Here is a 57502-nt window from a genome sequence, read left to right as displayed (position 1 = left end):
CTCCAGCGCGAGCCCGGCATCCCCACGGCCGAGGAGCACGCGCTCCGCGCCGCCGTCGACGCGGTCCTGGTCGGCGCCGGCACGGTCCGCCGCACCGACCCGGCGCTCACGGTCGAGCTGGTCCCCGGCGCCCACCCGCTGCGCGTCGTCCTCGACGCGGACCTGGAACTGCCGCTCACCGCCCGCGTCTTCGGCGGCGAGGCCGCCACCACGGTCTTCACCACGAAGTCCGCCGACGCGGCGCGCGCCGACGCGGTCCAGGCCGCGGGCGTGGGACTCCGCGAGGTCTCGGCCGCCCCGACCGGCGGCGTGGACCTCCCGGCCGTCCTGGCCGAGCTGCGCCGCAACGGCGTCCAGTCCGTCCTGGTCGAGGGCGGCACCCGGCTGATCACCACGCTGCTGGAGTCCGGGCTGGCCGACCGCCTGATCGTGGCGATCTCCGCCACCACGGAGACCCCCGGCGACACCCGCCTCCCGACCGGCCTCACGCTGACCGGCCGCTCGGCCTACACCGCCGGTGACGCGCTCCTGCTCGGCTGGGACGTCGCCGTCTGACGCCCGTTCGGTGATCGAGGCGTCCCCGGAGCAGCACGGGGGACGCCTCGACCCTTCTGAAGCGCGCGCACGGCGTACCCCCGTGATGGGTGTGGATTTTTGAGCGGGCCTATCGTCGGCGGTATGGGCGATCTGGAACTGCGGCACCTCAGATATCTGATCGCGGTGGCGGAGGCCGGGAGCATCACGCGGGCGGCACAGCGGCTGCTGATCTCGCAGCCGGCGCTGTCGCGGGCGCTGCGGTCGCTGGAACGCACGGTCGGCGTGCCGCTGCTGGTGCGGGGGCCGCACTCCACCGGGCTCACCGAAACCGGGAGAGCGTTGCTCGACGACGCCTACGAGATGCTCGAACGGTCGCGGTCCGCGCTGGCCCGTGCGCGCGGCACGACGTCCGCGGTGGAGACGCTCACCGTGACCGTTCCCGCCTGCGACGTGGTGGCGGTGGCGGCGGCCAGCAGGGCTTTCGAGGCGGAGAACCCCGGCGTGCGCGTCGATCTCCGGCCGCACGACTGGACGGCGCCGGTGGACCGGCTGCGCGCGGGCGACGTGGACGTCTCGATCATGCGGGACGGCTTCGACCGCCACGACCTGGTGATCGAGGAGATCGCGCGCGAACCACGCCTGGTCATGCTGGCGGCCGCGCATCCGCTGGCGGCCGTCCCGGAGACGCTGCGCCTGTCCGACCTGCGCGACGAGGTGTTCCCGCACCTGCCGGGCATGTCGCCGGCGTACGCGGAGCACTGGACCGGCGCGGACGTCGACCGCCGGCCGAGACGGTCCGGGCCCGAGGTGCACAGCGTCACCGACCTGCTCTCCACCGTCGTGCTGGGCCGCGCGATCGCGCTGATCCACGGCTCCACGCTGCCCGCCCCGGAGCTGCCCGGTCTCCGGATCCGCGAGGTCGAGGGCCTGTCCGCGAGCCGCCTGGAGATAGCCGTTCCGGCGAGGGCCGCCGGAACGACCGCGAAGCAGTTCGTCGACCATGTGTGTCACACCTGGCCGGCGTGAGCGCCGGACGCTATGAGGCGGCCGTGGTGGCGATCACGGCCGTCATGATGAGCGCGACCTGAATGTCCTTGATGAACGCGCCCACCGCGATGCCTGCCCAGTGCGCCTCGCCCAGCTCCTTGAGCCGCTTCTTCGTCTCGCGCTGCGGCAGGTCCGGGAAGACCGGCTTCACCCAGTCCAGCGCCTCGACCAGCGTGCAGAGCGCCATGGTGCGGGCGTCCGCGTCCGCCGGGTTCTCCAGCGCCTCGCGCATCAGCCGTCGCCGCTCCACCTCGGCCGCGGGCGGCGTGCCGTCCGGCGAGGGGTAGCGGGTCACCGGGAAGATCCGCATGACCCGGTCCTCCCGGCGCTCCAGCACACCGGCTTCGACCAGGCCGTCCAGCACCGGGCCGCGCGCCCGCTTGGACAGCCGGTAGATCCAGTCCTTCGGCTTGCGCTGCTTGGTGTCGGCCGCGATCGTGACCAGCGCCGCGTCCACGGACGCCGCGCCGGTAGGCGTGGTGTCGACGACCGTGACCGTGCCGTCGCGCACCTCGATCCGCTCGGTCAGCGCCAGCTCGACCAGGTGCGCGCCGGCGATGCCGTAGTCCATCCAGGTGCTGGTCCCCTGCGGGGCGCCGTCGTCGTTGTAGGCGAGCAGAACCAGTTCCTCAGCCAGCGAGATCGTCATGGGCAGAGCGTAATATCCGCTGGTGGGGGCACACATCCGTCGCCAGCCGGATCTGCGGTGTCCACCTCGCGACGGTCCCCGTCCACCACCGGTAGGGGATCATGGACGGCATGGACGAGCGGGACGTATCAGCCGGTGACGGGCGCACGCTGCACGTGTACGACCGGGGCACCGGGTCGCGCGTGGTGCTGTGGCATCACGGCACGCCGAACATCGGGACGCCGCCACGGCCGCTCTTCGCCACGGCGGACCGGCTCGGGGTGCGGCTGATCGGATACGACCGGCCCGGGTACGGCGGCTCCAGCCCGCTGCCCGGCCGGGACATCGCGTCCGCCGCCCGGGACGCGGCCACGGTGGCGGACGCGCTCGGGATCGGCACGTTCGCGGTGCTCGGGCACTCCGGCGGCGGACCGCACGCGCTGGCCTGCGCCGCACTGCTGCCCGGAAGGGTCACGGCCGTGGCGTCGATCTCCGGGCTGGCGCCGTTCTCCGAGGAGTGGGACTGGTTCGGCGGCATGGGACCGTCCGGGGTGGCCACGCTGCGGGCAGCGCGCGCGGGTCGTACCGTGGCAGGGTCTGATGTGGACTTCACGGCTGCGGACCGGGCCGCGCTCGACGGGGAGTGGGGCTGGTTCGGCGAGGTGGTCCGGCCCGCGCTGGCAAACGGTCCGGAGCCGCAGATCGCGGACGACCGGGCCTACGTGAATCCGTGGGGGTTCGATCCCGCCACCATCACGGTGCCGGTGCTGCTGGCCCACGGCGCGGACGACCGGGTGGTGCCCGCCGCGCACGCCGGCCATGTGCATCCGGCGGCGGAACGGTGGATCACGCCGGGGGCGGGGCACATCTCGGTGCTGCCCGCGACCGCCACGCGCGTGCTGGAATGGCTGGCCGGCCTCAGTACCTGAGCCGGGCCGCGATCGGCAGGTGGTCGCTGCCGGTGCGGTCGAGCGTCCACACCCGCGTCACGGTCAGCGAGCGCGCCATGACCTGGTCGATGCGGGCCACCGGCAACCGGGCCGGCCAGGAGAACGCGAAGCCGCGGCCGGTCGTGCTCACCACGTCCTTGACCGGCTTCAGCGCCCGATCCTCCAGCGTGCTGTTCAGGTCGCCGATCAGGATCACGCGGTCGATCGGCTCCGCGGCCAGGCGTTTGCCCAGCAGGATCGCGCTCTCGTCCCGGCGCTCGCTGGCGAAGCCGCCCTGCCCGAGCCGCATCGACGGCAGGTGCGCCACGTACACCGCGATCTGGCCGATCGGGGTCTCCACCACCGCGCGCATGCCACGGTTCCAGAAAGGATCGTCCACTGTCGACGGCCGGATGCCGACCAGCTGCGACTCGATGATCGGGAACCGCGACCACAGGCCGACGGTGCCGTGCGTGGCGTGGTGCGGATAGACGTCCCGGAGCACGGCGTCGTACTCCTCGGTGACCGCGGGCAGCAACTCCTCCACGCCGATCAGATCCGCGCCCGCGTCCAGCAGCGCCCGCGCGGTCCCGGTCCGGTCCGAGTTGACGTCGCTCAGGTTGTGCTGCACCACGGTCAGGTCACGCGGCGAATCGCTGCCCGGCACCAGCTTCCCGCCGCACACGACCGCCCACGCGAGCACCGGCAGCACGGTCACCGCCGCCGCGATCCGCGACTTGGCCAGCAACGCCGCCAGCAGCAGCAACGGCACGCCCAGCCCGAACCACGGCAGGAACGCCTCGATCAGACTCCCGAGCCGCGGCCCCGCATTCGGCACCAGCCGGTGAAACCCGACCAGGAGCGCCAGCAGAACCGCCCCCACCGAGATGATCGTCGTCCGCACCCCGCGATCATGCCAGGCCCCGTGCTCCCTTCCCCACCCCCGCGTCCAACGCCACATCCCACTCCCGCTCGCCACCCCGCCGCACCGGCTGCCTCACGTTGCCGGCCCGCCGCGGCGGCCGACTCGCCCCGTTGCCCTGCCACCGCCTATGTCGACTCGCCGTCCATGTCGCTGCCCTGCCGCGCTGCCCTGCCGCCCTGCTTACCTCGCCGCGCGCCCACCTCACCTCGGCGGGCCGGCCCGCGGGCGCTCCACGCCCGAAATATCGCGATAATGCGGACCGCATCATCCCGAGCCCGCAGGGCCCATGCCCAATGGATCATTCGGTGCCCAGGCAGCTGCGGTCCGCGCCGTTCCGCCGTCGAGAGGCGGTCGGCGCGGGTCTGATCACGGCGGCGATGCTTGAGGGTCCGTACTGGCAGCGTCTCTATCGGGGCATCTACATCGAACGGTCGGCCTATCAGCCGGACAATCACCGCATGTGGTGCACTGCGGCGCAGCTTCTGCTGCCTCCAGGCGGCGCGATCGGGGGCCGGAGCGCGGCCTACCTCTGGGGCGTCGATCTTCTCGCGCGGGGAGACCCGGTCTCGATCATCGTGCCGAAGCAGCGGAAGGTACGGGAGCAGCCGATGCTCCGGGTCACGCGCGGGCTGTTGCCGCGAGGTGATGTGGAGTCGTTCGGCGGCCTGGCCGTGACCACGCCGGCGCGGACCGCCTTCGACCTGGGCCGCGGCGGTGATCGTGTGCAGGCCATGATCGCCGTGGACGCCATGCTGCACCGGCGCCTGGTGACGCGCGCCGAGTTACAGGCGACTGCCAACGCCCATCCCGGATGGCTCAATATAATGAAATTTCGGGACATCTTGCGTGATGCCGAGCCGGGTGCGGAGTCGCCGATGGAGACGCGGCTACGGCTGGTGATCGTGGACGGCGGGCTGCCGAGGCCGGTGGCACAGTTCCAGGTCAGGCCCGCGGGCGGCACGGTCGTCGGACGCGTCGATCTCGCCTACCCACACCTGCGGATCGCCATCGAGTACGAGGGTGATCACCACCGGGACCAGGCCACCTTCCGCAAGGACATCGTGCGCTTCAACCGGTTGCAGGCCGCCGGATGGACGGCCTTGCGCTTCACCGCGGACGACGTCTTCAAGCGCCCCCGCCAGATCGTCACCGACGTGCGAAAGGCCGTGGCCGAGGCGACAGCCCGGGACCACGCAGCCTGAGATCCCACAGCCCGGCGCCACGCCGTCTGAGATCCCGGCCGGGTCGCCCGCGCCGAGCCTCGCCGGTCACCGCCGGCACAAACGGCAATGACAGACCCAGAAGCAGATTTTCCCACTTCGCGGTGGTTGCGGTCCGCACGCTCCCGCGGGCACCGGTCGTCGCTGGCGCTCCTCCCTTCCGCTTCCGCGCCACACCGGCTCAGAACAAAGAACAAAGCCCGTTCTCCGCCGAGCAGGAAGGCGGGCTCACTTGTCCGGGGTGGCGTGGGTGCGGTGGAGGTAGGCGATGTCGCGGCCGAAGGACCAGATCAGCGCGGCCAGCGCGCCCGCCACCAGCACCGTGGAGATCGTGAGCGGGAGCAGGCCGGAGGCGGCGATCACCAGGACGACGCCCTGGACGGCGGCGACGGTCTTGCGGGAGTAGCGGACCGGCAGGTCGTTCTGGAGCCAGGTGAAGTGCCAGCCGAACGCGACGAAGACGTAACGGAACGCGCCGATCGCCAGGACCCACCAGCCGAGCTGCAGTGAGACGAAGACGCTCAGGACCAGGATCAGGAACGCGTCCACCTCGCCGTCGAAGCGGGCGCCGAACGGCGAGCTGGTGCCGGTACGGCGGGCCACGAACCCGTCGACGCCGTCCAGGACCAGCGCGACGGAGGCGAGCACGACCAGGACCGCGACCGGAGCGCGGTGGCTGGTCACGCCCGCGACCAGCGCGGTCACGCCGCCGACCAGCGTCGCCCGGGAGAGCGTCACCGCGTTCGCCGGGCCGAAGACGCGCAGGCCGTTGCGGTGGATCGCGTTGCTGAGCAGGGCGCAGAGCGCGAGGGCGTAGACCGTGCCGGTTATCCACCCGGCCGGGCCGATCCCGACGGCGGCGGTGAGGCCGCCGAGCACGGCGAACTGTGCCAGCAGTCCGGCCGCGGGGCCGCGATGGGAACTGACCGTGCCGGTCCAAACGCCTGCAGTCACTGGGGCTCCTCGAAACCAGAGGACCGTGGCGGGTCACCGACGGTCGCGTTCTGTCAACACGAAAACTTCCGCCAGACGGTTCATCGGATCTTCGAACCGGATCCGGGAAACATCCGTACTCCCTGGTGACGACGACGGCCGGGGATCTTGACCGGCCGGGCGGCGTGCAACAGCCCGTTACCGTCAGTGGAGGCCCGGATGAGTGTCGCCGAAGCGCCGAGGTACGCCTCGTCGTGGCTGGACCTGCGTGAGCCCGCGGATGCCGCGGCCCGCGCGACGGAGCTGGTCGATGAGCTCCCGACGGTTCCGGACCAGGTGATCCTCGACATCGGCTGCGGCACCGGCTCGATGGCCCGGTGGCTGGCGCCGCGGCTCGGCGGACGACAGCACTGGATCATGCAGGACCACGACGCGGACCTGCTGGACTTCGCGGCGGCCAGCATGATCGGCACCGGCGCGGCGATCACGGTCGAGACCCGGCAGGGCGACATCACGGCGCTGACCGCGGCGGACCTGGACGGCGTGTCGCTGGTCACCGCGTCCGCGCTGCTGGACCTGCTGGACACGGACGACGCCGGCCGCCTTGCGGAAGCGTGCGTCGAGTCCGGCACGCCCGCGCTGCTCACGCTCTCGGTCGCCGGGCGTGCGGAGCTGACCCCGGCCGAGCCGCTGGACGGGCCGCTGAACAGCGCGTTCAACGACCACCTGCGACACCACGTGGCCGGGCGCACGCTGCTCGGCGCGGACGCGGCGGACGCGGTCGCGGCGGCGTTCACGGAGCGGGGGGCCACGGTCAAGGCCGTACCCAGCCTGTGGCGCCTCGGATCGGATCATCGCGAACTGATTGCGGAATGGCTGCGCGGCTGGGTCACCGCCGCCTCCACCCGCCTCGGCCGGGACGCCGCGGTCGAGCACGAGATCGACGAATATCTCCGCCGCCGTCTCGCCCAGGCCGAGGCCGGCGAGCTGACGGTCACCGTCCACCACACCGACCTGCTCGCACGACCGGGGGATCCGCGATGATGCAGAAGATCCTGTCCTGGGTGAAGCCGATCGCGGGCGCCGCGATCCTGGCGCTGCTGTTCTGGCGCCTCGGCTCCGTCGCGTTCCTGGACAGCCTGCGCGTGCTGACCTGGCCCACACTGGCCGCGGCCGCCGGCATCGGGCTGCTGACCACCGCGTTCAGCGCCTGGCGCTGGTGCCTGACCGCGCGCGGCCTCGGCATCCGGCTCACGCTGCGTGGCGCGATCGCGGACTACTACCAGGCGCTGTTCCTCAACGCCACGCTGCCGGGCGGCCTGCTCGGCGACGTCGACCGCGCGGTCCGCAACGGCCGCGACACCGGCGACGTCGGCCGCGGCGTCCGGGCGGTCGTGCTGGAGCGGACCGCCGGGCAGCTGATGCTGTTCGCGGTCGGTGCGGTCGTGCTGGCGGCCAACCCCGGGCTGGTGCTCGCGGTCTCCGGCGTGGTCACGGTCTCGCCGGTGGTCGTGGGCGTCGGCGCTGCGGTGCTGACGGCGGCGCTGGCGTTCATCGTGTTGAAGGTGCGTCCGGCGCGCATGCGGCAGATCTGGAACACCGCGACCGCGGACGTCCGCCAGGGCCTGCTCTCCCGCCGGAACTGGCCCGGCATCCTGCTCGCGTCCGTCGTGGTGCTCGGCGGCCACATCGGCACGTTCCTGCTGGCCGCCCGCGCCGCCGGCTCGCACGCCCCCACGCTGACGCTGCTTCCGCTGCTGGTCATGGCGTTGCTGGTGATGGTGCTGCCGGTCAGCATCGGCGGGTTCGGGCCGCGCGAGGGCTTCCTCGCCTGGGCGTTCACCGCAGCCGGTTTCGGCGCGACACAGGGCCTGACCGTGGCGGTGGTCTACGGCCTGTTCGCGCTGGTCGCAAGCCTGCCCGGCGTGGTGGTCCTGGCCGTGCGCCTGGTTGCCCGCCTCCGTACCGCCACCGTCTCCGCCGCTCCGGCAGCCGCCGTCACGCCGTCCCCGGTCGTGGCCCCTGCGGTCGTGCTCGCGCCGGTGGTGCTGGCGGGCGAGTCCCGCGCCCGCAAGCAGTTGGAGCCTGCGGCCGCCTGAGAGCACAAAATTACGATGTGCCCGTCTGGGCGGTCCGTCACGCGGCGTTGCTCCCGCGGGCAACCTCGCGTCGGGCTCCGCTGGTGCTCCGCTCGTCGCGAGGAGCCGGTCCCGTCGTCCCTCACGAAAAACCGCAGGCGGTCTGTCAGGCCAGGCCTTCGAAGAGTGAGGCGCACCAGCGGGCGTAGGGCTCGGCGGTGCCCTCGCGGTGTGGATGCACGCGGTTGCCGAGAATGACCACGCCGAGGTCGCGGGCCGGCGAGAGCCACAGGCGATTACCGACAAATCCGGTATGTCCGAAGCCGGGCAGCTGTGGCGAGCCCAGACCCGGCCGTGGCGTCACCATCCAGCCCAGAGCGAAGCCCGCGCCCGGTGCCGCCACCGGCGCCGGGGACCGCAGCAACGCCTGCGCCGCGGCCGTGACCAGCGCCAACGTGCCGAACGCGCCCGCCTGCCCGGCCACGCCACCCATCGCGGCCGCATTCTCGTCGTGCACCTCTCCGACGATCATCCGCCCGCGCCACGGGCAGAACTCGGTGGCGACGGACGACAGCGGCGGCGCCCCGAACCGCAGCCCGGACCGCGTCCGCGCCAGCGACGACAACGACCGCCCGGTCAGTGACTCCACCACGCACCCGAGCAGTAGAAACCCGAGATCGCTGTAGACCTCGGCCGGCGGCCCGAGCGGCACGGACAGCGCGGCCCGCACCACCGCCTCCCGACCGGACAGCCCGGACGACCCGGACAGCCCGGACCCGGACCGCCCGGAGACGATCCGGAAGAACGGGACCGAGGCCGGCAGCCCGGCCGTGTGCGTCAGCAGTGACCGGATCGTCGCGCGGCCCACGGCGTACCCCCGTGCGGGTGGAAAGAGCTCTTCGAGCCGCGTGTCGAGGGGCAGGCCGAGCGCGCGCACCTCCGGCAGCGTGACCAGCACTTTTGTCAGGCTGGCCAGGTCCCACCAGTCGTCAGGAGCGACCGGACGGCCGGTGGACAGGTCCGCGACGCCGTGCACCACCTGCCCCAGCACCGCGTCCGCGCTGAAGATGGCCACCGCGGTCGCCGGCGCGGGCGACGACGAGACGACGGTTCGCAGAAAATGAGCATCCGACCCCACGGTGAAAGGTATAGCCGAGCCACTATTTTGGTGCGGTGACGCACCTCTGCATCGACTTCGGCACGTCCAGCACGGTTGCGGTGCTGGCCGGTCCCCAGGGCGTACGCCCCGTGCTCTTCGACGGCGCCCCGTCGCTGCCCTCCGGCGTCTGCGCGGATCCGAACGGCCGACTGCTGACCGGCGCGGACGCGGAGCACGCGGCCCAGACCTCGCCGGAACGGTACGAGCCGAACCCCAAACAGCGCATCGACGAGCAGTCCGTCCTGCTCGGCGGCGTGGAATTCGCGGTCGCGGACCTGATCGCCGCCGTGCTGCGCCGCGTGGTCGCGCAGCTGCCCGCACCGCCACAGCGCGTGACGCTGACCCATCCGGCCGCCTGGGGCTCGCAGCGTCGCGAGGTGCTGTGGGAGGCGGCCGCGCGCGCCGGCCTGGGCTCGGTACGCCTGGTCAGCGAGCCGGTCGCGGCCGCCGCCCACTTCGCCACGCACGCGAAGGCCAACGTCAGCATCCCGTCCGGCGGCAGCGTGCTGGTGTGCGACGTGGGCGCGGGCACGGTCGACGTGTCCGTGGTCCGCCGCACGCCGACCGGCTTCGAGGTGCTGGCCTCGACCGGCCTCACCGACGGCGGCGGCCTGGACCTGGACGCCGCGATCGTCGCCTACCTGGGCACGGTCTTCTCGCCGCGCAACGGCGCCGCCTGGCAGCGGCTGGTCGCGCCGGCCACACCCGCGGACCGGCAGGCCACCCGCGCGCTGTGGACCGCGGTGCGGACCGGCAAGGAGGCGCTGACCCGCGCGCCGTCCACCCACATCCACCTGCCGATCCTGCAGGCGGAGACGCCGCTGGGCCGCGAGCAGTTCGAGTCGCTGGCCCGCCCGGTCGTGGAGCGGACCACCGCGACCGCGCAGGCGGTGCTGCGGGAGGCGCGCGTGGAGCCGGCGGCGCTGAGCGGCGTGTTCCTGGTCGGCGGCGGCACCCGGGTCCCGCTGATCGCGTCGATGCTGCACCGCGTGCTGGGCGTTGTGCCGCAGCCGGCGGAGAAGCGCGAGCTGGCGGTTGCCCGGGGCGCGGTCACGGCCGAGGACGTCAGCGGCCCGGACATGGAGCTGACCGTCAAGTCCCAGAAACCCCTGGACCGCACCAAGGTGTACGCCGCGGCCGCGATCCCGGTCCGGAAACCGCCGAAGGACGTGAAGCGGAAGAAGCGGACCGGCCGCCGCCGCGTGCTGTTCGTGGCGCTGGTCCTGATCGCCTCGGCCGGGATCGCCGGGGGCGTGACCTACCTCGCCGCGGACCGGGGCGGCACCAGCACGCCGGGCGGCGCGCAGAACAGCTGGAACGGCGATTTCGTCATGCAGATCAACGCCGCGACCCAGGACCGGGCCAACGGCACGCTGCTGATCAGCGTGCGCGAGGCGGAGCTGGAGGACGGCGAGGGTGGCGCCACCATCGACGGCACCGACCCGTGGGTGACGGTCACGGTGGACGAGTCCGCCGAGGTCTACCGCGCGGACCGGTCGCCGTCCAGCGTCGAGGAGCTGCTGCGGGACCTGAACGCGCGCGATCCCGAGGCGCGTGGCCAGGCGCTGGAGCTCACGTTCAGCCCGGACAACAAGGTGACCAAGGTCGAGTGGCTCTACCCGCCGGCGGAGTGAGCGGCCGCCGCGCGCTCCAGCGTCTGGCGGAACGCGCGCGCGGCCGGTGACGCCGCGCCGGCGACCCGCTGCGCGGTGAAGATCGTCCGGCGTGGTGCGGACGGCAGCTCTGCCAGGCGGCACGAGGTGGTCCGGCCGGCCCAGACCAGGTCCGGGATGAGCGCGACCGCGTTGCCGGTCTCCACCAGCCGGATCTGTGACTGCAGGTCCGCGGTCTCGTAGCGGACGTCCGGCTCGAAGCCCGCGACCCGGCACAGCTGCATCGCGAAGTGCCGGGACGCGGTGCCGTGCGGCTCCATCACCCACGGCATCTCCCGGGCGTCCCGCAGCGAGGCGATCGTGAGCGCTTCCGGGGGCAGCGCCAGGCGGATCGCGTCCGTGGTCAGGTCGCGGCGGTCCAGGCCGGGGTGGTGCGGGGCCGCGTGCGCCGGGTACTGCTCCGCGACCACCATGTCGAAGTCGCGCGCCCAGGTCTCGCGCAGCGCCTCCTCCGGCTCGCGCTGCACCATCTCGACGCGGACGTCCGGGTGGTGGGTGGACATGCTGCGCAGCGCGGCCGGCATCAGCGCGAGCGCGGCGGACTGGAACACGGCCACCCGCACGCGGCCGCTGACCCGGGTGAGTGAGGCCTGCAGCGCGGCCTCGGCGCGCTCCAGCGAGTCCAGCACCTCGCCCGCGGACGCGACCAGCACCTCGGCCTGCGGCGTGAGCTGGAGGCGCCGGCCGGACTTGCGCAGCAGCACCATGCCGGTCTCCTTCTCCAGCTGGCTGAGCTGCTGGGAGACCGCGCTGGGCGAGAAGTTGAGCGCCTCGGCGACGGCCGCGATCGTGCCCCGGATCGCCAGCTCCCGCAGCAGCACCAGCCGCCTGATCTCCAGCACGGGTCCACTCCCTACTCATCAAAGCGGAACGATCTTTGGAAAGAACGAAAACCGTGTTCATCCCACAATCGGGGAGACGGTTAATCTCAGCTGAAGAGTATCCGTAAATAACCGTCGCTTTTCCTAACGCAAGGGTGGTCCGAAACTGGGCATCAACAAGCATGGAGGGAACCGCCCATATGAACGCCACCGATCCCGAGCTCAGCGCGGAGGCCGTCGACCTGGTCCGGCGCTGGCTGCGTGAAGCGGAGACCTACCCCGTCTCCGGCTCCGCCGCGCAGCTCGCCGGCGTGCTCCGCGACCCGAAGGGCCTCGCGTTCGCGGTCGGCTTCGTCGACGGTGTCGTGCGGCCGGAGGATCTCAAGGTCAGCGCCCGCGCGCTCAGCCGGCTCGCCCGCGACGTGCCGGACTTCCTGCCCGCGCCGCTGCGCGCGGCCGTCCGGCTGGGCGGCGCGCTGGCGCCCACCATGCCGGGCGTGGTCGTGCCGATCGCGCGCCGCGTGCTCCGCGAGATGGTCGGTCACCTGATCGTCGACGCCACCGACGCGCGCCTCGGCAAGGCGATCAACAAGATCAAGCAGCAGGGGGTACGACTCAACGTCAACCTCCTCGGCGAGGCCGTGCTGGGCCGCGGGGAGGCGCAGCACCGGCTGACCGAGACCGAGCGCCTGCTCGCCCGCCCGGACGTCGACTACGTGTCGATCAAGGTGTCCGCCACCGTCGCCCCGCACAACCCGTGGGCGTTCGACGAGGCGGTCGCGCACATCGAGACCGAGCTGACGCCGCTGTTCACGCGCGCGCTCGACGAGGGCAAGTTCATCAACCTCGACATGGAGGAGTACAAGGACCTCGACCTGACCATCGAGGTCTTCACCCGCCTGCTCGACCGGCCCGAGTTCCTGAGTCTCGAAGCCGGGATCGTGCTGCAGGCGTACCTCCCGGATGCGCTGAGCGCCATGATCCGGTTGCAGGAGTGGTCCGCGGCCCGGCGTGCCCGTGGCGGCGCCGGCATCAAGGTGCGCCTGGTCAAGGGCGCGAACCTGCCGATGGAGCAGGTCGAGGCGTCCGTGCACGGCTGGCCGCTGGCCACCTGGGGCAGCAAGCAGGAGTCGGACACGAACTACAAGCGCGTGCTGGACTACGCGCTGCACCCGGACCGGATCGGCAACGTGCGGCTCGGGGTAGCCGGGCACAACCTGTTCGACGTGGCGTACGCCTGGCTGCTCGCCGGCCGGCGCGGCGTCCGCGAGGGCATCGAGTTCGAGATGCTGCTCGGCATGGCGCAGGGCCAGGCGGAGGCGGTCCGGCGCGAGGTCGGCGGCCTGCTGCTCTACACCCCGGTGGTGAAGCCGGCCCAGTTCGACGTGGCGATCGCCTACCTGATCCGCCGCCTGGAAGAGGGCGCGAGCAGCGAGAACTTCATGTCCGCGGTCTTCGAGCTGAACTCGTCGCAGGAGCTGTTCGATCGCGAGCAGAAGCGGTTCGAGGCCTCGCTGGCGGCGCTGGACACCGAGGTGCCGCCCGCGCACCGGGTCGCGGACCGGCACGCGGTCGTGCCGGTGCCGACCATCGGCCACTTCGAGAACACGCCGGACACCGACCCGTCCGTGGTCGCCAACCGGTCCTGGATGCGCGCCGCAGTGATAAAAGCCGAAAAGTCGGATATCGGCGTTGCGGCGATCGACGCCGCGCGCATCGACAGCACGTCCGCGCTCAACGACCTGCTCGAGAAGGCCGGCGCCACCGGCTGGGCCGGCGTCTCCGGCGAGGACCGGGCCAAGGTGCTGCACCGGATCGGCGAACGCCTCGAGGCCCACCGCGCCGACCTGATCGAGGTGATGGCCGCGGAGACCGGCAAGACCGCGGACCAGGCCGACCCGGAGGTCTCCGAGGCCGTCGACTTCGCGCACTACTACGCGGAGCTGGCCCGCGAGCTCGACCACGTGGACGGCGCGGTCTACACGCCGGCCGGGATCACGCTGGTCACGCCGCCGTGGAACTTCCCGGTCGCGATCCCGGCCGGTGGCGTGCTGGCCGCGCTCGCCGCCGGATCCGCCGCCGTCCTCAAGCCGGCCGGCCCGGCGGAACGCTGCGGCGCGATCCTGGCCGAGGCGATCTGGGCCGGGCTCGACGACGCGGGCGTCTCGCGCGACCTGGTCACGCTGGTGCAGGTCGACGAGGGCACGCTCGGCGCGGAGCTGATCGCGCACCCGCGCGTCGACCGGACCATCCTGACCGGCGCGTACGAGACCGCCGAGCTGTTCCGCACGTTCCGCGCGGACCTGCCGCTGCTGGCCGAGACCAGCGGCAAGAACGCCATCATCGTGACGCCCAGCGCGGACCTGGACCTCGCGGTCAAGGACGTGGTCCACTCCGCGTTCGGCCACGCCGGCCAGAAGTGCTCGGCCGCGTCGCTGGTGGTGCTGGTCGGCTCCGTCGCCCGCTCGAAGCGGTTCCGTACGCAGCTGCTGGACGCGGTCTCCTCGCTCACGGTCGGCTATCCGTGGGACCCGGCGTCGCAGGTCGGCCCGGTCATCGAGCCGCCCGCGGGCAAGCTGCTCGACGGCCTGACCACGCTCGGCGAGGGCGAGTCCTGGCTGCTGGCCCCGAAAAAGCTGGACGCGAAGCTGTGGAGCCCCGGCGTGCGGGACGGCGTGCGGCGCGGTTCCGCGTTCCACCACACCGAGTATTTCGGGCCGATCCTCGGCATCATGACCGCGGACACGCTGGACGAGGCGATCGGCATCGTCAACGAGGTCGACTACGGCCTCACCTCCGGCATCCACTCGCTGGACGTGGCGGAGCTGCGCCGCTGGCTCGACCGCGTCCAGGCCGGCAACCTCTACGTCAACCGCGGCACCACCGGCGCGATCGTGCGCCGGCAGCCGTTCGGCGGCTGGAAGCGCTCCGCGGTCGGCCCCGGCACCAAGGCCGGCGGCCCGAACTACCTGGTCGGCCTCGGTTCCTGGGACTCGCGCCCGTCCACCGCGGTCGTGGAGCCGTCCGGCCGGGTCCGGCCGCTGCTCGGCCGCGCCAAGGCGGCGCTGTCCGGCGACGAGGCGGCCTACGTCGAGCGCGCCGCGCGCAGCGACGCAGAGGCGTGGGCCGGTCTGTTCGCGTCCTCCGACGTGTCCGGTCTCGCCGCCGAGCGCAACGTGCTGCGCTACCTGCCGGTCCCGGTCGACCTGCGCCTCGAGGCGGACGGCTCGGTCGCGGAACTGGTCCGCCTGGTCGCGGCCGGCACGCTCGCCGAGGCCGACCTGACGGTCTCGTCCGCGATCGCGCTGCCGGACGCGCTCGGCATCACGCACACGGTCGAGCCGCTGGACGCCTGGACCTCGCGTCTCGGCCCCGGCCGCGCCCGGCTGATCGGCGGCTCGGTCTCCGACGTCGTGGTGGCCACCGGCGGCCGCCCCGACCTCGCGGTCTACGGCGGCCCGGTCACCGAGTCCGGCCGCATCGAGCTGCTGCCCTTCCTCCGCGAACAGGCCGTCAGCATCACCGCCCACCGCTTCGGCAACCCCGACGGCGTGGCGGCCGCAGCCCTTTAAGTGCGAGAGCCGGCGGGGGTACGGGTGCGCGCGCACCCGTACCCCCGCTGCTTTTGTCAGACCGGCGGGCGGCTGGTCAGGCAGTAGACGGCGCCGACCGGGTCACGCATGACGGTCCAGCCGGGGAACTCGGCGACGAAGGCAGCGCCCAGCGCCTCGTGCCGGACACGGACCGCGGGGATGTCGGCGCAGGCCAGATCCGCGTGCGCGGCGGCGGGCTGTTCCGTGGCACAGCGCTGGAGCAGCAGCTGGACGGGCGAGCCGGGCGGCGGGACCAGGCGGCGCAGCTCCGGCAGCGAGGTGGGGCGCGGGGACCAGCCGGTCAGCGCGGTCCAGAACGCCAGCTCCGGGTCGTAGGCGGCCGGTCCGACGTCCAGCGACACCTGGTCGAGGAGCACGCCCTCGGCCGGTTTCGGGCGCACGCCGCGGCCGTCCGCGGTGTCCACGCAGAAGCGCAGTCCGGCGGGGGAGCGCAGCACCCGCCAGGAGCCGTGGTCCTCGGTCTCGGTCGCGCCCGTGGCCCGCGCCCGCGCGCAGAACGCGGACACGTCCGCCACGGCCAGATCCAGGTGCACGCCGCCCGGCCCGTCGTCGATGCCCTGCAACATGACGGTCACATCGCCGGCGACCGGGCGCAGGCCGACGAACTGCGGCAACGGCTGCGGCACGGCCATCGCGCCGGTCACGGACTCCCAGAACGCGACCGCCTCGCGAAGACGGTCCGCGGGGCGGTCGAGGTACGCGGTAACCCAGGCGAGCATGCTCCGATTGTCACGCCCCGGCACTGGATCGGTCACGTAAGGATTACCGACGGCACCATGATCGGCGTGTCGGCGTCTCACTCCCAGGCTTCATTCACGGGAGGAAACGCGATGGGACGATATCTCCGGTTGCCGGCGTCGGCACTGGTCATCATGCTCGCACTCAGCGCCTGCGGCGCGAACGAGAACGCCGTCAGCGACGCGGGACTGCCCGCGGCGCAAGCGGTACCGCCGGCGGCCGCGGAATCCGCGGGGCCGGAGTCCGCGCCCGAGATCGACCCGGCCCGCACGCCGGAGTCGACGTTCGCGATGGACGTGGACACGGCCTCCTACGACTACGCCCGCAACCTCATCCTGCAGGGCCTCGAGCCCGGCGCGGACGGCATCCGGCCGGAGGAGTTCATCAACTCGTTCCGGCAGGACTACCCGCAGCCGGACGGTGACGGTTTCAGCATCACGATGGACGGCGCGCGGCTGCCCGACGGGCACCGGGTCACGCCGGAGGGCGGCGACGTGCGGCTGCTCCGCGTCGGGCTCCAGGCGAGCGCGGACAACGCCGCGACCAGGCAGGACGCGCGGCTCACGTTCGTCGTCGACGTGTCCGGGTCAATGGGCGAGCAGGGCAAGCTGGACGTGGTCAAGGAGGCGTTGCGCGCGTTCGCCGAGCGCGCCCGGCCCACCGACGAGATCGCGATCGTGACGTTCAGCGACGACGCCGAGCTGATCCGCGAGATGTCCCCGCTCCGGGAGCGCAACGGCCTGCTCGACGCCATCGACGGACTCCGCGCCACGAACGGGACCAACCTCGAAAAGGGCCTGACCAGGGGGTACGAGGTGGCGCGCGCCGCCTTCCGCGCCGGCGCCACGAACCGCGTCGTGCTGGTCTCCGACGCGCTGGCCAACTCCGGGAACACCGCGCCGGAGGACATCCTGGCGCAGGTCCGGGAGGCCGCCGCCAAGCAGATCACGCTGCTCGGCGTGGGTGTCGGCAACGACTACGGCGACCGCCTGATGGAGGAACTGGCGGACAACGGTGACGGTTTCACGGTCTACGTGTCCGGTTCCGCGGACGCGCGGGAGACGTTCGTGGAGCAGCTGCCCGCCGCGGTGCCGGTACGCGCGCTGGACGCCAAGGTCCAGGTGACGTTCGACCCCGGCACGGTCGCCGGGTACCGCCTGATCGGCTACGACAACCGGCTGCTGGACGCGCGCGAGTTCCGGGACGACACCGTGGACGGAGGCGAGGTGATGGCCGGGCACAGCGTGACCGCGCTGTACCTGGTCCGGCTCCGCCCCGGCGCGTCCGGCACGATCGCGCACACGCAGCTGCGCTGGCAGGACCCGGGCACCCGGCAGGCGCAGGAGTCCGGCGCGGACGTCGCCGCGGCCACGCTGGCGGGCGGGTTCGACCGGTCCGCCACGGGGCTGCAGGTCTGCTACGTGGCCGCCTGGTTCGCCGAACAGCTCCGGCACAGCGACCAGGGGAACGCGATCGGTCGCGGCGACCTGATCACGCTCGCCGACGCGGCCGCGACCCGCACCGCGGACCCGGCCGTGGCCGAGCTGGCCACGCTCATCCGCCGCAACGGCGACTGAGCCGATCCCCGCGTGGGTACGGGGAGCGCATCCCGTACCCACGCGGGGGTTCGTGTTTCTGGCATTGACGGATGTGCACATCCTCGGCGAATGTGGACGGTGGCCCGTCGGGTCCGGCGGGTCGTTGCCAGGTACGGGGGAAGGTCCACATGTCACATTCGTTGTCGCGGCGCACGCTGTTCGGCGCCGGTCTGAGCGCGGCCGCGGTCGTCGTCGGGGTGCCGCTGAGCGGTGGTCCGGCGCGCGCGACCAGCCTCGTCACCGTCGACATCATCCCGACCGGCGTGTGGGGCGCGGTGCCGCCGAGCGAGGCGATCACGGTGCTCAGTACGCCGCCCAACAAGATCATCGTCCATCACACCGCGCACCCGAACACGACGGACCTCAGCCGCGCACGGGCCGAGTCGCTGGCCCGGGAGATACAGCGCGACCACATGGCGCGCGGCTTCATCGACACCGGGCAGCACTTCACGATCAGCCGCGGCGGGTACGTGCTGGAGGGCCGCCACCGCAGCCTGGAGGTGCTGCAGGCCGGGAGCGGGCACGTGTCCAGCGCGCACACGACCGGGCAGAACAACGAGGCCGTCGGCATCGAGAACGAGGGCACCTACACGAGCGCCACGCCGCCGGCGGTGCTCTACAGCCAGCTCGTGGCGCTGTGCGCGGACATCTGCCAGGCCTGGTCGTTCAACCCGCGCCAGATCTACGGCCACCGCGACTTCGCCGCGACCGAGTGCCCCGGGGGTGTGCTCTACGGGCGGCTGGCGACGCTGCGCAACGACGTGGCGGCACGGCTGGGCGTCACCGTGGACCCGTGGCCGACGTTCCCGTCCGGCACCAGCGGCCAGCACGCGCGCACGATTCAGTACCTGCTCCGCCAGCACGGCGCGACGATCACGGTCGACGGCTCGTTCGGCCCGGCCACCGCGACCGCGGTCCGCGACTTCCAGACCCGCAACGGCCTGGCCGTCAACGGCGTCTTCGGGCCTCCGGTCTGGCCCGTCCTGATCGTGACGGTCCGCAACGGCTCCACCGGGCCCGCGGTCGAGGCGGTGCAGAGTTCTTTGGCCAGCCGCGGCTACACGGTCTCCGTCGACGGCCAGTTCGGCCCGAACACGGAGGCGGCGGTCCGCGCCTTCCAGACGGACCGCGGTCTGTCGGTGGACGGCGTGGTCGGCCCGCAGAGCTGGATCGCACTGGCATCCTGACCGTCGTCGCGAGTCCGGCGTGTATTGAGCAATGCGCTGGTGGCGCCGCTCCGCGGTGGGTGGTTACGGCCCGTACGCTCCCGCGGATCCTGCCGGCCCGGCCGGGCGCGTCCGGGCCGGGCCGCCGCACTGGCCCAATGCCACCTGGAGCGACCGGCAATGGGGCGCGGATCGGCGTTGCTCCCGTGATCGAGGCGTCATTGATGCTGTTCCAGCAGCCTGAATGACGCCTCGATCGAGGCCCGGCGGTGCAGAGCGCCGGTTGTTCTGACTGTGTACCCGGCATCGGGGCCTGGCCGGAAGCGAGGGCCGGGCGCGCTGCGCCCGATATTTCAGTAAATAGCAGCCCGTCGAGCCTGCTGCGGCTTCACCCTGGCACGGAGGCATGACTGACCTTCCGACGTCGGGCCTGGTCGGGCGCGAAATATCGGGCGCGCTGCGCCCGATATTTCGGTAGATAGCGGCTTGCGGGGTAGGTGGTCAAGGACGGTCTTGAGCAGATGGCCGGCGGCGAAGTTCCGATCGGCCAGGAGCAGCATTCCCGGCCGCAGGCTCACGGCGAGGTCGGTGACGTAGCCGATCTCGCCGCGGCTGGCCGGCCCGAACCCCGAGGGCGCTGCGCGCCCGAAATTTCACCATAAAGGAGCCGCTGTAGCCGCCTACCGTAGAAGCGACACCGCCCGCAGGCGGCCGTCGCAACCGAAAGGATCATTGACCGGTGCGAAAAGGAGGTCAACTAGCGCAGTTGACCTCCTTTTCGCACCGGTCAATGATCCTTTCGCGTCGTGGTTGGTGGCCCAGTCCGCGAGCGTGTCGGTGTTCAGGGTGTTGATGATGCGGTGGGTGCGGGCGGCGATGAGGTCGCGGGCCCGGCCGGGCAGGCGGGTGAGGCCCGGTTCCGTTCGCCGAGCCGGCCCCCATGATCGGGATGGTCGTCACGCCGTCGGCGAGGGCTGCGCCTCGATCGCTGTGAGTGAGATGCCGGCGCGCGTTCGCCGAGCCAGTCTCGATCATGGGGAGGTCGCTGCTCGCGGCGCGACGGCGCCTCGACTCGTCTCGATCATGGGGAGGTCGCTGCTCGCGGCGCGACGGCGCCTCGACTTGCGCGAGCACGGCGGGAATCGCGTGTTCTTTCCCGGCCCGCGCGGGACCGGCTCCGATGCGAAGCGGCAAGCGGAGCGCCAGCGGAGGCTTGGCGCGCAGCGAGGTTTGCCCGCGGGAGCAACGCTGCCGGACCACGCCGGAAGCGGGAAGATCTGGGGTGGGGTCGTTTTTTGATTGGGTGTGAATACCGGCCGGCCGGGTGGGGCGGACCGTCGCGTAGCGGGATCGGGGTCGTGCCCAGGAGGGTTCACGTGCCCACGGGAGTTAACGGGCCGGAAGCGGGAGGGGTTTGGGGTTCTCTGATGGGCGCGGACATCGGGGCCGGGCGGGGGGCGGACCGTCGTGTGGCGGGGTCGGGGTCGTTCCCAGGAGACGGGGGGTGGGCTCGGGAGGGGGTGGGCTGAAGTCTGGCCATGACGAAGCGCTGCCGTGCGCCGGGGCGGGTGAGGTCAGCCGACGGCGGTGGACGTGCGGGGGACGAGGCGGCAGGGGCGGCGGTGGCGGCCGGGGACGGGGGAGCCGTTGATCGCGTCGAGCAGCATCTCGGCGGCGGTGCGGCCGATGCCCTCCAGGTCCATGTCGATGCTGGTCAGGGGCGGCTGGCAGCCGTCGACCATGACGTCCCAGTTGTCGAAGCCGACCAGCGCGACGTCCTGCGGGATGTGGCGGCCGGCGGCGCGCAGCGTCTCGGCGACGCCGCGGGCGATCTGGTCGCTGCCGCAGAAGACCGCGTCGAAGCCGGTCGCGGTGGAGAGCAGGATGCCGGCGGCCTGACGCCCCCAGGCCTCGCTCCACTCGCCGAACATGGTGGGCACGACCAGGGCCAGTCCCTCGCCGGCGAGCGTGTCCTCGGTGGTCCCGGCGCGTACCCGTGCGGAGTGGTGGTGCTCGGGGCCGGTGACGTGGGCGATGCGGCGTCGGCCCAGGGACAGCAGGTGGCGGATCGCGCGCTCGGCGCCGTCGGCCTCGTCGGGGACGACGGAACAGTCCGCGGGGTCGTCCGAGCTGATGAACGCGTAGACGACCGGGACCGGCAGTGACGTGGCGATCGGCGGGCGGGCCTGGGTGCGGCGGCCGGTGACGATCAGGCCGTCGACGTTGCGGCTGAGCAGCGTGCGCAGATAGTACTGCTCCCGGATCGGGTCGTCGCGGGCGTCGCACAGGAACACGGAGACGCGGCCGGCGCCGAGCGCGTCCTCCGCGCCCATCATCAGCGGGATGCTGAACCGGCCGATGCTGTCCGTCGTGATCATGCCGACCGTGTAGGTGCGACCGGTGCCGAGCGCGCGGGCGGCCGCGTTGCCGGTGAATCCGAGCTGCTCGGCGGCCTGGTGGACGCGTTGCCGGGTCTCCGGGCGGAGTGCGCCGCGGCCGTTCAGCGCCTTCGAGGCGGTGCCGGCCGAGACGCCGGCCAGCGCGGCGACGTCGGTGATCGTCGGCGGTCGCTCGATTTTCCGCAACGTTTCCTCCGGGGTCCTGGTGCGGGCCTCCGAGAACCGTACCAGAACCGTGCTCACCTCTTGACACTCCCGAGTATCGATACCTAGCGTGTGCGAGGCAACCGGTTTCCTTCGTTTCCGTGGCGTTGCACGTGGCAGTCGACGCCGAAACCCAAGGGGCACCCCTGATGAAGGCCTATACCGCCGCGCTGCTGGCGATAACCATGGCCGCGGGCCTGACCGCCTGCGGCGACAACGGCGGCGGCGACGCCGCGAGCGGCAGCTACACGATCTGGGATCCATATCCGCAGTTCGACGACTCGTCCGCCTGGGTGACGCTGCTGAAGAAATGCGGCACCGACAACGGCGTGACCGTGGAGCGCACCGGCTACGACACCACCGACCTGACCAACAAGGCACTCCTCGCGGCGCAGCAGGGCAACTCGCCGGACGTGCTGATCGTGGACAACCCGGTCGTCTCCACGCTGGCCGAGGCCGGCGTGCTCACGGACACCGGCGTGACGTCGCTGGACACCGCCTCGATCGCGCCGAACATCCTGGCCGCGGGCCAGATCGAGGGCAAGACGTTCGGCGTGCCGATCGGTGCGAACACGCTGGCGCTCTACTACAACAAGGCGGTCCTGGCGGACGCCGGCGTGGACCCGGCGACGATCACGGACTGGGCCGGGCTCACCGCCGCGCTGGAGAAGGTGAAGGCCAAGGGGAGGAAGGGCATCACGTTCTCCGCGATCGGCACGGAGGAGGGCAGCTTCCAGTTCCTGCCGTGGTACTGGGGGTCCGGCGCGCAGCTCACCCAGCTCGACTCGCCGCAGGCCGTGGCCTCGCTGCAGCTGTGGGCGGACTGGGTGACCAAGGGCCTCGCGCCCAACTCGGTGCTCAACAACACGCAGACCACGAGCTGGCAGGAGTTCGCGACCGGCGACTTCGCGTTCGGCGAGAACGGCACCTGGCAGCTGGAGAACGCGAAGAAGACCGGCTTCGAGGTCGGCATCATCCCGATCCCGTCGCAGGCCGGTGGCGTCGCGCCCGCGCCCACCGGCGGCGAGTTCGTCTCCGTGCCGGTGCAGTCCGACAGTGCGCGCTACGACGTCAGCGGCAAGCTCGTCTCCTGTCTGACCAGCAACGACAACCTGCTGGCCACGGACACGACGCTCTCCTACATCGCGCCGGTGGCGGCGGTTCAGCAGCAGCAGGTCGCGCAGAACGCGGCGCTGACCGTCTGGGTCGACGCGGTCAACGCGGCCAAGGGCCGGACCAGCGACAACCTCGGCACGAAGTACCCGAAGATCTCCGAGCCGCTGTGGACCGCGTTCCAGGCCTCGCTGTCCGGGTCGAAACCGCCGCAGGAGGCGCTCGCCGCCGCGCAGCAGACCGCCGCTTCCGCGACGAAATAACCAGAGCAGATGACGACGGTACGACGAGAGTCCCGCGAAACGGCGGCCGACGCCGTCTCGCGGGGCCCATCCGGACGGGGTCCCGGGCGTGGCGGCAACCGGCACCGTGCGGAGAAGCCGGGCGCGTCCCGGAGACACCGCGGGCAATGGTCGGCCTGGGCGTTCCTGGCGCCGGTCACCGTGTATCTGATCGCGTTCTACGCCTGGCCGCTCTACCGCAACATCGAGCTGAGCCTGCGCGAGTACACGGTCCGTTCGTTCGTGCAGGGCGGCGCGCCGTTCGCCGGGCTGGACAACTATCGCGAGGTGATCGGGCACGACACGTTCTGGCCCGCGTTCGGGCACACGCTGTTGTTCACCGGCGTGTCCATCGTCTTCCAGTTCACCATCGGGATGGCGCTCGCGGTCTTCTTCGTCCACCACTTCCCGCTCTCGGCCACGCTGCGCGCGCTCTTCCTCGTACCGTGGCTGCTGCCCTTGATCGTGTCCGCGAGCACCTGGTCGTGGATGCTCAACAGTGAGTCCGGCATCGTCAACGCCGCGCTCGGGCTGGCCGGCGTGGACCCGGTGAACTGGCTGACCTCACCGGACTACGCGCTCTGGTCGGTGATCATCGCGAACATCTGGATCGGCATCCCGTTCAACCTGGTCGTGCTCTACTCCGGGCTGCAGGCGATCCCGGCGCAGATCTACGAGGCGGCCGCGCTGGACGGGGTGAACGGCTGGCAGCGGTTCTGGCGGATCACGTTTCCGCTGCTGCGGCCGGTCTCCGCGATCACGCTGCTGCTCGGGCTGGTCTACACGCTGAAGGTGTTCGACCTGATCTGGATCATGACGAAGGGCGGCCCGGCCGACGCGTCGATCACGCTGGCCACCTGGTCGTACAAGCTGGGGTTCGGCAACCTGCTGCCGGAGTTCGGCCCGGGGGCGGCGGTCGGCAACCTGCTCATCGTGATCGCGCTGATCTTCGGCCTGATCTACATCCGGATCCAGCGGCGGCAGGCGGCGGGGTCGTGAGGCGCTTCCTCCGCACCGGGGCCGGCCTGATCCTGACCGCGATCATGCTGTTCCCGGTCTACTGGATGGTCAACGTGTCGCTCACCCGGGACACGGACATGCGCGCGGACCCGCCGCACCTGTTCCCGGTGAACGGCACGCTGGAGGGCTACCGCGCGGTGCTCGACCAGCAGCTGCCGTACCTTTCGACCAGCCTGGTCGTCGGCCTCGGCACCGTGCTGCTGACCGTCGCGCTGTCCGCGCCCGCCGGGTTCGCGCTCGCGAAACTGCGGCCGCGCGGCGGGGGAGCGCTGTCGTTCATCCTGCTCATGGCGCAGATGATCCCGGGGATCATCATGGCGATGGGGTTCTACGCGATCTACCTCAACGCCGGCGTGCTCAACACCGTGCCCGGCCTGATCCTGGCCGACTCCACCATCGCGGTGCCGTTCGGCGTGCTCATCTTCACCGCGTTCATGTCCGGCATCCCGGACGAGCTGTTGCAGGCCGCCGTGGTCGACGGCGCGAACCGGTGGCGCACGTTCGTCTCCGTGGTGCTGCCGGTGTCCCGGAACGCGATCGTCACGGTGAGCCTGTTCGCGTTCCTGTGGGCGTGGTCGGACTTCGTGTTCGCCACCACGCTCGACGGCGGCGGCGACCACCGGCCGATCACGCTCGGCATCTACCAGTACATCGGCAACAACAACCAGCAGTGGAACGCCATCATGGCCACCGCCGTGGTCGCCTCGATCCCCGCCACCGCGCTGCTCGTCATCGCGCAGCGCTACGTCGCCGCCGGCGTCACGTCCGGCGCGGTCAAGGATTGAACCCTTCGAGGAAAGAAGAGCGATGTCAGAACAACCCATCGCCCCGGCCGTGCCCACCGCGGACGCGATCACGGCGCTGCGCCCGCTGAGCCTCGGCGCGGTGCGGCTCGACGCGCGGGGCCTGCTCGGCGCGTGGCACCGCCGCAACGCGGACGCCACGCTGCCGCACAGCATCGCGCGGCTGGACGAGGCCGGGAACGTGACCAACCTGCATCGCGTCATCGGGGACGCGGGTGACTCGCCGTTCGCGGGGTACTGGTTCGCCGACTCGGACATCTACAAGACGCTGGAGGCCGCGGCCTGGAACGGCTCGCATGCCTCCTTTGCGGACGAGACGGCCGCGCTGCTGGCCACCGCACAGGATCCGGACGGCTACCTGAACTCGTACTACCAGACCGACCACCGGGACCGGCAGTGGAAGGAGCTGCGGTTCAGCCACGAGCTGTACTGCGCCGGGCACCTGATCCAGGCCGCGGTCGCGGCAGCCCGCACCGGCACGTCCCCGCGGCTCGTGGAGGTGGCCCGGCGCTTCGCGGACCTGCTGGTCACGCGCTACGGCGTGGACGGTGAGGACGCGGTCTGCGGGCATCCGGAGATCGAGACCGCGCTGGTGGAGCTGTACCGGGTGACCGGGCACCGGCCGTACCTGACGCTCGCCACCCGGTTCGTCGACCTGCGCGGCCACGGCCTGCTCGGCGACGACAAGCTGGGACCCCGTTACTACCAGGACCATGCGCCGGTACGGGACGCGGACGAGGCCACCGGCCACGCGGTACGGCAGCTCTACCTGCTGGCCGGCGCCGTGGACGTGGCGGTGGAGACGGGCGATGTCACGCTGCTCGCCGCCGCCGAACGGCTGTGGGACTCCGCGCTGGGCACGAAGACCTACGTGACCGGCGGCCAGGGCTCCCGGCACCGGGACGAATCGTTCGGCGACCCCTACGAGCTGCCGGCCGACCGCGCCTATGCGGAGACGTGCGCCGCGATCGCGAGCTTCCAGCTGTCCTGGCGGCTGCTGCTGGCGACCGGTCGCGCCCGGTACGCGGACGAGATGGAACGGCTGCTCTACAACGGCATCGCGTGCAGCACCGGCGCGGACGGCGTCACGTTCTTCTACTCCAATCCGCTGCAGCTGCGGACCGGGCATGACGGGTCCAACGAGGACGCGCCGACGCAGCGGCTGCCCTGGTACTCCTGCGCCTGCTGCCCGCCGAACCTGGCCCGGCTGCTGGCCTCACTCCCGGCGTATGCGGCGACCGGGACCGCGGGCGGTGTGGAGCTGCATCTCTACGGCGCGGGGGAGGTCGGAGTGGCCGGCCTGAAGCTGCGGATCGCCACCGACTATCCCTGGGACGGCACGGTCACGATCGACGTCACCGCGGCCCCGGGCGGGGAGCGGACGATCTCGCTGCGCATCCCGTCCTGGTGCACGTCGTGGGCGCTGACCGTCAACGGGGAGGCGCACGGCGTACCCGCGAAGGACGGTGTTGTTCCTGTGCGAAAGGCGTGGTCTGCGGGTGACCGGCTGGTGCTGAGTCTGGACATGCCGCCGCGGGTTCTGCAAGCGCACCCGCGCATCGACGCCGTGCGCGGCTCCGCCGTCCTCGCGCGTGGCCCGGTCGTCTACTGCCTCGAACACGCGGATCACCCCGGCGTCGTTCTTGAGGATCTGCACCTCGATGCGGGCGCGCCGATCGAGGTCCGGCGGGACGGTTTCGCGCCCGCCACGCTCGTCACCACCGGCAGCGTGCGCACGCCGGCCGGCGGCGATCCCTACCGCGCCGTGTTCACGCCGGCCTCGGAAGCGGCCGTCGCGCTCACCGCCATCCCCTACTTCCTGTGGGCCAACCGGGCCCCCGGACCGATGCGGGTCTGGATCCCGATGGCGCCGTAGGAACATCCGGGCCTGCCCCACCGCCCCCGCGGGCCCGGCGACACCATCCACACGATTGAGGTGCATCCCGTGCCCCAGAACAGAAAGAGGTTGCCGGCGCTCGTCCTCGCCGGCGCCGTCCTGCTTCTTGGCTCGCCGGCGGCCCCGGCCCAGGCCGCCGGCGCCACGCTGACCGTCGCGGTCGGCTCACCGTTCCGCCCGGTCACGCACGTGGCCTCCGGCGGGCTCTACGCGCTCGCGGAGAACGGCCGTCCCGCCGACTCCACGCTGCTGCCGATCAAGATGAACACGCTGACCCAGCCGCCACCCGGTGTGGGCCAGAAGCCGAACGGCCAGCCGCCCGGCGGTGACGCGCTGCTGGTGGCCCCGCAGGCGGACCGCGTCGGCGCCGCGCAGGTGATCCGCATGCCGGACATCTACCCGGACTTCCCCTACAAGTGGGTCAGCTGGAACGACTGGCTGTCCAAGGTGGACACCATGGTCCGGGCGAGGCTGGCCGCCACCAGCGTCAGCAACGTCGCGGCCTGGGAGATCTGGAACGAGCCGGACTGGACCTGGAACACGTCCGCCGCCGGTGACTGGAACGCCGGCTACGTGCGCACGGTCCAGCGCATCCGCACGCTGGACACGCTCACGCCGATCGCCGGCCCCGGCGACTCCGCCTGGTTCCCGGAGCGGATGCGCTCGTTCCTGACCGTGGCCCGGGACAACAACGTGCTGCCCGACCTGGTGGTCTGGCACGAGCTGCAGGGGCAGGGGGCCATCGCGGCCCACATCGCGGAGTACCGCGCGATGGAGTCCTCGCTCGGCATCTCACCACGGCAGATCTTCATCAACGAGTACGGCACGCCCACCGAGGTCGACAACCCGGGCCGGATGGTCAGCTACATCGCCAAGCTCGAACGCGGCGGGGTCGAGGCCGCGGACCGGGCGTTCTGGTACGAGTACGGCACCGTGAACGGCCTGGTCACCGGCAACACGCAACCGACGGGCACGTGGTGGCCGTACAAGTGGTACGGCGACATGAGCGGCAACATGGTCGTCACCACACCGCCGTCGCAGACCCGGATGGACGGGTTCGCCTCCTACGACAGCACCCGCAAACGCGTCGACGTCGTGTTCGGCGACGAGGCGGGCGCGAACACGGTGCGGCTCACCGGGCTGGGCGCGCTCGGCGGCACGGTTTCGGTCACGCTGGAGTCCGTGCCGCAGTCGGGCAGGTTCACCGCGGTGAGCGCGCCGACCGTGCACTCGGTGTCGACGTACACGGTCAGCGGCGGTGCCATCTCGGTGCCGGTCTCCGGCATGGACGCGACCCGGGCCTACCACCTGCTGGTGCAGCCGGTCAGCGGCGTGCCCGCCTACCAGCAGCGGTACGAGGCGGAGAACGCGTCGATCTTCCGGGCCAACATCCACGCGTCGTCGTCCGCGTCCGAGGGGGCCTACGTGGGCCAGCTGGACAACACCGGTGACCCGCGTACGGCCAGCTACCTGGACTTCATCGTCAACGTGCCGGCCGCGCGCGCCTACACGATGACGATCGGCTACGCGAACGCGACCGGCGCCACCGCCACCCACGGCCTCGCCTACAACGGCGGCGCCTGGTCCACGGTCAGCTACCCGCCGACCTCCGCCTGGGGCACGTTCGGCGCGACCGTCAGCACCACGGTCTCGCTCCGCGCCGGCTACAACGCGATCCGCCTGGCCAAGGGCTCCCCGTTCTTCGCGGGCGGCACCGGCTACGCGGAGATCGACTACATCCAGGTGACCTGATGGACGGGGACCCCCTGCGGTCACGCAGGGGGTCCCCGCAGGGGTGATCGCCGGTGACCTGCCGTGGGTGGATGGACAACGCGCTCGGGGACGTCCTTCGGGCCCGGCGTAAGCTGGTCACGCCCGCGGAGGCGGGACTGCCGCTCCGCTCACGCGCCGGCCGCGCTCACCGCCACGGTGACGGCGCCGGCGGGGCCACCACCGGGGGACGGTCGTCGCAGGTGATCGTGTTCGGCAGCATCCACGGGGCGAGCCAGCCGCCGTCGTTGCCGCCGCCGTCGGTCACGGAGAATTCGGAGCCCTGCGGGGTGAAATTGAAGCTGCCGCAGTTGTTCACGCCGACCGCGCCGACGTTGCGCGCGTCCACGTCGGACATGGTGATCGAGCCCGCGACGCGCGCGCTCAGCACGGATGTGCCGGTGCCGTCCACGCGCGTGTGCGAGACGTGCACGTTCGTGATCGCGTAGAGGTCCTTCACCGGCCAGTCCGAGACCAGCATGATCGCGTTGTACGTGCTGTCCAGGAAGTGGCTGCCGGTGACGGAGATGCCGGAGGAGATGCTGCTCTCCAGCGCGTAGATCCAGAGCGCGCCGAGCCCGACCTTCCAGTTCAGCTCGAACGTGCCGGCCCGTACCGTCGTGTTGTCCGTGAAGTGCAGCGTGCCGGCGAACGGGAGCGCGCCGAACCGGGAGCCCGCGTGCAGGCCGCTGCCCTCGCGGATCGGGTCCGCGACCAGGTTGCGGGAGACCGTGGTGTCCGTGCCGCCGTAGATCGCGATGCCGTTGGCCAGCACCGGCGTCTGCACGGTGTTGCGGTCGAACGTGTTGCGCGCGTTCGCGGTCGTCTCGGACCACATGGCCAGGCCGTCGTCGCCGGAGTTGCGCACCAGGTTGTTCCTGACCAGCGAATCGGTCACGCCGACGTGGAAGTTCAGGCCGTCCGCGATCTGGTCGACGATGATGTTGCCGATCACGCGCGTGCCGGTCATCGGGCCGTCGAACCACAGGCCGACCTTGGTGTGCCGGATGTGCAGGCCCTCGATCGTGGAGTCGCTCATCGCCCCGCCGACGCCGTTGACCTGGTCCTTGTCGATCCGCTCCCGCACGTCCCCCTCGATCGCGAAGTGCTTGAGCTGGACATTTCGCGAATTATTGCCGTAAAAGCCGACGCCGGTGTGCGTGGAACCGTCCGGTGCGGGCGTCGGCAGCGCCACCGACCGGCCCTTGACGATCGTGTACCAGTTCCCGGCACCCTCGATCGTCACGTCGTCCACGATGATGTGCCGATTCACCTGGTACGTCCCCGGCGGCAGATAGACCGGCAACCGCGCACCCCGGGCGAACGCGATCGCCCGCTCGATCGCCGGCGCCGCATCCCGCCGCCCGGTCGGATCCGCGCCGAAGGCCAGCACGTTCGCGGCCCTCAGCAACACCCGAGGCGCCCCGACCAGCTCCGAGTCGAGCAGGTCGATCACGGTCCAGGCCGCGGAATCGGACGCGGTCAGTCGTACCCTGTCGCCTGGTTCGTAGGTTCTGGAAAGCCGCATCCGCTGCTCGTCATAGAAGTGACTCGGCCGGAACGGCTTCTCGATCACCGGCGCCGGCACCGTCGAAGAAGGCACGCACCCGCACTCCGTGATCCACCAGTCCGGGTGCAGCAGGTCCGCGCCCGGGTCGTTCGTGAACGGGTACTGGTTGTAGAGCCACGAGTATTCCGAGGTCAGCGTCATGGTGCGGGCGTCGCGCCCGTTCACGGTGACGGCCAGCGGCGCGGTGATCCCGCCGCCGCCCGGCGAGTCCGGGATGCTGTACCGCACCGTGATCGCGTTCGCCGCGCGCGGCAGCGTGAACTCCACCCACTGTCCGGGCGCGAGCGAGACCGCGCTGCGCCCGGACGCCTCCGCGGGCAGCGTGTAGGCGTCCCGCCCCGGGCCGATCACGGTGCCGTTCGTGGCCGCGCGTTCCGCCTCCTGTTCCAGGAACGGCACGTCCGCGCCGCGCCCGGCCGTGAGGGCGGGGTCGAGTGCGGCGCGGGTGACCGGGGACGGCGTGACAGCGGCGGATGCGGGGGCGGGGACGGCGACGAGACCGGAGAGGAGCGCGGCGGTCGCGATCACCCGGCCCGCGCGGCGGCGCGAGGAGACCATGGTGTGACTCGATTCATCGATGGGTCGGCGCCGCCCGACCCTACGAAGCACGCAGGACCCTCCGCAAGACTTTTCCGTAATCTCGTCGTCTTCTTGCGGTCATAACACCGCAATCAGACAGCGATGAGGTACACCTGCCGCTGCGGCTCCAACCCCTCCGGCTCCCGCACCGTGGTGATCCGCACCGTGAACCCGGCGTCCGCCAGCAGCCCGGTCACCACGCCGGCATCCCAGCGGTAGGCGTCCAGCGCGAGCCCGTCGTGCCCGTAGGCGCTCTCGATGTGCCGGTGGTCCGGCAGCCCCGGATCCGCGGACTGGAACGCCAGCAGCAGCGGGCCGCCCGGCCGCACCACCCGGCGGAACTCCGTCAGCAGCGCCGGGACCAGCTCGCGCGGCGTGTGGATGATCGAGTACCAGGCCATCGCGGCGGCCAGTCCGCCGTCGGCGATGCCGTCCAGCCGGTCGATGGAGCCGACCTCGTAGCGCGGCCCCGGATACCGCCGCCGCGCCTCCGCGATCATGGCGGGGGAGAGGTCGACGGCGAGCAGATCCGTCAGCCCCAGTCCGTAGAGGTACGTGGCGATGCGTCCCGGGCCGCAGCCGAGGTCGGCCACGGTGCCGCCGGTGCCCGCGAGCTCGGCGAACAGCCCGAGCACCGCCCGGTCGGCAGCGTTGCCCGCCAGGTGGTCGGCGAGCAGGTCGGCGTAGCCCGCCGCCACGGTGTCATAGTTCGTCCGGATCATGTCATGGTGTGCGCTCACGGCCGGGACCCTACCGGCCGCCGGACTGGCGATCGGCACATACGATGTCCGCGGCGATCGCGGGCAGGTGAGAGGAGGCGCATGGAGACCGGGGCTCTGGGCGGGGGCGGGATTCTGGATCCCGATGGCGCCATGGATCGGATGCGCGCCTGGAAGGGCCGGATCGAGAAGCTCGCGTCCGACACGAAGTCGATGAGCGATCGGCTGGGCGACCTCAAGGTGACGCTCGCCGACGAGCACGGGCTCGTCGAGGTCACGATCGACTCCACCGGCGCGCTGCTCGACCTCAAGCTGACCCGCCAGATCCAGCGGGTCACGCCGGAGGTGCTCGCGCGCACGGTGATGGACACGATCCGGCTGGCCAAGGGCAAGGTCGCGGACCGCTCGCAGGAGATCATCGCGGAGACGGTGGGCACCGAGTCGCCGGCCGCGCGCGCGATCGCGGAGCGCGTCGACCGGCAGCTGCGGCCCGAGCCGGAGGATCCGGGCTGGCAGCCCGGGTCCGGTTACGACGGCCACGGCTGGCGGGGGTAGGGCATGGCTCAGGGCTGGGAGGCCGACGCGGACCAGATCCGCGCGCACGCGGCCAACATCGACGCGATCCGGGACCGGTTCGGCGCGGTCAAGGACGCCAGCACGCACATCCGGCAGGACGACCAGGCGTACGGGCTGCTCTGCGGCTGGATCTCCGGGCTGCTGGAGGGCCGGCACGTCACGCAGGACGAGATCATCGCGTACGTCGAGGAGAACCTGCGCATCGCCGCCGACCTGCTCCGGCAGACCGCGGACGGCTACGAGGGCGTCGAGTCCGACGCCGAGTCCTCGATGAAGGGCATCGGCAGCCGACTCGGGGCGACGTACCAATGAGCGACGATTCCCTGGTCGCACCGGTCGAGTCGTCGCGCGAGGCCTGGACCGGCTCGTCGCTGGCCGAGGGCTACGTCGACCTGCACCGCGCCATCGCGGACGAGCACTGGGTCGACGGCCTGCTGGCCGGCGCCGCGTTCGGCCTGGACGTGGCGTCCACCGTGCTGGACCCGTTCAGCGCGCTGCTCGCCAACGGCCTCGGCTGGGCGATGGAATATTTCGAGCCGCTCCGCGAGATGCTGGACGCGCTCACCGGCATGCCCGACGTGATCACCTCGCACGCGGGCACCTGGGAGAACATGTCCACGGCGCTGCAGCAGATGGCCGTCGACCTGGAGTCGCACCTGGCCGGCGACGTGCCGGACTGGGCGGGTCACGCGGCCGACGCCTACCAGTCGCTGATGGGCCACAACGTGGCCGCGGTGGGCGCGCTCGGCGGCGTCTCGATCGCGATGGCCGCGGCCACCACCGCGGCCGGCAACCTGGTGCAGTTCACCCGCGAGATCGTCCGCGACCTCATCGCGGACCTGGTCGCCCGCGTCATCGTCTGGGCCGTCGAGGCGATCTTCGTCGTCACCATCCCGGTCATCGCCGCGCAGATCGTGGCCGCGGTGCTGAAGTGGGCCGGCCGCATCCTCACCTACACCACCGCGCTGGTCACCAGCCTCACCAACCTCTCCAAGATCGTCAACGGCTGATCAGTTCAAGGGCGGATCTCCCGCTTCCGGCGGGTCGGGTTCCGCGGCTCCCGCGGCTCACCGTCCGTGGGCGCAAGGGCAAACCCGCGGTGTGACAGGATTTTCCGATGCGGCACGTGGGGGACGGGGAGCGGCGAGCGCGGCTCGGGGTCAGGCAGGCGCTGGCACCGGGGTTCCGGGCCGGGTCGGCGGAGGAGGCCACGCGCGCGGTCACGGTGCTGCACGCGACCGAGCCGCCCACGGTCTACCTCTCCTGTCACGCGCGGGTGGACGGGCTCACCCGGGCGGACGTGGACGACGCGCTCTACACCGCGCGCAGCCTGGTCAAACAGCTGGCGATGCGGCGTACCCTCTTCGTCTTCCCCAGGGATCTGCTGCCCTCGGCGTGGCCGAGCGCGTCCGCGCGCGCCGCCGCGACCGAACGGGCCCGGATGGCGAAGGACGTGGTCCTCACCGGCATCACCACCGACGGTGACGCCTGGCTGGACCGGGCGCGGGCCGAGGTGCTGGCCGTGCTCGACGGCCTGCCGGGCGGGCTGCCCGCCCAGGAGATCCGCAAGGCCGTGCCGTTCATCGACGTGAAGGTGGAGGGCGCGGAGCTGTGGTCCGCGTCCCGCGTGCTCACCCACCTCGGCCTCACCGCGGACCTGGTCCGCGGCACGAACACCGGCGGCTGGCACGTGTCCCGGCCGCGCTGGACGCCGATGCGCGACTGGCTCGGCGCGATGCCGCCGTGGCCGGGCGCGGCCGACGGCTACCGCGAGATCGTCCGGCGCTGGCTGCGCTCGTTCGGCCCCGGCACGGAGGCGGACCTGGTCTGGTGGCTCGGCTCCACGAAAGCGGTGGTCCGGGCCGCGCTCGCCGAGATCGGCGCCGTGCAGGTCTCGCTGGACGGCGGCGGCACCGGCTGGCTGCTCCCGGACGACGTGGACGAGGTGCCGGACCCGGGCCCGTGGGCCGCGCTGCTCCCGGTGCTCGACCCGACGATCATGGGCTGGCAGGGCCGCGACTTCTACCTCGGCCCGCACAAGCAGCTCATCTTCGACACCCGCGGCAACGCCGGCACCACCGCCTGGGCGAACGGCCGGGTGGTGGGCGTCTGGACCCAGGACCCGGCCGGCGTGGTCGAGCTGCGCCTGGTCGAGGCCGTGTCCACCGAGGAGCGCGCGATGCTGGACGCGGAGGCCGCCCGCCTGACGGACTGGCTCGGCGGCTTCCGCGTCAACTCGCTCTACAAGTCACCGGCGATGAAGACCGCGCCGGTCTGAGGTCAGCCTGCCGGGACCACGTGTGGCACGGGTGCGGTCCGGAACTGATCGGAGCCGAAGACCTCGTACCGGATGCGCTCGGTCGGCACGCCGCGGGCCATCAGCGCGGCCCGGACCCCGCGCATGAACGGCACCGGCCCGCACAGGTACGCCTCGGTCTCCGGCGCGACCGGCAGCGTCTCCGGGTCCATCCGGTCGCCGTACCAGACGCGGTGGTCGAAGTCCGGGATCCGGGCGCCGTGCGTGTCCATCCACTCGCGCAGCGCGTGCCGCTCCGCCGTGCGCTCCGCGTGTGCGACCGTGACCGACCGGCCCGGCTGGGTGGCCGCCACGTGCGCCAGGATCGACGCGATCGGCGTGATCCCCACCCCGGCACTGACCAGCAGCAACGGTCCCACGCCCGGCCGCAGCGTGAGGTCGCCGTACGGCGGGCTGACCGTCAGCGTGTCGCCCGCGTGCACGGAGGCGTGCAGCCAGCCGGAGACCGCGCCGCCCGGCACGTGCCGGACCGTGATGCGCAGCCGCTCCCCGGGCGCGCCGGACAGCGAGTACTGCCGGATCTGGCGCGTGCCGTCCGGCAGGCCCGCGGCGACGCTGAGGTACTGGCCGGGCTGGAAATCCGTACTGTCCGACAGCGTGAACGACACCGTGTCCGCGGCCGCCTGCTCGCGCGCCAGCACGGTCACCTGGCGGAACGGGTCCGCGTCGGTGACGCCCGCACCGGCGTAGAGCCGCGCCTCCCGGCCGATCAGCCGCACCGCGAACAGCCAGTAGACCTCGTCCCACGCGGCCGCGATCTCCGGCGTGACCGCGTCGCCGAGCACGGTGCCGACGGCGCCGAGCAGGTACTTCCCGACCAGCGTGTACTGCTCCGGGCGGATGCCGAGCGCGGCGTGCCGCTGCGCGATCCGCTCCACGATGTGGTCCACGGTGGACTCCGGCAGCACGCCGACGCCGGCCAGGTGCGCGCCGTACGCGGCCACCGCGCCCGCCAGCGCCTGCTTCTGCTCGCCGGTCGCCTGGGCGCTGCGGCTGAACAGGTTCAGCAGATCCGGGTGCGCACCGAGCATCGTGTCGTAGAACGTGCCGGTGATCGCCTCCAGGTGCTCGCCGACCACGGGCAGTGTGGCCCGGATGATGGGCGTGTTCGCGTCCGAGAGCATGGTTCCTCCAGGGTTCTTCATCTGCCGAGGGACAGCAGGATCGGTCCGGTCGGCGTGCCGGTGAGTGAACCGAGCGTGACCTCGTCGAGGCTCGCGTAGAACGCCTCCTGTGCGCGGGCCAGCGCGCCCCGCAGACGGCAGCCGCCGCGCAGCGGGCACGGCGTGGCGCCGTCGCAGACCACCACCTCGGCCTCGTCCTCCAGCGACCGGACGATGCCGCCGATCGTGGTCTCCTCGGCCTCCGCGGTGAGCCGCACGCCGCCGCCGCGCCCGCGCACGGTCTCCAGCAGGCCGAGGTGTTGCAGGCGCTGCACCACCTTGGCCAGGTGGTGCCGGGGCACGTCGAGCGCGGCCGCGGCCTCCTCTATGGTCTGCTGCCCGCCACGGGCCGCGGTCAGCATGAGGATCCGCAACCCGATGTCGGTCGATCGGTTCAAGCGCACGGCCCCACCCTAGGCATAAAAGAGGAATTTTCGAGTCCTCTTTAACGGAGGTCACACGCACGAGTGGCGCCGCGGTCTTCCGCGACGCCACTCGTCGGACTGATCGATCAGGCAGGAAGCGTGACGCGTTGCAGCTGGTCGCTGGCGGTTCCGGGCAGCACGCACTCCAGCTGCCCGGCGTTGAGCTTCGCCATCTCCGGGATCGCCTTCTGCGCCAGGTGCTCGCGCTCGAACGCGGCCATCGACGGGAAAGCCGCCTCCAGCACCAGGTGGTGCAGACCTCCGAAGGCCGGGGCCCAGATGGTGTACGGCGTGAGGCCGTTCCCGATCAGCAGCGCGTTCTTCTCCTTCTGCAGCTCCACGAAGCGCGGCAGCGTGCCGAACGCCAGGTTCCGCAGGATCTGATGGCGGTAGCTCACGGTGTCTCCATGTGTTCGACCTTCACCCAGCCCTGGTCGAACGGCGTGGTGAAGAAGTTGTGGACGCGCAGGTGGGACAGCAGCCACTGCCCGTCCACCCGGCGGAAGTCGTTGGCGTACGAGCCGGCGATCCAGAGCGGCTGGTCACCGCGGTACGTGCAGGCCTGGAAGTACATCCACGCGCCGGTGGCCTCGTCGCCCGACACGCTGACGTTGCCGTTGGTCAGGAAGTGGGCCGCGAACGGCATCCGGTCCACGTTCCGGTCGAACTTCGTGACCAGCGCGTCGTGCCCCTGGGCGTACCAGCCGGGGTTGCCGTGCGGCCCGACCGACTCCCACGTGCCGTCGTCCGTGAAGAGCGCCGCGATGTGGCGGCCCTTGTCCGCCTTGCGGTCCGCCGCGGCCATGTAGGCGACCATCACCTGCTCGATCGCGGCCTTGGACTCCAGCAGGTCCAGGCGTTGCAGGATCGCGTCCATCACTGTGCGATCTCCTCCAGCAGGCGCGTGTACCGCTCGATCAGCCACGCGTTGAGGTGCGGGATGTTGCCCTCCATCCAGGACAGCGGGCCGCGCGGGGCGAACCGCGAGTCGTACCCCCGCTGCAACGCCTCCGTGGTGGCCGCGTCCTGGTCGATGGCGACCTGCTTACGCTCCTTGTAGATCCGGTAGACCTCGTCGAAGCCCTCGGACTCCACGGCCGACTTCGGGTACAGGTTGACCCGGCGCAGGTCCATGGTGCCGGGCCCGGTCGGCAGCAGGATCGACAGCGACACCATGGTCGGCTGGAAGATGCCGAACAGCAGCGGCGGCACGGACGCGAACATGACGCGCTTGCGCTGCTCCGTGCCGAGTCCCGGGATGATGATCGACTTGCGGCCGCCGTCCGCGCTGGCCAGGCTCGCGTCCTCGCTGGTCAGGTACGTCGGGTGCATGACCTGGCCGTCGCCGGGCGTCCACTCGCCGAAGCGCGCGTTCTTCGCCGGCGCGGCCTCGTGCACGCCGCGGTGCACGTACGCGGTGTGGTACGGCTCCAGCGCGTTGTCGTGGTGCAGCTTCCAGTTCCAGGCCAGCTCGCGGCGCAGGTCGAACGGCATCGGGACCAGCTCGTCCAGCCCCCAGGTCTGCAGCTCCTCGTCCAGCAGTGCGAGCGTGGGTGCCAGCGGCTTCGCGTCGGGGTCAAAGTTGATGAACACCAGGCCGTGGAAGATCTCGGTCTTGATCTGGGGCAGCCGGATCGTCTCGCGCAGCCGCTTGACCGGCACGGTCTCGGTCATCGACGGCGCCGCGACCAGGCGTCCGTCCAGCTCGTACTGCCAGTTGTGGTACGGGCAGACCATCCGCTTGTTCTTGATCAGGCAGCCGGTGTCGGTCTTCTTCTCCGCCACGCCGTCGAAGATCGGGTGCCCGCGGTGCTGGCACACGGCCGACATCACGCGCACGTCGCCGGAGAGGTCGCGCAGCAGCACCACCGGCTCGCCGGCCACGGTCAGCGGCAGCTGGTCGCCGGGCTCGGGAACCTCCCGCACGTGCCCGACGCAGAGCCACTCCCGGTAGAAGATCGCCTCCTTCTCGAACCGCCAGAACTCCTCGCTGGTGTAGACCTCGCGCGGGAGCAGACGGGCGGTGGCGACCGGGTCGGTGCAGTGGTCCAGGTCGCCGAGGATCGCGCGGACCCGCGCGACCACCCCGGAGTCGAGCTGGGTTGTCATGATTCTCCTTCGGGATTTTGTATCCAAAGACTAGGCGATGCGAAGGCCGTCGCGGAAGACGCCGCGGATCTTCCGGGTGGCCGTGATGTCCGTGAGCGGGTCCGCGTCCAGCACCAGCAGATCGGCCCGGCAGCCGTTCGTCACGGTGCCCAGCTCCGCGGCGCGGCCCAGCAGCGCGGCCGTCCTGCCTGTCCCGGCCCGGAGCGCGTCCAGCGGCGACAGACCGGCCTCGACCAGCAGCTCCAGCTCCAGGTGGATGCCGAGGCCGGGCGTGACGGAGCCGCTCGGCGTGTCCGACCCGGCGCAGATCCGCACGCCGGCGTCGTGCGCGCGGCCGACGAACCGCAGCATGGCGGCCATCTCGACCCTGCCCAGCGCGATCTCCTCCGGCGTCTTGACCGGCTTGGCCGAGGTGGCGTCGCGGTGCAGGTTGATCGCGGCGGTGACCTCGGCCGGCGCATGGGAATGGTCGATTCCCTGTCGCAAAATTGCCTCGTGCACCGCGAACGTCGGCGTCAGATAGGTGCCGTGCGCGATCAGGTACGCGATCATGTCGTCGGCCTCGGCGCCGTCCGGGTCGATGTACCGCCAGTACCGGGTGTCAGCCATCGCGTCCCGCGGGCGCTGCTCCAATGCTGCGTATTTCGAGAGCCCATCGTCATTCAGCAGCTCAGGGCCGATCCGGATGTGCTCCAGCGCGTCCACGCCCACCCGCACCGCGTCCCGCGCGGTCACCAGCTGCCCGCCCACGTGCGCCGCGACCCGCAGCCCGCGCCGGTGCGCCGCCTCCACCACCGCGGCCATCATGTCCAGCGGCATCCACGCGTACACCTTGATGAAGTCGACGCCCGCGTCCGCCTCGCGCGCCACGAACTCGACCGCCTCCGCGACGGAGTCCGTCTTCCACATGCCCTTCCACGGCCCGCCGGGCAGCCCGTCCAGGTTCGGCCCGGAGCCGAACAGCCGCGGCCAGTCCCGGTCGTGCGTCTGGAGTGTGCGCAGCGCGCCCAGCTCCGGCCCGCCGGTGTCCCGGATCGTCGTCACGCCGTGCTTCGCGAACTCGTCCAGCAGCGGCGGTGCGTCGTAGTAGGGCCCGGTGGCATCCGGGTGGTAGGCCGCCGAGGCGAAGCTGGTCAGGTGCGCGTGGCCCTCGATCAGGCCCGGCGTCACCCAGCCGTCCGACGCGTCGACCACGGTCATGTCCGCCGGGATCTCCCGCTCCGCGCGCCGCCCCACGCTCGTGATCCGGCCGTCCCGCACCAACACCAGCGCGTTTTTGATCGGTGGCCGTTCGTCACCGGTGATCAACGTGCCGGCCAGCACCGCCAGTCCGTCCTTCATGATCAAAACCTTTCGGGGGTACGGGTGGGAGCGCGCCGGCGCCCCCACCCTCGACGCTTACGGCTTGATCGCGGGGTTCGGCAGGTAGTCCTGGCTGGAGAACTCGGCCAGGTCCGTGTCGGTCATCAGCTTGCCCGCGACCAGCACCTTCTCGGTCGCGTCCAGCCCGGCCGGCTCGAACGCCAGGTATCCGTTGGCCTGGCTGTACTCGCTGTTGTAGGCCTCCAGGTAGGCGTCGAGCGTGAACTTCGCGGTCGCGGCGTCCAGCTCCGGGCACTTGCCGGTCAGCAGGCTCAGCGTCTCGTCCGGGTGCGCCACCGCGTACTTCGTCGACTCGGCCCACGCCTTCACGAAGCCCTTGACCGCGTCCTTGTTCCGGTCCAGGAACCGGTTGTTCGCCACGATCGTGTGCCCGTAGGTCGGCACGAAGTCCTGCATCCGCAGCACGCTCTCCTCACCGGGCCGCCCGTTCTGCAGCGCGACCGTGCCCGGCGTCGGGTAGAAGATGACGATCGCGTCGATCTGGCCGGCGACGAACTGCGCCTGCGCCGCATCATCGGACGGCACCACCGTGATCTGCTTCGCGTCCAGGCCGGTCGCGGCCAGGAACGACTCCCACACCGCGCCCTCGAACTGGTCGGTCTGCACCGCGACCTTCTTGCCGAGCAGGCCCTGCGGCGTGGTGATGGACGCGTCCGCCAGGATCACCACCGGCGACTCGTTCGCGGCCACGCCGACCACGGTGATCGGCAGGCCCTGGCCGGCGCCGAGCACGACCGGCGGTGCGGAGAGCACGGCCATGTCCTGCTCGCCGGCGCCGACCAGCGGCGTGGTGGTGCTGCCGCCCTGGCCGCGGACGTAGTTGACGCGCACGCCGTTCTGGGCGAAGAAGCCCTGCTGCTCGCCGGTGAACGCGATCGGCCAGTTGCCCTCGCACGTCCACTCGAAGGAGAGCTTGATCTCGGTGAGACCGCCGGCCTGAGCCGCGTCGTCCTCACCGCCGCAGGCGGCGAGCGCGAGAAGGGTGGCTGCCCCGAGGGCGCTGGTAAGGGCTCTGAGCTTGGTGTTCACTATTCCTCCGTACCGTGGAAAGTCTTTGATCTTGTTTTTGGGTGTGCTGATCCCGCCCGAGGTCGCCGGGGTGTCCGGCGGACTCGGGTGCGGGCGCTGATGTCAGGCTTGGAGCTCCACGGCCGGATGCCACTTGACCAGGCGCTTCTCGGCGAAGACGCACAGGTTGAAGATGACGATGCCGAGGACGCAGGAGAGGGCCGCGAGCAGGAAGACGGCCGCGGTGTTGAGCTGCCCGCTGGCCACCGTGATCAGGTAACCGAGGCCGGACGACGCGCCCAGGAACTCGCCGAGCAACGCGCCGACCACCGCACCCGGCGCGGCGACCCGGAACGAGGAGAAGAGGTACGGCAGCGCGTTCGGCAGCTGAATCTTGGTGAGGATGGCCAGCTCGGAGGCGTTGGAGATGCGCATCAGGTCGATCAGGCCCCGGTCGACGGACTTCAGGCCCAGCACGGTCTGCACGATGATCGGGAAGAACGCGATCAGGAACGACGCGATCACCACCGGGACCATGCCGCGCCCGAACCAGATGGTCAGCAGCGGCGCGATCGCCACGGTCGGCGTCACCCGGATGATGTTGAGGAACGGGAACACCAGCTCCTCGAAGAGCGGCGCCCGCGCGATCAGCACCGCGAAGATCACGCCGATGACGACCGCGGCCACGAAGCCGAGGAACGCCTCGATCGTGGTGGTCAGCGTGGCGCCGAGGTAGAGGTCCGGCTTCGCCTGCAGCTCCGCGATGATCGCGCTCGGCGCCGGGAACAGGTATTTCGGCACGTCGAACGCGGTGACCGCGACCTCCCAGATCACCGCGGCCGCGGCCAGGACCAGCCAGACGCGGGTCGCACGGAAGATCTTCATGGCCGGCGCGGACCGATGATCCGGCGGGATGACGGCCTTGACCGGCGTTTTCGTCGTCGCGTCAGCGGTGATCGTCATGCGTGGCCTCCAGCGCGGTGCGCACCTCGTTGACCTTGTCCAGGAAGTCGACCCGGCTCTTCAGCGCGTGCGCGCGCGGCCGGTCGAACGGGATGCCGACCGTGGCGGTCAGCCGCCCCGGCCGCGGCGACATGACCACGACCCGGTCGGCCATGAAGACCGCCTCGATCAGCGAGTGCGTCACCAGGATCACCGAGGTCTCGGTCGCGCTCCAGATGTTGAGCAGCTCCTCGTGCATGCGGTCGCGGGTCAGCTCGTCCAGCGCGCCGAACGGCTCGTCCATCAGCAGCACGTCCGGCTGGAGCGTGAGCGCGCGGGCGATCGCGACGCGCTGCTTCATGCCGCCGGAGAGCTGGTGCGGGAGCTTGTGCTCGGCACCCTTGAGACCGACGAGGTCGAGCAGCTCCTCGGGTGATCTGTGCGGCTTTCTCCGTCCGGCCACCTCCAGCGGCAGGCGGACGTTCTCCAGCGCGGTGCGCCACGGTGCGAGCGTGGGCTCCTGGAAGACGAAGGCGAACTTGTTGGCCTTGCGGGCCTCGTCCGCGCCGGCGCCGTCCACGGTCACCGTGCCCTGCACACTGGCCGGCGGCAGCAGTCCCGCAACGGCCTTGAGCAGCGTAGACTTCCCGCAGCCGGAGGGTCCGATGATGCAGACGAACTCCTGCCGGCCGATGTCGAGGTCCAGCCCCTCGACCGCGATCGTGGCTGTCGGCCCACGGCCGTGAACGATGCAGATGTCGCGGAGGCTGACGAGCTCGCGCGGCTGGGTGGCGAGAGACACGGGGCGGCTCCTTACAGGTGGCGGCGGGTCTTCCGGACGATCCCGCTGACCATCTCGGATGTTGTATCCCGACGACGTTGCGGTCTCAGTGCGTTGATCGTTACGACGCCATGACGCGGCGTCCGTTGTGGCTGGCTGCGGGCCTGGTTTCGTGTGTCCCGGCCGACGGAGTTCTCACATTTGCGGTTCCGGCGCGTTTCCCGGGTTTCGCGTGTTCCTGACCCGGCGGGTTTCCCGGGTTTCCTGATTTCCGCCGGTTTCCGGGTGTCTCCTGCCGGCTTTCGGCTCCGGTGTGCCGAGCGGCACGGACAGGCCGCCGGTGCGGCCCGCCGCGAGATCCTCCAGCAGCGTGACCACCGACCAGGCGGTCACCGCCGAGGTGCGCCCGCCCGAGCCCGCGGCCAGCACGTTCTCCGCCTCGAGGCGATAGTCACCGAGATCCGTCCGGACTCGCACCTCGTGCCGTGTCCGGGTCACCCCGGGATCCGCGATGACCACGACGCTGGTCCGATCCAGTCCCACGGTCGCCAGCGCGAGCGCGACGGCGACGTTGGACGTTTTGGGGAAGGCGAGCGCGGCCTCGCGAGCCGACCCGCGAAAGATCTCCTCGGCGGCTCCGCTTGCGATCGAGCCGCCGCCATCCGTGGCCGTGCTGCCGTCCGCGTTCTCGCTGGTCGTTCTGTTCATGCTGCTGGCCGCCGGCCCGGCCCCGGTGCCGGGCGTGGCCTGCAGGCCTCCGGTCCCGTTCCGGGCCGTGCCGCCGGTGCCGAGGGCGGCCGCCTGTTTCGTGGTCGTGAGCAGCACGTCTGCGCTCTCGCTGCCGCGAACGGCCGCCCGGAACAGATCGAGCCCACCGATCGCGCCCGCCGGGACGAACAGCCGCCCCGCGGCCTCCGGCAATGCGGCGAGAGCCGCCGCGAACTCCGGGACCGCAAGCGCGCCACACGAACACAGCACCACGTCGGTGCCGGCCGCGAGCGCCGGTGGCACCCGTTCGACCGCCGCGGCCACGCCCGCGGCCTCGACCAGCACGTCCGCGTCGGCCGTGGTTCCGCGCGACTCCCGGGTCAGCACCGCACCCAGGCCGCAGCCGCGCACCGCACCGGCCGCGAGCCGTTCCCGCAGCATGCCGCCGAGCGCGCCCGCGCCGATCAGCCCGACCCGCAGCGTTCTGGCAGCGTCTGTCGTCGTGCCGGTGCTGCCCGTCGTGCCTGGGCCCGTGCCCGGATTTGCGTCCGCAGCCGACATCGCTACCGGGCCCGCAGCCCACGTGCGGGCAGGCGAGCTGGTCGCGGACGTCACGGTCGCGTCGGCGATGGCCGATTCGGAGACGATGGCGGCAGCGTGACCGATCGTGCCGGTGGTGCCGACAGAGCTGGTCATGCCGATGGGGCCGGTCGCGGGGCTGCTCATGCGGACACCGCCGCGGCGCCGAGGCGGGGGTCGGCGGCGGCCGAGAGCGTGCCGTCGCCGTCAGGTGGCGCGAGCCGGACCGCCACGTGCGAACTCCGCGCGCTGAACGCCGGACCGTAGCCGTCGGCCGGCAGCGGGGCCTGCGCCGGATCCGCCTGCTCCTCCGCCGAGATCCGGCCGTCCGCGGTGAACTCCCAGCGTGCGGCCGTCAGCGCGTCGCCGAGCGCGGCATCGGTGGCCTGCGGATCCTCCGCGAACGGCGCGCCGGCCGCGAGGAGCGCGTCGAGCAGCTGCGCGTTCCACGGGACCTGCTGCTCGCCGCCGGGCGTGGCGCCGAGCAGCGCGGGACGGCCGGCCGGGTCCGCGATCGCCCAGGCGTGCAGCGTGGTGCGCGGGCGGCGGCCGGGCGCGGGCGCGTTCGGGTGGCCCTCCTGCCAGGTGAAGCCGCGGCCCGCGCGGTTGCTGAGGACCAGGTCCAGGCCGGGCACGACGAGACCGCTGCCGAACTGCGGAAACGAGTTCGAGTGCACGATCACCACGGCGTTCCCGTCCGCGTCGACGGCCGCGACCGCGGACGTGCCGCCGGCCAGGGCGTCCGCGTTCGCGTGCCAGGCACCCACGGCGATGTTCCGGTGCGGCTCCGCCGCCGTGTCACCGGCGCCGTCGGTGCCGGAAACGGCAGAGGGACCGGCGCCGGTATCGCCGCCACCGGCCGCGCCGTCTGCGCCGGTGCCGGTTGTCGCGCCGTCGCCGGCACCATGAGGGGAAGCATCGGCGCTGCGGTTCCCGGCGCTCGCGAGACCGGCCGCGTCATTCCCGGCGGAAGCCGGGAAACCCGCAGGTGGCAACCCCGCCGCCAGCCGATCCAACGCCGCCCGCAATACCGTAGGCGACGCCCCCATCCCGCTGGACAGCGCATCCAGCAACGCCGGCCCGTAGGTCGGCGCCGGCGTCACCCACACCCGATGCCCCTCCACCTCGCCCGCCACCGCCGGTACGAAGGACGCCTCCGCGGACCGCAGATCCTCGCGCGTCAGCACGCCGCCCCGATCGGTCACGTAGTCCGCGACGACCGTGCCGAGCGGCCCGTCGAAGAGAGCGCCGTCCGTGCGCACCAGCTCTTCCAGCACCGCTCCCAGTCCGGGAAGCCGCACCCGCTCGCCGTTCGCGATCGGTCCGGCCGGCGGCGAGTAGACGGTCCCCTCCGGCTGGTGCCGCCGCAGCAGCGCCGCGGCCTCGGACGCCAGCCGCGCGCAGATCGGCGACCACACGATGCCCCGGGACGCCAAGGAGATCGCCGGTGCGGCCAGCGCCGCCAGGCCGAGCCGTCCGCGGGCGGCCAGCGCCGCGTACCCCCGCGGCGCACCCGGCACGCCCACCGACAGCGGCCCGGTCGCCGGCACCGACCACGACGCGGCGCGGGCCGCATCCGGGAGTCCGGCCGCGGCCGGACCGATGGCGATGAGCGCGGTCGGCGCGGTCGCGCCGACCGGGAGGATCAGCGCGATCAGGTCGCCGGCCGGGCCGCACTTGGGCGGCAGCAGCACGGTCTCCGCGAGCGCGGCGGCCACGGCGGCGTCGATCGCGGAGCCGCCGTCGTGCAGCACGCTGACGCCGATCGCGGCGGCCGCGCGGGAACCGGCCGCGACCGCGCCGAGCGTGCCCTGGGCGACCGCGTGCCGGGCCAGGAGGGAGGCGTCCACGATCTCAGTCCGAGACCTGGCTGGGACCGTAGTGCCGCAGCTCGATGACGTGGCCGTCCGGATCCTTGACGTAGATCAGGTCGGCGGGGCCGAGCGCGCCCCAGCGGCGGAACGGGCCGTCCGCACCGGGGAACTCGCCGGACGCGGCCAGCTCCTTCAGGTCGGTCGGGTCGATCACGATCGCGAAGTGGGAGAGGTTCGTGCCGGTGGCCTCGCGGCGTCCGTCCAGGTCGATGATGGTGCCGGGGCTGATCTCCACGGACGGGAACGGCACCTTGCCCTCGCGGAACAGGTCCACGCGGTGCGCCTTGAAGCCGAACTTCTCCGTGTACCAGGCCAGCGACTTCTCCGGGTCGGCGACGCGGAGAACGATGTGGTCGAGGTTCTGCACCGTGACGACGGGCGTGCGTGGCTCTGTCATGTGGGATGTTGTATCCCAAGAGCGATTGCCGCCAAAGATCGTCGCCGTAACCAGCGGGTTTCGTCTCCCTCACCGCGGTCGCCAGGGCCGGAAGACCCGAATCCCGCGGCCTTGGCCCGCTTTCCGAGTCTTGTGCACGCGTGGAATGATGTGCCGCACGCCGTCCGAGACGCTCGCGACCGGTTCTTGTATCCAAGGAGGCCCCGTGTCCGTCGGCAGTCGGCACCGCCCGCTGCGCGAGGAGGTTCTCGTCGAGCTGCGCCGCCTGATCCTGGAGGGCGAGCTGGAGGCCGGCACGCACCTGACCGAGGCCGCGATCGCCGAGCGCCTCGCGGTCTCCCGCCTCCCGGTGCGCGAGGCGTTCCGCAAACTCGAGGCCGAGGGCCTGCTCGAAGCGCTACCCCGCCGAGGGGTACGCGTGGTCCGCCCGGACGCGGACGAGCTCCAGACCGTCCACGAGATCCGGATCGCGCTGGAACTGATCGCGGTCCGCCGCGCCACCGAACGCGCCGACGCCGCCGTCTTCACCGAGCTGCGCGACGCGCTCGCGGCCGGCGACACCGCGGTCCGCGAGGGCCGCGACGACCAGCTCGACGAGCTGAACGAGCGCTTCCACGACATCCTGGCCCGCGGCAGCGGCTCCCGCGTCCTGATCGAGACGCTCCGCTCGGTCCGCAACCAGGTGCACCACCTGGTCGGCGGCAAGAAGTCCGCGGCCGACCTCTCCTGGGACGAGCACGCCAGCATCGTCCGCGCGGTCCTGGACTCCGACGGCGAGATGGCCAGCCTCCTGATGCGCCGCCACCTCCTCGCCCGCCACCAGGCCCACACCCCGGCCGACCCGGCATAACCCGGAAACCCTTCCAGGGCCAGATCTTCCCGCTTCCGGCGTGGCCCAGCCCGCATGCTCCCGCGGGCAAACCTCCGGCGTGCCGAAGACTCCGCTTGCGCTCCGCTTCGGCACGCCGATCGGAGCCGGTTCCGCCGCTGGTCCCGGAGAACCACGCGACCCCCGCGCCGCTCGCGCTGAGCGGCGCGTCCTCGGCAGCGGACCGGCGTGGGGGTGAACCGGCTGCTCAGCGCAGCTGGAACATGCGTGTTTCCGCGACCGGCGACGCCGGCGGGCCGGTCAGGATCGCGGTGCCGACGGTGAACTCGACCGGCGCGTCCGCGCCGTCCGGGGTGACCGCGCCCGCGTCGATCGTCGCCTCGGTGAAACCGGCCTCGGCGAGCAGCTCGCGGACCGTGGCGGTCAGCGGCGCGGGGAGTGCGCCGGCCGTCCACACCAGCGTCGCACCGGGCGCGCAGAGCTGCGGCAGCGTGGCGACGGTGGTGGGGACGTCGCCGGGGGAGATCGTGTCGAACAGGCCGCAGGCCAGGACAAGGCCGGCCGGGAGCGCGCCGGTGAACGCGCCGACCAGGCCCGCGTCGCCGACAACGATGTCCACGCCGGCCAGCCGGGCGCTGAGCGCGGCGCCCTCGGCGAAGTCGGCGTTGCGCGGGTCGAGCTCGACCAGGCGGGCGCGCACGTCGGCGCCGCGCGGGTGCTCGATGAGCAGCGGGAGCAGGTCACGGGACTGGCCGGCGGCGAGGCTGACCACGCGCAGGCCGCCGTCCGGCGCGGTGTCGAGGAACGCGCGCACGCGGTCCTGCACCAGCGCCAGCCGGCGGGTCAGCGGCGAGACCAGCTCGTCGTAGGGCGCGTGCCAGGCGTACCAGTCGAGGGCTGTGGAGGCGGTCATGCCGTGAGTCTCCGTCCCGCATGTTTCGGCGGGGTAGCGCGACCGGATTTTGGGATACGAGATACAAAACACCGAGCGAGCCGCCGGGCCGGGCCCCGCATGCGACGCGGCGGTAACCTAATCGTCGGACGTCATTTATTCCGTGAGTGACGATCGTCTCGGCGACGACCCCGGCGTTCCATTTCGGAACGGTGAACGAAAAGCGGAACAATGGCAACACGTGTCACTGGAAAATCCGCCGTGACCAGCGGTGAAAAGCGGAGCACGGCCGGCCTCGGAGAGTATGGTGCGCAGCTCACGGCGTACCCCCAAAGGGGTCTTCGGCTTTTTAACCCGTGTGCGGGTGAGCCCGCGTAATGATTAGGCTTGGCCCCGAATGTGTCCCGGGGGGAGCCCATGAGTAGCCAGTCAGCGCCCGTAACATCACAGAAACTTGATGGGGCGGTCTTGAGAATTGCCGGGGTCGTGGTCCTCGGCGCCATCATGTCGATCCTGGACGTGACCGTCGTCAGCGTGGCGCTGCCGACGTTCCAGGAGGAGTTCGGCGCCACCTACGCGCGCGTCGCCTGGACCATGACGGGATACACGCTGGCGCTCGCCACCGTCATCCCGCTCACCGGCTGGGCGGCGGACCGGTTCGGCACCAAACGGCTCTACATGGCCGCGGTCGCGCTCTTCACGATCGGCTCCGTGCTCTGCGCGCTGGCCGACTCGATCAACGTGCTCATCGCGTTCCGGGTGCTGCAGGGCCTCGGCGGCGGCATGCTCATGCCGCTCGGCATGACGATCATGACGCGCGCGGCCGGCCCGGAGCGGATCGGCCGCCTGATGGCCGTGCTCGGCGTGCCGATGCTGCTCGGCCCGATCGGCGGCCCGATCCTGGGCGGCTGGCTGATCGACATCGCCACCTGGCACTGGATCTTCCTGATCAACCTGCCGATCGGCATCATCGCGCTGATCTACGCCGGCGTCGTGCTGCCGAAGGACAACCCGGAGCCGTCCGAGTCGTTCGACTTCCTCGGCATGCTGATGCTGTCGCCCGGCCTGGCCGCGCTGCTGTTCGGCCTGTCGTCGCTGCCGGAGGAGCGCACGATCAGCTCCGCGAAGGTGTGGGCGCCGATGGTCGTCGGCGCGCTGCTGGTGATCGGCTTCGTGCTGTACTCGTTCAAGCCCAAGCACCCGCTGCTCGACCTGCGGCTGTTCCGCAACCGGAACCTGGCGGTCGCATCGGTCACGATCACGGTGTTCATCATCGCGTTCATGGGCGCGGGCCTGCTGTTCCCGAGCTACTTCCTGCAGGTGCGCGGCGAGTCCACGCTGCACGCCGGCCTGCTGATGGCGCCGCAGGGCCTGGGCGCGATGGTCACCATGCCGATCGCGGGCACGCTCGCAGACAGGGTGCCGGTCGGGCGTACCGTGCCGTTCGCGCTGCTCCTGATCGCGCTCGGCATGTTCACGTTCACCCAGCTGGACGCGGACACGTCCTACCTGCTGCTCTGCGGCTCGCTGTTCGTGATGGGCCTGGGCATGGGCGGCACGATGATGCCGATCATGACGTCCGCGCTGAAGACGCTCACCAGCCACGAGGTCGCGCGCGGCTCCACGCTGGTGAACATCCTGCAGCAGATCGGTGGCTCGGTCGGTACCGCGATCATGTCGGTGCTGCTCACCAGCCACCTCGACGACTCCGCGACCGTTCCTACACCGGACGGTGGCACGGTCACCGAGGCGCAGATCGCGATCGGCTCCAACCTGAACCCGGCGTCCGCGCAGGGCGTCGACCCGTCGCTCATCCAGCGCGGCCTGGACTTCGCGGCGCACTCGTTCGGCAGCACGTTCTGGGTCGCGTTCGGCCTGGTGTTGTTCACGCTGGTCCCGGCGTTCTTCCTGCCGCGCCGCCGCGAGGTCTCACACCTCGACGACGACCAGCCGGCCGCCGCACCGATCATGGTGCATTAGGTCGCAGCCTCTAGAGCATCCGTGTGGCCCCGGGGTTGACGACCCCGGGGCCTTTCCGTTTTTCCGGAGGGCTAACGTCGCGCGCCATGGACGTCGGTCAGTTCTATGCCGCGGTAGCCGGCATCAACTTCACGCTTCTCGGACTCTGGTGGGTCGCGGTCACGGAGCGCCGTCAGCTCCGCGAGGGCGGCCCGCGCGTGCGGCGCATGGCCTACACGGTCTCGCTCCAGTTCCTCATCCCCGGCGCGCTGTCGCTGCTCGCCCAGGTCGCCCCGGAGGTCCAGGCCTTCTGGCGCACCGCGTTCTCCCTGGCCGGCGTGCTCGGCGTGCTCTCGATCCTGATGCTGTCACCCGAGGTCGTCCGCGAGAACGAGATGACCCGTCGCGGCGCGCGCCTGCTTCGCTGGCTCGGCCTCCCGATCTACGCGCTGATCGCGGTCTACGCGCTGGTCCCGTTCCAGGGGATGCCGCTGACCGCACTCCAGATCGAGGGCATCATGCTCTCCCTCCTGGTCTTCCTCGGCGCCCACACCGCCTGGACGGTCGGCATGGCCGCGGCCCCGCAGGAGCAGGTGGCCCCGGCCCCGGCCCCGGACGATCAGGGCTACCAGCGGATCGGCTGATTCGCGAACACAAAGCCTTTCAAAGCAAAAGGCGAAGATCCAGTTCATGTTCCCGCTTCCAGCGTGGTGCAGCAGCGTTGCTCCCGCGGGCACCGGTCGTCGCATGAGTAGGGCGTTTACTCCGGTCAGGGGTGGGTGGCCGGGGCGGCAGCGGGCTCCCTGCCGGATTCGACGTGGTCAGGCAGATCAAACCCGCCCGGCGGCGCGCCTGAGGACGCGCCGCCGAGCGGGTGGCCGCCGGTGGGCAGGGCGATTTACCGCAGCGGCGGGCCGGTGAGCGGGGTCAGGGCGATGCGGTCGACGATCGGGGCGTGGGCGGCGCGGAGCAGGATGCCGGGGAAGGTGTCCGAGGCGTAGGTGACGCCGTCGAAGTTCGGCAGCTCCTGGCCGGCGAAGGTGATCGTGTTGCTGCCGCGCTGGAGCGTGACCGGCACGGTCAGCTCCCAGAAGTTGTTGCGGTGGAACGAGTGCGGGAACGTGACGCGGCTCGGGGTGGCGCCGTTGACCGAGACGTCCGCGTGCCGGACCAGCGGGTCCGGGTTGTAGTGCGTGGCCTCGGCCTGTTCGGGGTTGGCGTATCGGATGCGCATGGCGTAGACGCCGGCGCGGGCCGCGCTGACCGTGAACGTGAGCGTGTTGCCGTTGCCGGGCGGGCCGCCGATGCCGTCGACGGCGTGACCACCGTCCGCCAGGCTCAGCGCGACCGGTGCCGCGCTTCCGGTCGTCGCGGCGGCCTCGGCCTGGTAGACCTGCGTGGGCAGCGAGGACGGCGTGACCTCGATGCGGTCCAGCGTCAGCCGGCCGGTCACGGTGACCTTGTTGATGCCGCCGGACAGCGCGACCGTGATCGCCCGGCCGTCGCGCAGCACCGGGCGGCCGTTGACGGTGAGCGTGGCGTCGTCGTCGCCGTGCACGCGGATCGTGGCCTCGTCCTCGCCGGGGGAGTAGACCCAGAACGTGGCCGTGCCGCCGCGCCGCAGGTCCACGGCGTGGTCGCGGACGGTCGCCTGGGTGAGGTCCGCGTACTCCGCGCGGTAGGTGGCGGAGCGGACGGCCGGGTTGGCCAGCGTCAGCCGGATCCGGTCGATGATCGCGTCGCCGGTCGTCGTGCGCGTGCCGTCCAGGCTGCGCGCCGCCAGGGTCACGGTGTGCCGTCCCTTGGTCAGGGTGACGCGCGTGTCCGTGTGGTCCCACACCACCCACTTGTAGCCGAGCGGCAGGAACAGCTCCTGCTCGGCCGCGCCGTCCACGCGCAGGAACACGTTCGTCGGGCCCTGCGCCGCGACCAGGGGGTACGTGTTGAGCGAGTTCGCGAAGACGCTCAGGTCGTAGTCACCGTCGCGTGGCACGTCGACCGTGAAGGCCAGGGATCCGTCCGAGCCGGTCCGCAAGCCGCCCACGTCGTACCCACCGGATGTGTAGAACTTGGAGACGTCGGCCGGCGAGCCTTCCGGGCCGTTGCGGCTGTATCCGGCGCCGGTGTAGACCGCGTCCTCGGCCTCGAAGCTGTTCTCCCACAGCGCGGTGACCGGCGTCGGGCGGGCGGGGCCGGGCGAGAGCACGACCTCGTATGCCGACGACTCGGTCAGGGCCGGGAGCGTGTCGCCGAACGGCAGCACCACGGAGCCGTCCCTGACTGGCAGATCAGTCGAGGCGATCACGCGGGGCGGGGCGGAGTCGCCGATCTGGCCGGTCCACGGGATCTCGCGCACCTCCGCGTGCACGGTCCGGCCGAGCCGCACGTTGTCGAACCGCACCCACGACTTGCCGCTCGCGCCGCCGAGGATGAGCCGGGCCTGCTTGCGGGCCGGGTCGAGCGTGGCGACGCCTTGCAGCGTGTAGTTCTGGCCGGGGTACGGCGGCGAGACGCGCACGGTGTGGCCGGTCATCCCGCCGTACGCGTTGAACAGCCACCACTGCCCGTTGCCCCGGTTCGACCGGACCGCGGAGTCGGAGATGTTGCCGTCGATGTTCCAGTACGCGATGTCCGCGTCCACCTTGGACTCCTCGATCGCGGAGATCCACTGGATCATCTGACCGGGCACGGAGGTGTGGTAGTTGAACGCGTACTCGTTGATGTTGATCGGCAGTTGACGGCCGAGGATCTCCGCCTCCCACGCGCGATAGGTGACGACGCTGGTCCGCACCGCCTCCGGGTGGCTCAGCTCGTGCCAGGTCATCACGTCCGGCACGGTCCCGGCCGCCTTCGTGTGTTCCAGGAAGCCGCGGACCTGCGGGAACAGGATGCTGGTGTTCGGCCCGGCGATCCGCGCGTCCGGCATTCTCGTCTTGATAAGCCGGTAAATATCGTCCCATGCCCGGAAATAGTCGGTCGGGTCGGTGAGCCAGCTGACGCCGTTGTAGGACCACTCGCCGGTGCCGAACATGTTGCCCTCGGGCTCGTTGAACGGCACGAACACGATGTTGTCCCGATAGGTCGCATCGAGCGTGAGCACCTGGTCGACCTGCTTCGAGATCTTCTCGGTGTAGAGCGCCATCTTCTCCGCGGGCGTCGACCCCGGCCACTGGTACGGGAACCCGCGGTGGATGTCCGTCATGTAGATGTAGACGTCGCCGTCCGTGCTGTCCGCGAGCGGCTTCACCACCTCGAGCGCGTCCGCGCCCGGATGCTGCGGCCCGTCCTGCGCCTTCGTCGACACCGTGCGCAGCCGCATGCCCTCGATCAGGTTGTTCGTCGGCACGTCCGGCCCGTAGAGCCCGTAGAGCGATCCGGATGCGCCACCGTGGAACGGGCCGGTGTCCGCATCGAGGTCGACGATCAGCTGTCCCTCGCGGATGACGGTGACGGTGGCGGTGACGCCGTGAGAACCGGTCACGGTGAACGTGCCCGGTTGCGCATAGGCGGACGGGTCCACGGCCGCCCAGGTGATCGGCACCTGCCGGTCGTAGCCGTCGGAGAACGTGCCGGTCACGGTGGCCGGCAGCGCGGGCGCGGTCCCGGCCGCGGTCCGCACCGCGAACGCGGTCTGCTCCAGCCCGGTCAGCGTCGGCAGCGGGCCGCCGTGCACCGCCGCGACCTGCTCCGCGGTCAGCGCGGCACCGTAGACCCGGAAGTCGTCCACCGCGCCGTCGAAGAGCGGGTCCGGGTAGAACGACCGTCCGATGTAGCCTGCGACCGTGGCCGAGTCCGCGAGCAGCTCACCTGCCGTGATCGCGGTCGGCGCGCTCGCCACCGCCACACCGTCGAGGTAGGTGGTGAGCCGGTCCGCCGCGGTGTCCAGCGTGACGGTCAGCGTCTTCCAGACGTTCGCCGGCAGTGGTGCGGCGCCGGTGACCTGCGCCTCCGCGCCACCGCCGGACACGGTGACCGCGGTACGCAGCCGGCCGTTGCCGTTGTAGGGCGTGGAGAACAGGTAGCGCGTGTTGTCCGTGCCCAGCGCGTAGGCCCACTGCCACGGCGCGGTGGTGCCGTCCCAGCGCAGCCGCACCGAGACGGTGAGATCGGTGCGGCCGGCGAGGAGGTCGCGCGGCAGCGTCACGTACGCACCGTCCGACGTCGGCGCGCCGCCGGGCAGGACCAGCGCGCCACCCTCCAGCGCCGCGGTCTTGCCGTTGACCAGCGTGCCGTGCAGCCCGTTGCCGGAGCTGTCCGTGATCACGCCGCCGAGATCGTCACCGTCGAACGTGTAGTGCGCGATCGGCGCGAGAGGGCCTTGACCGGGAGCGGGCAGGCCGGTGGCGGCGAGGACGGCCGTGAGGCCCAGTGCGCGGAGCTTCATCGTTACCTGCTTCGATGTGTCTCGTCCAGGGCAGGTGAACGCTAACATCGAACATTGTGGAAACGTAGCGGAAACTTGTTGCCGTGATTTTCCTGGTCAGGCCTTGGTTAGCCAGGATGACGGATCGCGGCGGACGTCCTCGATCGAGGTGAGCGCGGCGCCGATCACGGCCGCGTCCGGGCCGAGCTGAGCCGGCCGGACCTCGATCGGCGCCCACCGGCTGCTCAGCGCGCGCCGCCCCAGCTCCGCCTCGATCGGCGCGGTCAGCCACGACGCGAGCAGCGCATAGCCGCCGCCCAGCAGGATCGTGCCCACGTCGACGAGGTTGACCAGCCCGGCCAACGCGATCCCGAGCGCGGTCCCGGCGGTCTCCAGCGCCGCCAGCATCTCCGGCGATCCGGCATCCGCGGCGGCGAGGAGGTCCACACCCCCGGGAGCGGTGACCGGAAGACCCGCCCGCCCGGCGTCGACGGCCGGAGGGTCCACGTGTCCAGCGGCCGGCGGACCGGAGCGCGACGCCGCCGCGCGCAACACATCGAGACCGGCGTAGGCGTGCAGGCACCCCTGCGCGCCGCACGCGCACGGACGCCCGTCCGGATACACGGTGACGTGCCCCAGCTCGCCGCTCCACCCGCGCGCGCCGCGCAGCAGGCGGCCGTCCAGCACGATCCCGGCCCCGAGATCGAGCGCACCGGAGACGTAGGCGAAGTCCGCGTGCTCTCCCGAGTACAGCTCGGCCAGCGCGGCGAGATTCGCCTCGTTGTCCACGCCGACAGGCGGCACGGTTCCCGCGTGCGGTCCGGCCCAGCCGATCGGACCGGGTGGTGCCGACCCGTCGTCCGCCACCCGGCTCCCCACGGCTGTCGGCCCGGCGAGGGGACCTTGCGCGGCCGCAGTGCTGCCCGCGCCCCTCGGCCGGGCCGGAAGTCCCGCCGCATCCACTGTGGTCCCTGCGGCGGTCGGCCGGGCCGGGAGTTCCGGCGCATCCACTGTGGTCTCTGCGGCCGACGATCGGACCGGGAGTTCCGGCGCATCCACTGTCGTCCCTGCCGCCGTCGGCCCGGCCGGGGGATCTGGCGCGCGCACGGTCGTACCCACGAAGGGTTGGGGAGAAAGGCGTGCGCTCAGCAACGCGCCCGCGTCGATCTCGCGCCACCCCAGCAGCGGCGCGAAGCGCACCAGCGAGCCCTCCGAAACCGCCCCCGGCACGGCCAGCGTCACGCGCACCACCCGCAGGTCCGCGGCGGCGGCCACGGCCATCGCCTCCGCGGCCAGGACGCCGAGCGCGTCGATCACCTCGGACACCGGACCGCGTGGCCGGAACGCCAGATGCCGTACGGTCCCGGTCAGGTCGACCAGGCATGCGGCCACGAGGTCCGCGCGGATGTCCAGCCCCAGCCCGGCCGGGCCCTGCCGGGACAGCACCAGACCGACGCGCGGCCGTCCCGGCCCTCGATACGGCGTCGTCCCCGATTCGGCGATCAGCCGCCCGGTCAGCAGCTCGTCGACGATGCGGGTGATCGTCGGGCGGGTCAGTCCTGTCTGATCGGCCAGTTCGATGCGGGAGATCGGCCGCCCGCCGCAGGCCACGATCTGCCGGAACGCCAGCGCCAGGTTGTGCGCCCGCAGGCTCTCCTGCCGCACGGGCGAATCAGCGCGGACGGGCGAATCAGCGCGGACGGGCGCATCAGCGCCGGCGTAGTGACGCACCGGCCGCGTCATCCCGGCACGGCCACGGCGGCGGCCTCCTCCGCCGACAGCACCCCGTCCGCGACCACCACGGTGAACGATCGCGACACCTCCGCGACCGGTGCCAGCACCAGCGGCTCCCGCCAGGCCAGCGCGGACCCGACCCCGGCGTAGTCGCGCACCCGGACGAACCACGGATCCTCGCCGCCGCCGGAGAACACGAGCGTCCACGATGGACCGGCGAGCGCGAGCCACGGCGCGGAGGCCCCGTGCGGCACCGGCACCGGCCCGAACGCCCGCGCCGGCGACGGCGCCCGCCAGAACAGCCCGCCGTAGCCGGCCCCGTCCCGCCCCAGCGTGGCCGGGCTGCGCACCGCCACCTCCCGGCCGGACACGTTGACCAGTGAGAACGTGATCTCCAGCGCCCACGCCGTGGCGGACAGCGGGCGGGCGGAGATCCGTCGGCGCTCGGCCAGCAACGCGGTCCCGTCCATGTGCAGCCACTGCAGCGCCTGCGTGAACGAGGACGGCGACACGTGCAGCCAGTCCAGGTGCAGCTGCGTGCCGTGGTTGTCCAGCCAGACCGGGCCGTGGCCGGGCACGAACGTGCGCCCGCCCCAGAAGTTCGCCCCGTCGACGTCCGGGACCGCGATGCCGGCGCCGAGGTGGTGGCGGTGCGAGGCCGGTTGCAGCTCGGTGACCACGGTGCCGGCGAGCGTGCGGACCGGGTGCAGGTACGGCCGCGGAGAGAGCCCGGACGGCAGGCCGGCACCGGTGTGGTACTCCGCGACCGATGGGCTGCCGGGCGCGAGGGACAGTGCCGCATCCACACCTGGCATGGGACCACCTTTCACCCCGCTGCGGCACTCAGCGCGGCCGCCGAGAGCTCTGCCGCCTCGGTTGCGTCCAGCGCGCCGTCGGTGACGACCGTGATGATACGACGGGAGAGCGCCTCTCCGGTGCCCATGACCAGCGGCCGTTCCCACGCGAGGCATGATCCGACACCCGCGTAGTCACCGGTCCGCACGAACCACGGATCGGCCCGGGTGCGCACGTCGGCCCCGATGAAGAGCAGGGTCCAGCGGGTACGCCCCGGCCCGCGCCCGCACAGCGCCAGCCAGTCCGACGCCCGTCCGTGCACCCACCGCACACCCCGGCGTTCCGGCCCGAATGCCACCACCCCGGTGGCGGTGGCCGGCGCCCGCCAGAAGAACCCGCCGTACCCGGCGCCGGGCCGCCCGTTCACGGCCGGGCTGGCGAACGACAGCGGGCCCGTGGTCGCGTTCTCCAGCGTGAACGTCACGTCCAGCGCCCAGCACGGCCGCCCGGCCAGCGGCAGGACCGCGATCCGCCGGTGCTCCCGCAGCAGCGCGGTGCCGTCCGCGCCGTCCCAGCTCAGCTCCGCCTCGATCGTGCCGTCCGTGGCGTGGCACCGCAGCGGCCGCTGCACGCCGTGGTTGTCCAGCAGTTGCGGCCCGGCCGCGTGCACGAACGTGCGCCCGCCCCAGAAGTTGTGCCCGGCCAGGTCCGGGACCGCGATGCTGACGCCGAGGTGGTGCGGGTGGTCGCCGGGCATCAGCGCGGTGACCTCGACGCCGGCGAGCGTGCGGACCGGGTGCAGGAACGGTCGCGGTGACAGCCCGGACGGCAGGCCCGCGCCGGTGTGGTGTTCCGCGACCGGCGTGCCTCCGCTGGCCAGGATCACGGGCTCTCCACCCGTACCGGCCCGAAGTCCGCGTGCCCGCCCGCGCCGGTCGCGAACAGCCCGACCGTCGTGCCGGTCCAGAACCCGGGCGCGGGCGTGTAGGACACCTCTCCGAGACGGCAGACGGTGTCCGAGCCTATGTGGACGGTCAGCGTCACGGTCTCGGACGTGCACGGCACCGGGGGAACGAGGTCGTGCTCCGGCCCGGCCGGTGCGGACGCGTCGAACCCGCCGACGCCCTCGGACTCCGGCGACGCGGTGGCGCGGCACACCAGCCAGGAGCCCTCGTCCGTGCGTTCCAGGCCCAGCCAGGCGTACCCCCGGCCCAGGATCGTGATCCCGGCGCGGGCCGGCCCGTCCT

Annotated in this window: 49 protein-coding genes (2 of these 49 running past the window's edge); 22 read left to right on the top strand and 27 right to left on the bottom strand. The window is 71.8% G+C overall.

From position 1 onward, the window contains the following. Together ribA and OP04_RS27530 are read left to right on the top strand one after the other, a co-directional pair. On the top strand, nucleotides 1–555 hold the 3' end of the coding sequence (gene ribA, locus OP04_RS56850) for a GTP cyclohydrolase II RibA (RefSeq protein WP_085066816.1). 747 nt of this gene lie to the left of the window's left edge; the window shows 555 of its 1302 coding nt (coding positions 748–1302); its start codon lies off the left edge, out of view; it ends in the stop codon at nucleotides 553–555. A 123-nt stretch (nucleotides 556–678) separates the two neighbouring features. After that, nucleotides 679–1563, top strand: a complete 885-nt coding sequence (locus OP04_RS27530) for a LysR family transcriptional regulator (RefSeq protein ID WP_033342752.1) — start codon at nucleotides 679–681, stop codon at nucleotides 1561–1563. Between the two features lie 10 nt (nucleotides 1564–1573). Here OP04_RS27530 and OP04_RS27525 read toward each other — a convergent pair whose 3' ends face one another. Continuing rightward, a complete protein-coding gene (locus OP04_RS27525) occupies nucleotides 1574–2233 on the bottom strand; it encodes a GOLPH3/VPS74 family protein (protein ID WP_033342751.1) in 660 nt (219 codons plus the stop codon). Between the two features lie 110 nt (nucleotides 2234–2343). On the opposite strand from OP04_RS27525, the gene OP04_RS27520 reads away from it, so the two are divergent. Beyond that, nucleotides 2344–3141 carry an alpha/beta fold hydrolase gene (locus OP04_RS27520; RefSeq protein WP_033342807.1) on the top strand — a complete coding sequence of 266 codons (798 nt, stop codon included), beginning with the start codon at nucleotides 2344–2346 and terminating at the stop codon, nucleotides 3139–3141. Here the strand turns inward: OP04_RS27520 and OP04_RS27515 are convergent. Beyond that, nucleotides 3131–4024, bottom strand: a complete 894-nt coding sequence (locus OP04_RS27515; protein ID WP_232323755.1) for an endonuclease/exonuclease/phosphatase family protein — start codon at nucleotides 4022–4024, stop codon at nucleotides 3131–3133. The genes OP04_RS27520 and OP04_RS27515 overlap by 11 nt on opposite strands. A gap of 152 nt (nucleotides 4025–4176) precedes the next feature. Here OP04_RS27515 and OP04_RS27510 point away from each other — a divergent pair, with 152 nt between their 5' ends. After that, the gene (locus tag OP04_RS27510; RefSeq protein WP_232323754.1) at nucleotides 4177–5268 is read left to right on the top strand and encodes a DUF559 domain-containing protein; all 1092 of its coding nucleotides are present in this window, start codon (nucleotides 4177–4179) and stop codon (nucleotides 5266–5268) included. A gap of 246 nt (nucleotides 5269–5514) precedes the next feature. Here OP04_RS27510 and OP04_RS27505 read toward each other — a convergent pair whose 3' ends face one another. Continuing rightward, the gene (locus OP04_RS27505) at nucleotides 5515–6240 is read right to left on the bottom strand and encodes a CDP-alcohol phosphatidyltransferase family protein (RefSeq protein WP_051799141.1); all 726 of its coding nucleotides are present in this window, start codon (nucleotides 6238–6240) and stop codon (nucleotides 5515–5517) included. Between the two features lie 198 nt (nucleotides 6241–6438). Here OP04_RS27505 and OP04_RS27500 point away from each other — a divergent pair, with 198 nt between their 5' ends. Both OP04_RS27500 and OP04_RS27495 read left to right on the top strand, forming a co-directional pair. After that, nucleotides 6439–7263 carry a class I SAM-dependent methyltransferase gene (locus tag OP04_RS27500; RefSeq protein WP_033342748.1) on the top strand — a complete coding sequence of 275 codons (825 nt, stop codon included), beginning with the start codon at nucleotides 6439–6441 and terminating at the stop codon, nucleotides 7261–7263. Beyond that, nucleotides 7260–8318 (top strand): lysylphosphatidylglycerol synthase transmembrane domain-containing protein, encoded by a 1059-nt coding sequence (locus tag OP04_RS27495; protein WP_033342747.1) that lies wholly within the window; start codon nucleotides 7260–7262, stop codon nucleotides 8316–8318. The genes OP04_RS27500 and OP04_RS27495 overlap by 4 nt, the downstream gene beginning before the upstream one ends. A 145-nt stretch (nucleotides 8319–8463) precedes the next feature. Here OP04_RS27495 and OP04_RS27490 read toward each other — a convergent pair whose 3' ends face one another. Beyond that, a complete protein-coding gene (locus tag OP04_RS27490) occupies nucleotides 8464–9435 on the bottom strand; it encodes a serine hydrolase domain-containing protein (RefSeq protein ID WP_198153997.1) in 972 nt (323 codons plus the stop codon). A 35-nt stretch (nucleotides 9436–9470) separates the two neighbouring features. Here OP04_RS27490 and OP04_RS50155 point away from each other — a divergent pair, with 35 nt between their 5' ends. Next, complete coding sequence (locus OP04_RS50155; RefSeq protein ID WP_051799137.1) at nucleotides 9471–11090, top strand: Hsp70 family protein; 1620 nt, start codon at nucleotides 9471–9473, stop codon at nucleotides 11088–11090. On the opposite strand, the gene OP04_RS27480 is transcribed toward OP04_RS50155, so the two are convergent. After that, on the bottom strand, nucleotides 11072–11971 hold the full coding sequence (locus OP04_RS27480) for a LysR family transcriptional regulator (protein WP_033342746.1): 900 nt from the start codon (nucleotides 11969–11971) through the stop codon (nucleotides 11072–11074). The two genes, OP04_RS50155 and OP04_RS27480, sit on opposite strands and share 19 nt — an antisense overlap. A gap of 179 nt (nucleotides 11972–12150) precedes the next feature. Between OP04_RS27480 and OP04_RS27475 the strand changes: the two genes are divergently transcribed. Continuing rightward, nucleotides 12151–15522 carry a bifunctional proline dehydrogenase/L-glutamate gamma-semialdehyde dehydrogenase gene (locus OP04_RS27475; RefSeq protein ID WP_033342745.1) on the top strand — a complete coding sequence of 1124 codons (3372 nt, stop codon included), beginning with the start codon at nucleotides 12151–12153 and terminating at the stop codon, nucleotides 15520–15522. Nucleotides 15523–15578: 56 nt separating this feature from the next. Here OP04_RS27475 and OP04_RS27470 read toward each other — a convergent pair whose 3' ends face one another. Continuing rightward, the gene (locus OP04_RS27470) at nucleotides 15579–16283 is read right to left on the bottom strand and encodes a VOC family protein (RefSeq protein ID WP_033342744.1); all 705 of its coding nucleotides are present in this window, start codon (nucleotides 16281–16283) and stop codon (nucleotides 15579–15581) included. Nucleotides 16284–16394: 111 nt separating this feature from the next. On the opposite strand from OP04_RS27470, the gene OP04_RS27465 reads away from it, so the two are divergent. Next, entirely contained in the window at nucleotides 16395–17879 is a 1485-nt protein-coding gene (locus tag OP04_RS27465) for a vWA domain-containing protein (RefSeq protein ID WP_033342743.1), read from the top strand. Between the two features lie 149 nt (nucleotides 17880–18028). Next, the gene (locus OP04_RS27460; RefSeq protein ID WP_033342742.1) at nucleotides 18029–19087 is read left to right on the top strand and encodes a peptidoglycan recognition protein family protein; all 1059 of its coding nucleotides are present in this window, start codon (nucleotides 18029–18031) and stop codon (nucleotides 19085–19087) included. A gap of 1553 nt (nucleotides 19088–20640) precedes the next feature. On the opposite strand, the gene OP04_RS27450 is transcribed toward OP04_RS27460, so the two are convergent. After that, nucleotides 20641–21708 (bottom strand): LacI family DNA-binding transcriptional regulator, encoded by a 1068-nt coding sequence (locus OP04_RS27450; protein ID WP_332309683.1) that lies wholly within the window; start codon nucleotides 21706–21708, stop codon nucleotides 20641–20643. A gap of 110 nt (nucleotides 21709–21818) precedes the next feature. Here OP04_RS27450 and OP04_RS27445 point away from each other — a divergent pair, with 110 nt between their 5' ends. From OP04_RS27445 to OP04_RS27425, 5 genes are all read left to right on the top strand, one after another. Then, nucleotides 21819–23045: a sugar ABC transporter substrate-binding protein gene (locus OP04_RS27445; protein WP_033342740.1), complete on the top strand. Its 1227-nt coding sequence runs from the start codon at nucleotides 21819–21821 to the stop codon at nucleotides 23043–23045. Between the two features lie 9 nt (nucleotides 23046–23054). Next, a complete protein-coding gene (locus OP04_RS27440; protein ID WP_085066812.1) occupies nucleotides 23055–24062 on the top strand; it encodes a carbohydrate ABC transporter permease in 1008 nt (335 codons plus the stop codon). Nucleotides 24063–24106: 44 nt separating this feature from the next. Then, a complete protein-coding gene (locus OP04_RS27435) occupies nucleotides 24107–24868 on the top strand; it encodes a carbohydrate ABC transporter permease (protein ID WP_085066823.1) in 762 nt (253 codons plus the stop codon). 22 nt (nucleotides 24869–24890) lie between these two features. Then, nucleotides 24891–26762 (top strand): glycoside hydrolase family 127 protein, encoded by a 1872-nt coding sequence (locus OP04_RS27430; RefSeq protein ID WP_033342738.1) that lies wholly within the window; start codon nucleotides 24891–24893, stop codon nucleotides 26760–26762. A 69-nt stretch (nucleotides 26763–26831) separates the two neighbouring features. Next, on the top strand, nucleotides 26832–28535 hold the full coding sequence (locus OP04_RS27425; protein ID WP_232323753.1) for a GH39 family glycosyl hydrolase: 1704 nt from the start codon (nucleotides 26832–26834) through the stop codon (nucleotides 28533–28535). Between the two features lie 166 nt (nucleotides 28536–28701). Here the strand turns inward: OP04_RS27425 and OP04_RS27420 are convergent, their stop codons facing one another. Together OP04_RS27420 and OP04_RS27415 are read right to left on the bottom strand one after the other, a co-directional pair. Further along, nucleotides 28702–30681 carry a glycosyl hydrolase family 28-related protein gene (locus OP04_RS27420; RefSeq protein ID WP_033342736.1) on the bottom strand — a complete coding sequence of 660 codons (1980 nt, stop codon included), beginning with the start codon at nucleotides 30679–30681 and terminating at the stop codon, nucleotides 28702–28704. Between the two features lie 113 nt (nucleotides 30682–30794). Continuing rightward, on the bottom strand, nucleotides 30795–31442 hold the full coding sequence (locus OP04_RS27415) for a class I SAM-dependent methyltransferase (protein WP_232323752.1): 648 nt from the start codon (nucleotides 31440–31442) through the stop codon (nucleotides 30795–30797). Between the two features lie 81 nt (nucleotides 31443–31523). Between OP04_RS27415 and OP04_RS27410 the strand changes: the two genes are divergently transcribed. The 4 genes from OP04_RS27410 (at nucleotide 31524) to OP04_RS27395 (ending at nucleotide 34275) form a co-directional block, all read left to right on the top strand. After that, nucleotides 31524–31976 (top strand): YbaB/EbfC family nucleoid-associated protein, encoded by a 453-nt coding sequence (locus OP04_RS27410; RefSeq protein WP_033342734.1) that lies wholly within the window; start codon nucleotides 31524–31526, stop codon nucleotides 31974–31976. A 3-nt stretch (nucleotides 31977–31979) separates the two neighbouring features. Beyond that, nucleotides 31980–32309, top strand: coding sequence for a hypothetical protein (locus tag OP04_RS27405; RefSeq protein WP_033342733.1), 330 nt, complete (start codon nucleotides 31980–31982; stop codon nucleotides 32307–32309). Beyond that, nucleotides 32306–33007, top strand: a complete 702-nt coding sequence (locus tag OP04_RS27400) for a WXG100 family type VII secretion target (RefSeq protein WP_033342732.1) — start codon at nucleotides 32306–32308, stop codon at nucleotides 33005–33007. Before OP04_RS27405 ends, OP04_RS27400 begins: the two co-directional genes overlap by 4 nt. A 107-nt stretch (nucleotides 33008–33114) precedes the next feature. Then, nucleotides 33115–34275, top strand: a complete 1161-nt coding sequence (locus tag OP04_RS27395) for a winged helix DNA-binding domain-containing protein (protein ID WP_033342731.1) — start codon at nucleotides 33115–33117, stop codon at nucleotides 34273–34275. A 2-nt stretch (nucleotides 34276–34277) separates the two neighbouring features. Here OP04_RS27395 and OP04_RS27390 read toward each other — a convergent pair whose 3' ends face one another. The 12 genes from OP04_RS27390 to OP04_RS27335 all read right to left on the bottom strand — a co-directional run bounded on the left by OP04_RS27390 (nucleotide 34278) and on the right by OP04_RS27335 (nucleotide 45683). After that, complete coding sequence (locus OP04_RS27390) at nucleotides 34278–35438, bottom strand: globin domain-containing protein (RefSeq protein ID WP_033342730.1); 1161 nt, start codon at nucleotides 35436–35438, stop codon at nucleotides 34278–34280. 17 nt (nucleotides 35439–35455) lie between these two features. Then, a complete protein-coding gene (locus OP04_RS27385) occupies nucleotides 35456–35881 on the bottom strand; it encodes an RrF2 family transcriptional regulator (RefSeq protein ID WP_033342729.1) in 426 nt (141 codons plus the stop codon). Nucleotides 35882–35988: 107 nt separating this feature from the next. Beyond that, the gene (locus tag OP04_RS27380) at nucleotides 35989–36300 is read right to left on the bottom strand and encodes a hypothetical protein (protein ID WP_033342728.1); all 312 of its coding nucleotides are present in this window, start codon (nucleotides 36298–36300) and stop codon (nucleotides 35989–35991) included. Beyond that, the gene (locus OP04_RS27375) at nucleotides 36297–36779 is read right to left on the bottom strand and encodes a nuclear transport factor 2 family protein (protein WP_033342727.1); all 483 of its coding nucleotides are present in this window, start codon (nucleotides 36777–36779) and stop codon (nucleotides 36297–36299) included. Before OP04_RS27375 ends, OP04_RS27380 begins: the two co-directional genes overlap by 4 nt. Further along, nucleotides 36779–38011, bottom strand: a complete 1233-nt coding sequence (locus OP04_RS27370) for an aromatic ring-hydroxylating oxygenase subunit alpha (protein ID WP_085066811.1) — start codon at nucleotides 38009–38011, stop codon at nucleotides 36779–36781. Before OP04_RS27370 ends, OP04_RS27375 begins: the two co-directional genes overlap by 1 nt. 30 nt (nucleotides 38012–38041) lie before the next feature. Then, nucleotides 38042–39352, bottom strand: a complete 1311-nt coding sequence (locus OP04_RS27365) for an amidohydrolase family protein (RefSeq protein WP_033342725.1) — start codon at nucleotides 39350–39352, stop codon at nucleotides 38042–38044. 57 nt (nucleotides 39353–39409) lie between these two features. Beyond that, on the bottom strand, nucleotides 39410–40423 hold the full coding sequence (locus OP04_RS27360) for an ABC transporter substrate-binding protein (RefSeq protein ID WP_033342724.1): 1014 nt from the start codon (nucleotides 40421–40423) through the stop codon (nucleotides 39410–39412). A 102-nt stretch (nucleotides 40424–40525) separates the two neighbouring features. After that, nucleotides 40526–41365, bottom strand: a complete 840-nt coding sequence (locus tag OP04_RS27355; RefSeq protein ID WP_051799133.1) for an ABC transporter permease — start codon at nucleotides 41363–41365, stop codon at nucleotides 40526–40528. Then, nucleotides 41349–42146 carry an ABC transporter ATP-binding protein gene (locus tag OP04_RS27350; protein ID WP_033342723.1) on the bottom strand — a complete coding sequence of 266 codons (798 nt, stop codon included), beginning with the start codon at nucleotides 42144–42146 and terminating at the stop codon, nucleotides 41349–41351. Before OP04_RS27350 ends, OP04_RS27355 begins: the two co-directional genes overlap by 17 nt. A 174-nt stretch (nucleotides 42147–42320) precedes the next feature. Then, nucleotides 42321–43559, bottom strand: coding sequence for an aspartate dehydrogenase domain-containing protein (locus OP04_RS27345; protein ID WP_051799131.1), 1239 nt, complete (start codon nucleotides 43557–43559; stop codon nucleotides 42321–42323). After that, complete coding sequence (locus OP04_RS27340) at nucleotides 43556–45262, bottom strand: gamma-glutamyltransferase (protein WP_033342722.1); 1707 nt, start codon at nucleotides 45260–45262, stop codon at nucleotides 43556–43558. The genes OP04_RS27345 and OP04_RS27340 overlap by 4 nt, the downstream gene beginning before the upstream one ends. Nucleotides 45263–45266: 4 nt before the next feature. Further along, nucleotides 45267–45683 (bottom strand): VOC family protein, encoded by a 417-nt coding sequence (locus OP04_RS27335; protein WP_033342721.1) that lies wholly within the window; start codon nucleotides 45681–45683, stop codon nucleotides 45267–45269. A 205-nt stretch (nucleotides 45684–45888) separates the two neighbouring features. On the opposite strand from OP04_RS27335, the gene OP04_RS53630 reads away from it, so the two are divergent. Then, a complete protein-coding gene (locus OP04_RS53630; RefSeq protein ID WP_051799129.1) occupies nucleotides 45889–46533 on the top strand; it encodes a GntR family transcriptional regulator in 645 nt (214 codons plus the stop codon). Between the two features lie 226 nt (nucleotides 46534–46759). Here OP04_RS53630 and OP04_RS27325 read toward each other — a convergent pair whose 3' ends face one another. Continuing rightward, nucleotides 46760–47425, bottom strand: coding sequence for a hypothetical protein (locus tag OP04_RS27325; RefSeq protein ID WP_033342720.1), 666 nt, complete (start codon nucleotides 47423–47425; stop codon nucleotides 46760–46762). A 396-nt stretch (nucleotides 47426–47821) separates the two neighbouring features. Between OP04_RS27325 and OP04_RS27320 the strand changes: the two genes are divergently transcribed. Together OP04_RS27320 and OP04_RS27315 are read left to right on the top strand one after the other, a co-directional pair. Then, nucleotides 47822–49384 carry a DHA2 family efflux MFS transporter permease subunit gene (locus tag OP04_RS27320; RefSeq protein WP_033342719.1) on the top strand — a complete coding sequence of 521 codons (1563 nt, stop codon included), beginning with the start codon at nucleotides 47822–47824 and terminating at the stop codon, nucleotides 49382–49384. 86 nt (nucleotides 49385–49470) lie between these two features. Continuing rightward, nucleotides 49471–50007 (top strand): hypothetical protein, encoded by a 537-nt coding sequence (locus tag OP04_RS27315; protein WP_051799127.1) that lies wholly within the window; start codon nucleotides 49471–49473, stop codon nucleotides 50005–50007. A gap of 254 nt (nucleotides 50008–50261) precedes the next feature. Here OP04_RS27315 and OP04_RS27310 read toward each other — a convergent pair whose 3' ends face one another. The 5 genes from OP04_RS27310 to OP04_RS27290 form a co-directional block, all read right to left on the bottom strand. Further along, complete coding sequence (locus OP04_RS27310) at nucleotides 50262–53747, bottom strand: LamG-like jellyroll fold domain-containing protein (protein ID WP_033342718.1); 3486 nt, start codon at nucleotides 53745–53747, stop codon at nucleotides 50262–50264. A 96-nt stretch (nucleotides 53748–53843) separates the two neighbouring features. Beyond that, nucleotides 53844–55391, bottom strand: coding sequence for an ROK family transcriptional regulator (locus tag OP04_RS50150; protein ID WP_051799125.1), 1548 nt, complete (start codon nucleotides 55389–55391; stop codon nucleotides 53844–53846). A 74-nt stretch (nucleotides 55392–55465) separates the two neighbouring features. Further along, on the bottom strand, nucleotides 55466–56275 hold the full coding sequence (locus OP04_RS27300; protein ID WP_033342717.1) for a DUF6807 domain-containing protein: 810 nt from the start codon (nucleotides 56273–56275) through the stop codon (nucleotides 55466–55468). A gap of 11 nt (nucleotides 56276–56286) precedes the next feature. Continuing rightward, nucleotides 56287–57141: a DUF6807 domain-containing protein gene (locus OP04_RS27295; RefSeq protein ID WP_033342716.1), complete on the bottom strand. Its 855-nt coding sequence runs from the start codon at nucleotides 57139–57141 to the stop codon at nucleotides 56287–56289. Continuing rightward, on the bottom strand, nucleotides 57138–57502 hold the 3' end of the coding sequence (locus tag OP04_RS27290; RefSeq protein ID WP_198153996.1) for a glycoside hydrolase family 43 protein. It continues 1108 nt past the right edge of the window; the window shows 365 of its 1473 coding nt (coding positions 1109–1473); its start codon lies off the right edge, out of view; its stop codon occupies nucleotides 57138–57140. Before OP04_RS27290 ends, OP04_RS27295 begins: the two co-directional genes overlap by 4 nt.

Origin of the sequence: Catenuloplanes japonicus, assembly GCF_000717135.1 — a bacterium.
Lineage (GTDB): Bacteria > Actinomycetota > Actinomycetes > Mycobacteriales > Micromonosporaceae > Catenuloplanes > Catenuloplanes japonicus.
Note: the sequence above shows the minus strand (reverse complement) of the source record. Positions and strands in the feature narration are given on the sequence as shown.

Excerpts from the sequence above, each read along its gene's own strand:
- OP04_RS27530 (WP_033342752.1), top strand. The coding sequence starts at position 679 with ATGGGCGATCTGGAACTGCGGCACCTCAGATATCTGATCGCGGTGGCG.
- OP04_RS27525 (WP_033342751.1), bottom strand. The coding sequence starts at position 2,233 with ATGACGATCTCGCTGGCTGAGGAACTGGTTCTGCTCGCCTACAACGAC.
- OP04_RS27520 (WP_033342807.1), top strand. The coding sequence starts at position 2,344 with ATGGACGAGCGGGACGTATCAGCCGGTGACGGGCGCACGCTGCACGTG.
- OP04_RS27500 (WP_033342748.1), top strand. The coding sequence starts at position 6,439 with ATGAGTGTCGCCGAAGCGCCGAGGTACGCCTCGTCGTGGCTGGACCTG.
- OP04_RS27495 (WP_033342747.1), top strand. The coding sequence starts at position 7,260 with ATGATGCAGAAGATCCTGTCCTGGGTGAAGCCGATCGCGGGCGCCGCG.
- OP04_RS27475 (WP_033342745.1), top strand. The coding sequence starts at position 12,151 with ATGAACGCCACCGATCCCGAGCTCAGCGCGGAGGCCGTCGACCTGGTC.
- OP04_RS27470 (WP_033342744.1), bottom strand. The coding sequence starts at position 16,283 with ATGCTCGCCTGGGTTACCGCGTACCTCGACCGCCCCGCGGACCGTCTT.
- OP04_RS27465 (WP_033342743.1), top strand. The coding sequence starts at position 16,395 with ATGGGACGATATCTCCGGTTGCCGGCGTCGGCACTGGTCATCATGCTC.
- OP04_RS27460 (WP_033342742.1), top strand. The coding sequence starts at position 18,029 with ATGTCACATTCGTTGTCGCGGCGCACGCTGTTCGGCGCCGGTCTGAGC.
- OP04_RS27445 (WP_033342740.1), top strand. The coding sequence starts at position 21,819 with ATGAAGGCCTATACCGCCGCGCTGCTGGCGATAACCATGGCCGCGGGC.
- OP04_RS27440 (WP_085066812.1), top strand. The coding sequence starts at position 23,055 with ATGACGACGGTACGACGAGAGTCCCGCGAAACGGCGGCCGACGCCGTC.
- OP04_RS27435 (WP_085066823.1), top strand. The coding sequence starts at position 24,107 with ATGCTGTTCCCGGTCTACTGGATGGTCAACGTGTCGCTCACCCGGGAC.
- OP04_RS27430 (WP_033342738.1), top strand. The coding sequence starts at position 24,891 with ATGTCAGAACAACCCATCGCCCCGGCCGTGCCCACCGCGGACGCGATC.
- OP04_RS27420 (WP_033342736.1), bottom strand. The coding sequence starts at position 30,681 with ATGGTCTCCTCGCGCCGCCGCGCGGGCCGGGTGATCGCGACCGCCGCG.
- OP04_RS27410 (WP_033342734.1), top strand. The coding sequence starts at position 31,524 with ATGGAGACCGGGGCTCTGGGCGGGGGCGGGATTCTGGATCCCGATGGC.
- OP04_RS27405 (WP_033342733.1), top strand. The coding sequence starts at position 31,980 with ATGGCTCAGGGCTGGGAGGCCGACGCGGACCAGATCCGCGCGCACGCG.
- OP04_RS27400 (WP_033342732.1), top strand. The coding sequence starts at position 32,306 with ATGAGCGACGATTCCCTGGTCGCACCGGTCGAGTCGTCGCGCGAGGCC.
- OP04_RS27395 (WP_033342731.1), top strand. The coding sequence starts at position 33,115 with ATGCGGCACGTGGGGGACGGGGAGCGGCGAGCGCGGCTCGGGGTCAGG.
- OP04_RS27390 (WP_033342730.1), bottom strand. The coding sequence starts at position 35,438 with ATGCTCTCGGACGCGAACACGCCCATCATCCGGGCCACACTGCCCGTG.
- OP04_RS27375 (WP_033342727.1), bottom strand. The coding sequence starts at position 36,779 with ATGGACGCGATCCTGCAACGCCTGGACCTGCTGGAGTCCAAGGCCGCG.
- OP04_RS27370 (WP_085066811.1), bottom strand. The coding sequence starts at position 38,011 with ATGACAACCCAGCTCGACTCCGGGGTGGTCGCGCGGGTCCGCGCGATC.
- OP04_RS27365 (WP_033342725.1), bottom strand. The coding sequence starts at position 39,352 with ATGAAGGACGGACTGGCGGTGCTGGCCGGCACGTTGATCACCGGTGAC.
- OP04_RS27355 (WP_051799133.1), bottom strand. The coding sequence starts at position 41,365 with ATGACGATCACCGCTGACGCGACGACGAAAACGCCGGTCAAGGCCGTC.
- OP04_RS27345 (WP_051799131.1), bottom strand. The coding sequence starts at position 43,559 with ATGAGCAGCCCCGCGACCGGCCCCATCGGCATGACCAGCTCTGTCGGC.
- OP04_RS27335 (WP_033342721.1), bottom strand. The coding sequence starts at position 45,683 with ATGACAGAGCCACGCACGCCCGTCGTCACGGTGCAGAACCTCGACCAC.
- OP04_RS27325 (WP_033342720.1), bottom strand. The coding sequence starts at position 47,425 with ATGACCGCCTCCACAGCCCTCGACTGGTACGCCTGGCACGCGCCCTAC.
- OP04_RS27320 (WP_033342719.1), top strand. The coding sequence starts at position 47,822 with ATGAGTAGCCAGTCAGCGCCCGTAACATCACAGAAACTTGATGGGGCG.
- OP04_RS27315 (WP_051799127.1), top strand. The coding sequence starts at position 49,471 with ATGGACGTCGGTCAGTTCTATGCCGCGGTAGCCGGCATCAACTTCACG.
- OP04_RS27310 (WP_033342718.1), bottom strand. The coding sequence starts at position 53,747 with ATGAAGCTCCGCGCACTGGGCCTCACGGCCGTCCTCGCCGCCACCGGC.
- OP04_RS27300 (WP_033342717.1), bottom strand. The coding sequence starts at position 56,275 with ATGCCAGGTGTGGATGCGGCACTGTCCCTCGCGCCCGGCAGCCCATCG.